A 57,671-nucleotide genomic window follows, 5' to 3' on the forward strand; every position below is an offset into this window, starting at 1 on the left:
AGTTACTTCCATGCCTTCTTTTGGTTGTTCTAACCAATTTAACTCTTTGACCAATATCTTTTTTTGCATTAGAGCATTGATCGGGCCTACTACAACTTCATTATTTTCTGTATTAATTTTTATCACGTAAAGAGGCTCATTGTGTGCGATGCAGAGGCCTCTTCTCTGTCCCACTGTAAAATTTACTATGCCGCTGTGCTCACCTAGCACTTTTCCATGAATATCTACTATTTTACCTTTCTGTACAGATTGTGGAGCTAATTTAGCTATTGTTTTACTATAGCTTTCGGAAACAAAGCATATATCTTGACTATCCGGCTTTTCAGAGATTTGTAAGCTAAAATATTTTGCTAATTTTCTTATATCACTTTTATAGAACTCACCTAGTGGAAATCGCAAAAGCTTTAACTGCTCCTCAGTTGTAGCAAACAAAAAATAACTTTGATCTTTACTTTTATCAATACTTCTGCACAACTTTACCTCACCATTTTCTTCTAATCTTCTTACGTAATGTCCTGTTACGAGCACATCCGCACCAAGATTTTTTGTGACTTGCAATAGATCACGGAATTTTACTGTTTGGTTACATCTTACACATGGTATGGGGGTTTCCCCACGCATATAGGTATTTGCAAAATCCTCTATTACTTCCTTTTTGAATATTTCCTCGTAGTTTAAAATATAGTGGGGAAAGCCAACACTTTCAGCCACGTATTTGGCATCATAAATATCCTGTCCAGCGCAGCATGCACCCTTTCTCGCATTACCATCACTGCCATAGAGCTGAAGAGTCACACCTATCACTTCGTACCCAAGGTTATACAGCAGTGCTGCAGCAACGGAGCTATCAACTCCCCCGGACATTGCAACAATAGCCTTAGTTTGATGCGGAGCTTTATCTTTTAATAAAGGTTCAATTTCAAATTCTTTTAGCATATAATTTATAAACACAAACCTGGTGTCAAGCACTGGAATCCAGTTTCTATTACACAATTTCATCGAAAAAGCGTACTTATTTGTAGTCAAGTTCCAGTGTCAAGCGCTGGGATGACACCCCTTCCTGCTGGAAGTTGCCTTTAAATTACTTGGTGCGTGGCACTGGGATCTCATTTATATTACATAATTCCATCAAAACAATTCGATAAACTGCCTTCAAAAACAATTTAATCTTGCTTGAATAAAACATGGCCAAAATAGTCCATGTTTTCAAGTACTTTTCCGCTACCCAGGGCAACACAACAAAGTGGATCATCTGCAACACGAACTGGTAATTTTGTTGTTTCACTAATAACTTTACTCAAGTTGCGCAATAACCCACCTCCACCAGATAAAATTATTCCTCTATCAACTATATCAGAAGAAAGTTCAGGTGGAGTACTCTCCAGTGCAGTTCTAATAGCAGAAATTATCTGATGTACAGGCTCTATTAGGCTCTCTGCAACTTGATATTCTGATAAAAGCATTTCTTTTGGCATACCACTCACTAAATCCCTGCCTTTAATTATCATTCCCTCTTTGTTGTTTTCAACTGGCAGACTGGCTGAACCGACGTTTTTCTTGATTTTTTCAGCAGTTGTTTCGCCAATCAATAACTTATGATTTTCACGAATGTATGACTTTATTGCCTCATCCATAATATCGCCACCTACTCTGGCAGAACGTGAATAAACAATTCCACCTAAAGAAATAATTGCAACTTCAGTTGTACCACCTCCTATGTCAACAATCATAGAACCTTCAGGTTCGGTAACTGGAAGTCCAGCCCCAATTGCTGCAGCCATTGGTTCTTCAATTAAGAATACTTCATTTGCACCAGCACTTTCTGCTGCATCTTGTATAGCACGCCTTTCAACTGGGGTAGATCCAGATGGAACACATATGATAATACTAGGCTTATTAACAGTGAATCTTGTGTTTGCGCTGCGTATGAAATATTTTAACATTTCTTCCGCGCTTTTAAAATCAGCAATAACTCCGTCTTTCAAGGGCCTTATCGCTTCTATTTCTCCAGGTGTTTTTCCGAGCATCATCTTAGCTTTTTTGCCAAAAGCATAAGGAACGTAACTTCCTTTTTCTTTTACTCTTGCTACAACTGAGGGTTCATCAAGCACTATCCCCTGATTTTTCTGATAAACTAAAGTATTTGCAGTACCAAGATCTATAGCAATATCGCTAGCAAATAAACCTTTGAAAGTAAAAAAATTTCTGATTAAATTCTGAACAAAACTCATACACAACTCAAGAAAACCATTTATTGAGACAAATTATACTTTTCAGATAAGTAACTAGTGTAGCACTCAATATCTAAATCCCTACCTGTTACCTTTTTTAGCTGTTCCAAAAAGCCATAATTTGCACTATATACATTTTTAGAGAACCAATCGATAAGTAAACTGAAATCTCCTTTTACTATAGAATCTAAAAATTCGTAATGATTTTTCTTAATGAAAGAAAAAAACTGCACAGCAGCGATTAACGCTATGACTTTAATAGGAAAGTAGCCTATAACACCACTTATCCAATACTCATCTTGAAAATAAGTGTCTAGCTCATTTTTAGCTTTTACTGAAATCTTGTAATGCTTCATACCTTCCAACCATTTATCGTGTAGATCTTTAACTTCTAACGTACCATTTATTAGATCTTGTTCTAATTTAGTTCTTAGCATAATGTGAGCCAATAAACTAAATTCATCCGCATTCTTCAAAAAAGATGAAAGATTTACTTTATTGAAAATCAAATACAAATTTTCAACACTACTATTAATTTTGCCTTTTGTAGAAAGTTTCTCCTTTATGTGTGGTTGAATGAACTCAATAAATTCTCTGGATGTTCCAATGATCCTTTCCATGAATAACCCTTGAGTTTCATACATAATATGTTTTGTAATTGAGCTCTTTATAGAATTTTGCGCTAAACATTTTTGATGAATTGCATAACCAGTATGCCGTAAAAGTAAAAATAAACCATAACAAAGGTCAGATTCATCATAATCGATAGAATCGTAATAAGAAATGGAAATCTCATTTGGTGTAACACTCATTTGCTGTAAGAATAAGGAACCAAGTTCAATCTGTCTCTGAACCGTAACTTTTTGTATATTAGTAACCTTATCCTTCTTCTGCTTTTGAGTTACTTTCTCTACATTTTCACTAAAAAATTTACCTAGCTTAGGAAATATTTCCTTTATGTTCTTTTCTGTGATATTAGAGTCATAGTCAGCAAGCAATGACTCATAGTTTGAGCGCTTTAATTGCTGCGATTTTATAGAAGCTGCTTCACGAGTAAGCTTAATTAGGTTAGTAAAGCATTCTTTCAGCTTTTCTAAGTTGCTAATTTCAGAATTAGTTAGCCTCCATAAGTTTTGGCATTCAATCTTAGCTTTGGACAAAGATTTTACTAAATCAACAGGAATAGCACTGCTGCTTTTGTGTATCCCCTCTATTAACTTTAGCTGCTGAATATTAGCACTCTTTTTATTCCTAAGAGCATTCGCTAATGATTCCTTTATTGCATCATGAGAGATAATTTCATGTCTGATTTCCTCTAGAAGACACATTTGTTCAACTTTGTCCTCTACATTCAATTGGCTTTTGCTTAGTAGTTTTAGTGTGTTTTCGATATTCCTTACCTTATGTAATACTTCCTCTAAAAACTTATAAGATCTCATTTTTATTCATTGCTTTGAAACATCCGCTTAATATCGTAATAGATTAATAATAAAGTTAAAAGTATATTTGCTTAAAGTACAATAAAAAATTGTATTTTTATTCTTTTATTGTACTTCATTGCTAAGAATTGAGCATCTTATCAGAAAATTAATTATAAGATTGTAAAGAAAACATTTAGTATTTTATTTCCCTTGACTCTATTCTAGTATAGAGGGATTATTAGTACTAAAATTAAAATTACGCACTATATTTTAAATTTATGGAGGTTTAGTGATGTGGAGTAGACTGATTATAATGTGTTGTTTTTGTTTACTGCTTACTGGTGTAAGTTCTTGCCCTAAAAAAGGAGTAAATACGACAAATAAAATGAATGCTGTTGTTAAGCAGATAGGTGATAAAAGAGTTTTCTTTGGTTATGATGAATCTAGTATCAGTGAAGTGAGTGCAGATGCATTACTTGACGTGATGGAAGTGTTACAAAATAATCCTGACGCAAAGGTCACTTTAACTGGTCATACTGACAATCGTGGTTCTCACGAGTATAATCTTGCACTAGGAGCTAGAAGAGCAGATGCAGCTAAAAAATTTATGGTCAGCTGTACACCTTATCTAGAAAATAGAATAAAAACTGCTTCTAAAGGTGAAACTGAGCCTTTGGTTAATGTAAAAGATGATTCTAGAAATTCTAAATATGAAAAAGAGCATGCTAAAAATCGTAGAGTGGAATTTTCATTTTCTGGAATAAAGAAGTAGTTTCTTGCATTAAAACCTGGATCCCAGTGTCAAGCACTGGGATGACAAAAGAGAGCAATTCCGCTGCTTGTTAGCGGGATCTATATATACCACAAATAAGTCGCTGTATGACGTAGAGACTATCTGGCCATCAAGAAACATAATGAAATTAGAGTTATTATTTCAAAATATAGCTAATAGTTTTGCTTTCCATAACCAAATCGCAGTTGCAGTATCAGGTGGTGTAGATAGTATAGTCTTACTGCATTTAATGACTAACTGGGCAAAAAAAAACAAGCTTTCACTTCCTATAGCATTAACAGTAAATCATGGGTTACGTTCAGAGTCTCAAAAAGAAGCTGATTTTATTATAAGTTATGCAAAAGAACTTGGAGCAAAGGAATCGTTCATATTAAATTGGGAGAAGCAAAATATTAAAGGTAATATTCAGTTACAGGCACGAAAAGCACGATATAAGTTACTAGCAGAGTGGTGTAAAAACAATAATGTTAAATGTTTGCTCGTTGCTCATCACAAAGATGATCAAGCAGAAACGTTCTTATTAAGATTGGAGCGAGGTAGTGGAGTAGATGGATTATCATCAATGGATTACAAATCTTTCTTAAATGGTATTTATATATTTAGGCCGTTGTTAAATTTTAGTCGTAGTGAAATAGAAAAGTACGCTAATCTTCACCGGTTAAAATGGATCGAAGATAGAAGCAATTATGACTTAAAATACAGACGAACTTTATACCGTAACTTACTTAAAGCAAGTGACAATCAAGAGATTTTAACAGAGCGAATATGCCTCACAGCCCTTCATATGAAAAGAGCTGCAAAAGCGTTGATGCACTACACACGCCTTGCACTTAATGACTGCGTTAATATTCATGATCTTGGTTATATTGAAATTAAACTAGATGAACTTTATAAACTGCCAGAGGAAATAGCTTTAAGACTTCTTCTTTATTCTATAATGGCAATTGTCAACAAGCACTATAAACCAAGGTACCGTAGCCTTATCGCAATATTTAATAGAATATTGCAACAAAATAGTGATGTTAATTGCACACTCTATGGATGCAAAATAAGAAAATATGGAGAAAGTATTCTGATAATGAGAGAATCGTCAAAGATACAGGAAATTACTGTACACTTACCATTAAATGGTTCTATTGAATGGGATAACAGGTTTAGCTGCACAATATTTGGAGATCAGGAGTGTTCAGTAACTATTGCTCCACTAAAGAAAACACAAAAAATCCCTGAATTTCTAAAAAATTATGATTATTGCTCTGAAGTTTACTATTCTTTGCCTACAGTACAAAAAGATGGAAAGATGCTTGCTTATCCTGATGTAAATTATAACGGAAAAAATACCGATGATGATAAGGTTCGATTCATTATTAATAGCACGATAAAACAAAATTTGGTAAGCTTGATTAGTATTTAATTAGAAATGTAAATGAAAAAATTTTTAGAAGGCTTATTGATCTGGTTAGTGATTATTGTTCTTATTTCAGTTGCTTATATTCAATTTAGCGGAAGTATAGGTAAGAGTAAAACAACTATACCTTTTTCAGAATTTTTAACTAGACTAGAAGAGAATGATATAGAAAATATTACAATAAGAAACCAAAGCATCGAAGGGAAGTTTAGGGATGGGTCAGCCTTTAACTCAAGTGGTGTTATATATAGTGACTTAATAAAAAGTTTGCATGATAGGAAAGTGAAGTTCTCCTTTTTAATTGGAGACTCTGCAATAGGTATCATTGGTGGATTACTTATTCAATGGGTTCCGACGCTTATCTTTATCGGTTTATTACTTTTCCTTTTTAAACAAACGCAAGCAGGAGGTAATAGAACTATAAGCTTTGGCAAATCAAAAGCTAGACTTATGACTACTGGAAAAAAAGTGACATTTGATGATGTTGCTGGGATTGATGAAGCAAAAGAAGAGTTGGTTGAAATTGTTGATTTTCTTAAACAAAGGCAAAAATTTCAAGTGTTAGGTGGGAAGATACCAAAAGGATGTCTTTTAATTGGTTCCCCTGGAACTGGTAAAACTCTACTTGCTCGTGCAATTGCAGGTGAAGCTAATGTACCGTTTTTTAGTATTTCTGGATCTGATTTCGTTGAAATGTTTGTCGGTGTTGGTGCAAGCCGTGTTCGTGATATGTTTGATCAAGGTAAGAAAAATGCTCCTTGTATAATTTTCATAGACGAAATAGATGCAGTGGGTAGGCATCGCGGCATTGGTCTTGGTGGCGGTAATGATGAAAGGGAACAAACATTAAATCAATTACTGGTTGAAATGGATGGTTTCGAGTCTAATGAAGGTGTGATAATAGTTGCTGCAACTAACCGTCCAGACGTCCTAGATCCAGCACTACTTAGACCTGGTCGTTTTGACCGACAGATTACTATTTCTTTACCTGATATAAATGGGCGTGAGAGAATATTAAATACGCATATAAAGAAAATATCGATAGCACCAGATGTAAACGTAAAAACAGTTGCGAGGGGAACGCCAGGTTTTTCAGGGGCTGATCTAGCAAATTTAGTGAATGAGTCTGCGCTTATTGCTGCAAGAAGAAATAAGAAAATTGTTACCATGGATGATTTTGAGTATGCACGTGATAAAGTGATGATGGGCATGGAAAGAAGGTCCTTAGTCATTACAGAAGAAGAAAAAAAGCTTACTGCTTACCATGAAGCTGGTCATGCAGTAGTTTCAGTTAATATGCCTGCTTCTGATCCTATACACAAAGCAACAATTATTCCACGTGGTAGAGCACTCGGTTTAGTTATGAGACTACCAGAAACAGATAGAGTGTCCCTCACAAGAGAAAAGATGCTAGCAGATATAACTGTTGCAATGGGTGGACGTGTGGCAGAAGAGCTAATTTTTGGCTATGATAAAGTCACAAGCGGTGCATCTTCAGATATAAAACTAGCATCAGATTTATCACGTTCTATGGTGACAAAATGGGGAATGAGCGACAAAATAGGTCCGATCTATCATAATCGCGAACAAATCACACATGATTCTGAGACAATTTCTGAAGATACGTTAAGACTTATAGATGAGGAAGTAAAGAAAGTCGTATTTTCTTGCTATGAAAAAGCAAAAGACATTTTAACCAAGCGTAGGAAAGACTTGGAGCTCATTGCTGAAAATCTACTGGAGTTTGAAACTTTAACAGGAGATGAAATAAGAGACATATTAAGTGGAAAAAAAATTGTTAGAAATGAAAATGAAGGTAAGGAAGAGGTAAGGAGATCCTCTCTCTAATCAGATCTGGCTTTATTTAACCGCTAAAACAAAAATTTTTAATTAATTAGCTTAAGTTATAAGATCATAGTTAAGCCGATGTATTTTATAAATGGACTTTTTTGAACATTCTTCCAATTTTTTTCTAAATAACTCTTTGCCTATTTAAATAAGTATGTTCAGTATTAGAGCTTTCCAGACCGCTACTAGGAGAAAGATTAGGTTCTTGCATCTCTATTAGCTTTAATACAGGAGCAGTTCCTGCTACAATAGCTCCTATAACAGCAGTAGCACCCATGATGAGAAGAATCGGTTCTGCAGTGGTGATTACACAAAGCTCAATACATAAACCAGCAATGACCATACCAACCATTATACCAATGAAAGCACCTACAATTATGGATGAAACTACACCAATTAATTCTCCTATTTTTGAACTAAGTGGTACTTCTCTTTCACGTCTAATACGCCTAATATAGCGTGACCTCATTTGTCCTCTCATTATTACATTTTCATCCCTGTTTCAAAAGAGATTCAATGACGCTTCTCTTTCTCTAATAAAATTTGGCCGCATTTGTTGTTCTCTTGACCTTCTTCGCTCTCTCATTATTATGTTTTCCTCAAAGAGGTTTAGTGGTACTTCTCTCTCACCTCTAATTCTAACATGATTTAGCTGTGCTTGTTCTACTAATAACCTTATTGTACTTTTTATTTCATTTAGCGGTGCTCTTCCTCCAATATCCTTAATTGCCTTCTCAAATTTTAATAGCGACTTGTTATTTAGTCTGACATTATTCTGAGAATCACAAACAATAACCCAATCTAAAATTGGCTTTTTTTGACCACCATACTCTATATAATCATTAATGTGTTCCTTTAGTTTTTTAATTATCTCTACTGCTCTTGTTTCCATAGCTTCTATGGCGCTATCTTCACTTTCTATGAGTATATTGAAAACAATTCCTAATAACTCCTGTTGTAAATCCTTTCCTTCTTTAATATTCATAATTAGCCTCAACTTTTATATGCTATTTTGCCAAAATAATTTTACCAAATAAGTAATATATATACAATAATTCTCGTTTAAAATTTTTTTTACATTGGCTTATCTCAGTTATGTTTTAGGATGTAAAAGCTTCTTACTTTAATAATTTATTAAAGTAAACCATATATGGATTGCTATTTAGGAGCAGCTGTTGTACTTTAATCAGAAGGTACAGTAATGTAAGAAGGAGGTACTTTATGTCTTTAAAAAATGAAATTTCTGAATTGATAGAGCAACAGCTTGGCATTAAATATCATGACAATTGCTTAGCTTACACTATCCATAATTCGGCTGCAGGTGAAATATCCGATTCTATTGCTCTTTGCATAGTTGGCTGTGGCGATTGTGAGATTAAGTATCAAGGTATTGCTAATTCATTTAACATAACGAAAGAAGAAATTAACCAAAGTAATATAGAAAGCATAAAAAATAAGATAGAAAGTGAAGCTAGAAAAGAAGGTAGTGAATTTTCCGAGTTGATTTCTAGAATGGATCAATCGCTGAAAGAACAAAGTGAAAAGTCTATTATACAGATTTTAAATTCATCTGCTGAAGAGATGTTAAGGAGTTTTTGTGGTAGTTCTATACAGAGAACAGAGGATAAAGAAGTTAGTCTGTCCTCTGCTTCACATGAAGAGCCTGCTACAGAAGATTCGGAAACTACTATTAATTCTGATCTTTTATCAATTTAACCAGCTCCTCATATAAATTTTTTCTGTACCCAAGCTATATGTTTGTGAGAGGATAGTAAGCACTACATTTTTCTATTTCCATTATAACAGATTCGTCTATTTTCATGATGATCTTACTATTTGTACTCTGTCTAGGACTAAGCAATAGAAATAGTAGGATAACAGTAGTCAACCAAGATTCCAGCATCACGTACTAGGATGATATAAGTATCATAATTTACGATTAGATTGACATAGGGTAAAGAGTAAATTAAAAATTAAATAGATCTTTTAATACAGAATAAATGCCTATAGAAATATTGATGCCTGCTCTTTCCCCAACAATGAGTAAAACTGGAGGAAAAATTGTAAAGTGGTGTAAAAAAGAACAAGATAAAGTTGAAATAGGTGATGTAATCGCTGAAATTGAGACTGATAAAGCCATAATGGAGTTTGAATCTGTCGATGAAGGAGTTTTGGCAAAAATTTTAGTGTCGGAAGGAACAAGTGGCGTGCCTGTAAATCAACTGATAGCTCTAATGTTAGAGGAAGGGGAAGATAAAAGCGCACTTGATTTAGCTTCTGCCATCAATACCAAGGTTGAGAAGGAGGTTGAAGCCGATTTTTCAGTATCATCCAACCCTTCGATTTCATCTAGCTCTTTAATGTCATCCCAGTGCGTGACACTGGGATCTAAAAAAGAGGATAGAGCAACAGAAAATAGAATAAAAGTAAGCCCCTTAGCTAAAAAAATAGCTCAAAATGAAGGTGTTGATATAAAGCGATTAAAAGGTACAGGTCCATATGGTCGTATCATCAAAGCTGATGTATTAGAATTTTTAGATCAAACTAAAAGCTATGAGAGATTTGAGGAAAATACAACAGTTGAAGTAAGTAATATGCGCCAAGTGATAGCGCAGCGCCTAGTTGAATCTAAGCAAAATATTCCACACTTTTATTTAACTGTAGACTGCCACGTTGATAAGCTAATATCGCTCAAAAATGAGGTTAATTCAGCAAATGAGAAGAATAAAGTAACAATTAATGACTTAATTATAAAAGCTGTGGCTTTCAGCATGAAAAAATTTCCTGATATAAACTCATCGTGGATAGATACTAAAATAGTAAGATACTCAAATATAGATATCTCAATTGCTGTAGCGCTTGAGGATGGACTGATTACTCCTATAGTAAAAAATGCTGATGAAAAAAGTGTTTTATCTATATCAAAAGAAGTGAAAGATTTAGTAAATAGAGCAAGATCTGGAAAATTAAGGCCTGAAGAATTTCAAGGAGGAGGGTTTACCATTTCTAATTTAGGCATGTTTGGTATAAAAACTTTCAGTGCTATAATCAATCCACCACAGTCTTGCATTATGGCTGTCGGCGCATCTAAAAAACAACCAGTTGTCATAAGTGAAAAAATAGAGATAGCAGAGGTAATGACAGTTACTCTCTCTGTTGACCACAGAGCAGTTGATGGAGCACTCGGAGCAAAATTTTTAAATGCCTTTAAGTACTATATAGAAAACCCTACGGTGATGCTTCTTGAGCCTTTATTATTATAATAAAATTAATACCTCTTAGTTTATACTTTTATTAGTTAATAGGTTTAGAGGTAAAATATGACTTATAAAAAGATAGAAAAACGTAGTATATCTTTTGATGCTACAAAATCAAAATTTTCAAACGATAGGTTTCAAATAGATTCCTCATCTAATGAGTCAATAGATACCATTGGTAAAAAATTTAAGTATGAAGTGAAACTTCCAGGTGTTATTCACACTACAACAAGAAAAAATAATGTTGGAAGCGGATTAAATGAGTTGGATCTAAGAAAGAAAAATGAAAACTCTTTCAAGACACCAATAAAGAATATTGAAGAATCAGATAGTAAGAGAAACCAAAGTCATTTGCTGTTTTAGGAGGACTCATTTCCAGAACTACCAGCATGTGCATATAAGCCAGCACTGCTGCCAAAACCATCAAAAGAAAAAATAAAGGAAGCTGTAGATAAAATGCGCAATAATAGAAAAGCTCATAATTCTGCAAGTGTTGAAAATGGTGTTAGTTCAGACAGGTTCAAAGTGCGCCCGTTCTTATGTAGTGATATAGATGGATATGTAGCTCCTGACAAACGTGACCGTAATCTAGAAAGGTGTAGGGTTACACATGATAGCAGTAAGCTTGAAGCACAAATGGAAAGAAAGCATGGGTTTCAATCAGATCCAAGTGTTAAGCATGTAAAGGCTAATACTGTAGTATGTTCTATTACTAAAGGTCATGACAAAAAAGGCGTTAAATCTGATGTCTCATATACACAAGAGCCTACATCAGAAATGTCTAAGGTTAATGTGAGAGAATTAGCAAATAGGTTCCGCGGCTAATCATTATTGGATTTTTCGAATAACAATTGCTTAAGATTTTATAAACTGTGCATATAGTACTCTATAAGAGAAAGAGAAGTGTGACAACTTCTCTCTTTCTTAACCACTTGCTGAAGAACGTTTATCTTCTGTGGCATCTGGTGATGGAGCAACTAATCTGCTCAAAATCTCATCTTTTGGTCCCATAGCATAAATAACACCATCTGACATGATAATCACTTTATCAACTACGGATAGTAATGGTAGCTTATGAGTGATGATAACAGTGGTAGTATTTTGCTCTCTTGCAACATTGATTGCATTAATCAAGCGCGCCTCTCCATTACTGTCTAAGTTAGCATTCGGTTCATCAAGCACTAAAAGCTTAGTATTACCATAAAAAGCCCTTGCAAGTCCAAGAAGCTGTTTTTGGCCACCAGAGAGTATTACTCCTCCAGGTCCTCCTATTGTTGTATCATACCCATTTGGTAAGCTCAGTATTAATTCATGTATTCCTGCAATTTTTGCTGCTTTGATTATTTCTTCAGGATTTGGGTCTGGTCTCATGCGAGCAATATTAGCTTTAACACTAGTGTTGAACAACTCAATATCTTGAGGTAAGTAGCCAACATAATTACCAAAATTTTCTCGATTCCAAGTGTATACATCAGCACCATCTAGTCTGACTACACCAGATATGGGTTTCCATACACCAACAATTAGCTTGGCAATGGTGGACTTACCAGAAGCGCTTGCGCCAATAACACCAACTACATCCCCTGGTTCTATTAAAAATGATATTCCTTTTACTGTTGGCTTATTACTCCCATAAGGAGTAAAGAATACTCTATCAAATTCCAACTTCCCTTCAGGCTCTGGTAGAGCCATAGTTTGCTCTCTTTTTGGTGATGTTAGGATAAGTCTTTGCAGCCTGCCATATGACATTTTGGCTTGATTTAAAAATTTCCAAGTATGAACTGCTGCATCAAATGGAGCCAATACTCTACCCATCAAAATTGAGGCAGCAATGATACTACCAGCAGTTTTGTGAGCTGTGATTGCGAGTAATGCACCTGTTCCAATTACTGAAATTTGGAGAGTCGAGCGTAAAAACTTAGTAATCCCAGTAATCACATTAGAACGATTCTGCGCTGTAACTTGCATTGCACGATTTTGATCATTCCGTTTACACCAATCAGAAACTATAAATTCTGACATACCCATAGCTTCAACCACCTCTGCATTTCGTGTTGCAACATCTATAGCATTAATATTACGTATAGTTTCTTCATTGGTTTCTCTCAATATACGCTTAGTAGCAAGTTCATTCCATACTGCCATTGAAACTAATATAATAATTCCGGCAATAGCTATAAACCCTGTAGAGGTATGTATCATAAAGATGAAAACAAGGTAAATTAACGACCATGGAGTATCAAATAGTGAAAATATACCATTTCCTGTAATGAAATTTTTTATTACCCCAAGATCTCGTATTGCTTCACCGCTGGAAGTTGAGCTCTGCACTGATGTTAGCCTAATTGACCTTACTATTAGGTCTGGTGTTGCAGTTTTATCAATCCAGTCGCCAATTTTTGCCATGGCTAAATATCGACAAGTTTCAAGCATTGCAGAACATGCAAACGCAGATAAAGTAATAATCGTCAGCATAACTAATGTTGATACACTCTCGCTCGATATCACTCGATCAAGTACCTGAGAAGTATAGAGTGGCAAAAATAACATCAACGCATTAATCCCTGAACTAAACCAGAAAATGAACCAAAACGCACTCTTGCATTTCTCTAGACAAGTGTATAGTATACTTTGCTTTAATTCTTTTTTTATTGATGGAGTAATTTCCACAATCTTCCTTTTAACTTAACTATATGCACCATATATAACTTTTATTTCAAAAGTATTAACAGCTATTGCCTTACCCTATCGTTAATATAATAAAATGTTAACATATGCGAATATAAACTTTTTTATAGCAAGACTATCTAATTCCTTCTCTACTATAATCTTATACGATAGCCTTGCCAATTGTTCTATGTTTTCCTTATCTACTACTCAATGACAGTTTACTAGAATGCTTACTATCACTCCTCTGAAAGTTGATGCTATCAGAGTCAGTGATTACAATCTGCATCTATTTTCCTCTTTCTATATGATCAGGAAGTATTACATATTCCAATGATCTAGCTGTAATTGCTCTTTTTCTCACACAAGATGGACTTGAATATACCCTTGGTCTATATCTTTCGAATTTAAAACAGTCAACAGTAATCCCCTCCTCAAAGTTAGAAAGTATTAGAGATGGAGATTTACTAACTTCCTTATCACTTACAGGATTATTTGCACTACCATAACTCACATGACGCGCTGCACTATGATTGTTACCACACTCTTCTCTTGAGGTTGAATCGCTTGGATTAAAAGGAGTCGAAAATGTTGAATACCCATTGGTATCACCAAATAGTTTTATCAACCCACAGTTTTCTTCATTCATTTTTGTAATATTCTCTTGATTAGCACCTTCTGATAAGCTTGATGAAGCAATAAGATCTTCTTTTTTCTTACTAAAGATATTGCCTATTTTTAGCTTGGTTGCAACATTCTTGAATTTGTTTTTCGGAGCTTTTGGTTTAATTTCTGGATGCTCATTTATAGTAATTACACATGATGGATTATCTGACTTGTCCATTGTATTTTGTACTCTACTGTTGCGTCTTGAATACAGACTAAGTTTTGCTGTTAAATCATTCAAAACAGGTGAACTTTTTCTACCTTCTAAAGACTTATTCGAACATGGTACTGCACTACCACCCCTACTCATTTTCTGAGGAGAAATATTGAGTTTGTCTTTACTCTCTAATCTAGTTTCATGCGTAAACTTGTAAAGTTCATTTTCCAATCGTGAAATATCTTCTGCATTCTTTATTAATAGTTCCAATATTGAGTTGTATTCCTCCAAATCATGATCCCCTACTTTTGTCTTAGCTAACTTTCCTGTAGCCTCTTCAATTCTGTTCATTTTTTCAGTATAGTTTTCTATCTTACGTTTAACAGGTTCTTTTTGAAGGCCAATCACTAAGTTGTATAAGATAAGTAAAAATGATATCGAAGAAAATGCAATGGAAATCCAGGTAAGAATTTCTTCCTTTTTAGGTTTTGCATTATTATACTTAACGCAAACAGAAATAATCACACTTGATATTGACATGGCCAGATTATAGTAATCTAGAAGCTTTTTGCTTCTTTCTTGATCTTCCATATTAAGTCTATCATATTTCTTTTTTTTGTTTTCCCTTATTTCATAAAAGAAATCTAAAAATAACCTCAAGATATTTGTGTCGCCATGTTTAAAAGCATAATCTAAAGCTGTTTTTTTGCATTATCCTTTATATCAAAATTTATCTTCTTATTTACAGTTTTCTCTCCGGTGCTGATTGTTAGGTAGAATAAGGCTTTAATAGCTTTTTCCCTTAAGCGCTCATTTTGTTTACGCTTTTCTAAAACCAATTTTTTCAAAAATTGACCTTGCTTAAAATCCTCATTTATAGTTTTTTCAAAATCATTATCACTCATTACAAGATAGTGTAATGCTGTTCTTCCAGATTTAGATACAACATTTAACATTTTCTTATTATAGGGGTAATGATTATCTGTCATAAAATATTCTATTAACTCAGCATTAAGGCTCATGGCAGCTAAATGTAGAGGTATAAGCCCTTGACTGTTTGTGTTAAAAAGTGGTACTGTGTTCCTAATAATTGACTTAGCAATACTTTCAATAACATACTGAGAGAGTCCTATGTCGTCGGCAAGAGCAGCCATGTGTAACGGTGTATTGTCATTTTCATCATATAACACTTTGATGCTAGCAGCCACCTTTTTACCTACAAGTTCTTTTGACACAAATTCAAGACATTCCTTATTGCCGCTCAAAATAGCTGCAAATAACAACTTTTTTTTTGTGTATTTTGTTCTAAAAAAATATCCTTTGGCTTTTTTTTACCAAATACTTAACGCATTCTACTCTTCCACTGAGGATAGATAAGTGTAGTAAAGTTTGTCCATCCTTATTTTTCTTACTTAATATTTCTCCCACTCTCTCTTTTTTAAAAAGGTGCTCAAGGCATGATTTATTACCAACACTTGCTGCCATATGAAAGACGGTGTCACCGTTGCTATTCTCACGCAAAACCTCTTGATAAACGTCAAATTTCTTCTCTTCCAACTTTTTTTCTATCATGCTTAAAAACGATAAATCAAGTTGGGCAGCAAAATGTAAAGGGGTGTTTCCTTCATTATTACTCTTATTTACTTGCATGCTTCTGTCTATTAATAGACTCACACATTTTTTTCTTAGTTCTGTTTCTGTATTACTCGATAGAGCTAAGTGTAGGGCCACATTTCCTTTGCGTGTTTCTGTGCTTAAATCGTAATCAGGAAATTTATTGAGTAAAAATGTTAGACAATCATACTTCCCGTACATTGCAGCTAAATGTACAAGATCTCTTCCATACTCACCTTTGGATTGAAGTATGCTATTTCCTATATTTTTATAAAATAGCTCTATACAATATGTATTACCATGTATAATAGCAATATGTAAGGGGGTATTACCTTGTTTATTCTGAACAATTTTTGCACCTGATTTAATAAACAATTCTATTAGCTGTTTATTTCCATGTTTTGCAGCTATATGCAATGGGGTGTACCATCTACATTTTCTTGATTAATTTTACTTTTTAGTCTACCTAAAAATTTTAGATGCTCTATAAGAAAATTTATGGCATTTTCTTGAGTTTCTGAGTTACCTGCAATCTTATGAAAAGGATTCTCATTATATTTATTTTTTAAAAATTGTACTTGATTATCAATGAAGAATTTTATGCACTCAGCATTTCCAGATTGCACAGCATAGTGTAATGCGTTATTTCCATATTTATCTGTTTTAATTTTCTCCCTATCAAAAATTCCTTTTGCTGTCAATATTTCTTTTAAATATTCTAGGAGGTTAGGACTTCCGCTTCTGGCAGCATAGTGTAACTCAGTTTTATTATTGGTAGTGCAACTAAAATCTGCTTCATTTTCTATGAGAATTTTCAAGCATTCTTTATTGCCAGATTTAGCCGCATAGTGTAGTAGTGTTTTGCCATCTCTATCTTTATTCCTTAATGCTTCTTCAATGTCAAAATTAGAATTTTCTATCACAAAACGTAAAATATCTTCTTTACCCAACTCAGCTAAATAATGTAGAAGTGTTTTATCATTACTATCTGCAAAATTCTCCAGTTTTGTAATCAATTCTTTCTTCATACCAAGAATTAGAGATACAGCCATTTTAATATCACAATCCCTATTTTTCTTTTGTTGTCTTTCCCTAATTCTTTCAATAGCCACTGTTAATAGCGAAGAACCATCATTACTTATTATATTCCATCCATCTTGACAAAATTTTTCAGCTAATGAATCACTTATATTTTCTTCTAAAATCCTGCTTTTTATATAATCAAGATTATTAGTACATATATTATAGTTTTCTTCTTGAGTTACTTTATTAATATAATCATATATGATTATTAGGTCTTGCTTATTGACTTTATCTTCTGAATTGCCTTGTAATAAAGAGAGGTCTATCTCACTAATTGCTCTGGCCATACCAATGGTTCCCGCAACAAATAAACCCGACCTGAGTGTCTTTGCGCTTGTACTAGATTTAGCTTTGAAAACATTAGTAACTGTGTCAAATTTATTTTTGAACATACTGTACCTCATAAATAATAATGCCGGTAGTGAATAAGGCTTTAGTAGATACCACTGTAATTTTTAAGCCTACAAAAATTCACCAGCGGCCGCATTATATAGTAGATAATTTTTTGTGCTAGTAATATTTTTCTAATTCCCACTTTGGCCTTGGTGCAAAGTCAAGAGAGTCTATATAATTTTTCTGTAACCTTTCAATTCCTGTCCATCCAACCATTACCGCATTGTCTGTACATAGGTTGCTTGGAGGAGAAAGCACGTTCAAATCTATGTATTTTTTCAATCTCTCCTTCAGAAAATTATTTGCTGCAACTCCACCGGTAATTACAAAATCATTGATTTTAATATTTAAAGATGCAGTGATATCAATAGCATTTCTGACTCTATCGAGTAATATGTCGCTAATACACTCTTGAAACGAAGCACACATATCGCAAACATCTTGCTTGCTCATTGCAAGCGCTTTAACTAAGTTTTTTACTGCTGTTTTAATTCCAGAAAATGAGAAGTCACATCCAGAACGTTTTATCATTGCTCTTGGCAGCTTAAATCTCATACCATCACCTTTTTTAGCTAACTCTTCAATCAATGGACCTCCAGGATAGCTTAGATCCAGCATCTTAGCAATTTTATCAAACGCTTCACCCAGCGAGTCATCAAGTGTTTTTCCAAGTTTAATATACTTACCTACATCCTGTGCAATTAAAAATTGACAATGGCCACCCGATATAAGTAGGACTAGAAATGGAAATTTAACCTCATATAGCAGCCTAATAACTAATGTGTGTGCCTCTAAGTGATTAACTGCAATAAACGGTTTTTGTGCTACATGCGCAATTGCTTTAGCCATCATTGTACCAACTGTTAGTCCACCTATGAGTCCTGGTCCTGATGTTGCTGCAATTGCATCTAGATCACAAAAGTTAAGGTTAGATTTTTCTATAGCGCTTTTTACTAGACCACTTAAATGCTTCATATGAGCACGTGACGCTATTTCAGGTATTACCCCACCGCGTTTTTTGTGCTCTTCCTGAGAAAGAATTTCGTGAGCAAGGACTTGCTTATTACTATTTACAATTGCTGCTGCAGTTTCATCACAGCTTGTTTCAACAGCTAATATAGTTTTCATATATATTTGAACTCTTTAATTGTGAGAACTATAACTTGAAATGTTGAAGAAGTGAACTTTGTTCTGTTAAGCTAATTATCATCTCCAAATATAGAACCAATTTTTTTACTCCCAGAGGAAAATTTATTAGTCCAACTGCTTTGTACTTTGTTTATATCTTTAAAGGCAGTTTTATTGCTATACTCCTTTACTTCTTTATCTATTATCTTCATTATTTGTGGATCCAGGCATCTCTTTTTCCATTGGTTAGTAGCAAGAAATACTTTATTTAAATCTTGAGTGCGAATTAGATATTCTTTATCTTTAGGATAAACTTCCTGAGCCCAAGCAAACAGCTCAAAATAGCGTGCGAATAACTCAGACGCACGTGATTTTGGAGTTTGGTAAACTTGTATCTCCTTAAATATAATTTGACCAATAATTTTTTGTACCAGAATATTTGACTGCTTTAAGTTCTGCTCAATATCCTGATAAACTTTATAGAGAAATTCTTGCTCTAAGCTTAAGTTCAGTTCATTTTCAACCATATGTGAAAGTTCATGTACTATGATGTAAGGATTTGACCTTCTTAGCACAATAACATACTTATTTAAACCAGAAGAACGAATTGTCTTACACACTCCCTCTTCCATATCCACTAATCCTTCTTGATATATTTCAAACGAGAGTCTAGTTTGCTTTATTAGTGACAAAGTGAGGTTTAATGTATTTCTAAACTTCTCAAATTGATAGAGATATTTGACATATTGTATTACGTTTTCACTATTTCCTACTTGAGTTGCTTGTTTTATTAAGTTCCTGATTAGCATGCTTCATTCTTAAAGGAATTTTCTTTATGCTCAAGAATTATAAAGTGTTTTCAGGAAGTATAGCTAAAAAAGTTTAATTTACTTACATTCCGCTACTTATTATTAGCCAAGAGGTATCACGTCAGTATGACTTAGGAATGTACTAGATATAAAAGTGCAATATCAAATATATTTTACTAAAAATCAATCAACTTTTCACATGTTTGCTCTTCATAAAAGAAGCTCAATGTTATCGTAGTACCAAGTTTTGCTTCACTTTGAATGTTGAAAGTCCCACCCATTAACTCTACTAATTTCTTGCTTAGAGGTAATCCGATACCTGTGCCTTCGTTTCTATATCCCGAATCTGCTTGGCCAAAAACGGACATAACTTTATATATGTCCTGCTGCATTATCCCTATTCCATTATCATGAAACTCAATAGTTAATAATTTTTTTTCTATATTCTCTTTAATAATCATTCTTATTAAACCACCTTGAGGAGTGAACTTGATTGCATTTGATAACAAATTTATTATAACTTGCTTCATTCTTTTGGGATCGGCGATAACTAATAATTGTTTATCAGATATCTCTTTCTTTAAACTAATACCTGTTTCTTTTAGTTTAGGTGATAACATTTTTAAGCACGAATCTATTATCTTATTCAGATTAAACTTCACTTTCTCTACTGTTAAACTACTTGATTCAGCTTTAGAAAAATCGAGCACATCATTAATCAAAGCAAGTAAATGTGTACCAGCATTATATATATCGTCTACGTATTCCTTGTATTTAGAGTGATCTACCGAACCTAAAGTTTCATTTTTGATCAACTTTGCAAATCCAATAATAGCATTAAGAGGTGTACGCAACTCATGTGTAACACTTGCAAAAAATTTTATCTTATTTGCATTTTCTTGCTCTAATGCCTCTTTAACCCTTTGTAATTCAATATTAGTTTTATGCTGCTTGGCTAGCATTTGGGTATTGGAAAAGTGCAAATAAAGCATTATTAGTATTAAGATAACCAGTAATAAGCCCATTAATATTGAAAATAGACTATATACCATAATATAAGAGTCATTATAGCTTTGAATGATCTTCAAAAAAAATGAAGGCTTAATGTCATCTTCATGAAATATAGGGAAAGTAGAAGTTAATGTATTTCCTGTAGCGTAAAATATTTCTTGATTGCTTAGCAATTTATCAATTTCATCATTTGTAAGCAACTGCTCATAGTCATGACCTTGAGTATTAAAATTACTGAAAATTACTCTGGCATTTTGATCATACAGTATTAAGCTAAAATTTCTTACTTTGCTTACTGATTGTAACAATTCAGCACGCAATTTTACCAACTGGTTTATGTAATCAAAACTGTTATATTTAATATGATGTTTTTCTATTAGTAAATAATGATATTTTTTTATTATACTATTTTCCAATAGATCTTTTAAGTTTGCATTTGAATTACGGTAAAAAGAAAGAAAATTATTCTTTAATGAATAACTGCGGTATATTGTGCCCAATAAAACCACAAAAATTAATAAGAATAGCGAGATAATTTTTGTATATCTATTTGTTTTTAGTGTAGTAAAAATTAATTTACTTAATTTATACATATTCTTCTCATTGTGAAATAACGTCTTTTATGGTATTAATAAAAAATTAGCATATCATACTTTTATGACAATTTCTCCTATCTTGCCAGTTTATTCTCCTATTAACATAAATTTTTCTTATGGCAAAGGTATTTACTTGTATGATATCGATAATAAGCGCTATATAGATTTTCACTCTGGAATAGCTGTTAGCAGTTTAGGTCATGCCAACCCACGATTAACTGATGTCCTAAAATTACAAGGAGAAAAACTATGGCATATATCAAATACCTATAATATATCTACTGCCAACAAATTTGCAGAAAATTTAATAAACAACAGCTTTGCTAATACTGTATTTTTTGCAAATTCTGGATCAGAAGCAGTGGAATGTGGACTTAAAATCGCTAGGGCCTATCAAAATGGAAAAGGTAATAAAAATCGCTATAGAATTCTAACATTTTATGGTGCATTTCATGGAAGGACATTTTTAACTTGTGCAACAAACGATAGACAGAAATTTTCTGAATTACTGAATCCTTATATTGACTGGTGTGATAACATAGAGCCCAATATTGAGAGTGTAAAGAAAGCAATTTCTAATGGCATAGGTGTTATATTAATAGAACCAATACAGGGACAAGGTGGTATTAAAGTAATGAGTAAAGTCTTCATGAAAGAGCTAAGAGAACTATGTAACGAAAACGACATACTGCTATTTTTTGATTGCGTTCAGTGCGGTGCTGGCAGGACAGGAAAGTTATTTGCATATGAACACATAGGAATTAAGCCTGACATATGTGCTCTTGCAAAAGGAATAGGAGGAGGTTTCCCTCTGGGGGCTTGTCTTGCAACTGAAAAGGTTGCTAAGTACATGGCGGTCGGTATGCATGGTTCTACTTTTGGTGGTAATCCACTTGCAACTTCAGTAGGTAATGCTGTATTGGATGAATTGCTCGGCCCTGGCTTCTTAGAAAATGTTGAAGTTAGAGGTAAGTCTTTAAAAAACAAACTAGAGGACTTAGCAAGCAAGTTTCCAATGATAGAAGAAGTGAGAGGAAAAGGGTTGATGCTAGGAATAAAAGTAAAAATGAATAACCAAAAATTTGCAGAAGAGCTAAGTCACCGTGGTTTACTTACTGTTGGAGTAACATCAGATAACGTTCTAAGAATCTTGCCTCCACTCATTATCACTGAAAAAGAGATTGATGAAGGCATTGAAATCCTCACTCAGTATTTATCTGAAAAGTTCTAGTTAAAAACTAAACCTTCCTGCTCGTTAGTTGTTGATTGTATAAAAATTGCAGACAAATCAGTAGCTACAACTTTATCAGCTACTTCATTTGTACACTTTGCCTTTTCCTGTTCTCTTATCAGTGTAAGCTCATTTATATCACTTAGTGAGTCAAATTTTGTTATATCCTCAAATATAAACGATTGCACGATTTCTTTCGGAATATTGAAAAAAGCCGAGTTACCAAGCGATAATGTCATATCTAACAAACTTTTCATTGAGCCGTTTCTCAAAACACATTTAGACAGTTCTCCTAAAAGAATTGGCACTCCAAAAATAAAAAATGCTCCTCTCACTAAATAGGTCGTTATTTCATATAACAATGCACCACACAAGAGTGCCAGTGGTCCAAATACTATAAAACCGCAAAGTAAAGGCAATGGCATGGTCTGACCTGATGATATTCTACCTATAAGCTCCATTGAAATTATAAACCCAATAAGTAACATAGCTCTACCTAGATATGTCCTTTCTTTAGAGCGTTTGTTAAAGTTTTTCTCACGTAACTTAGAAAAATCATTGTTAACTCTGACTTCAAAAATATTATGATTGGTTTTCAATTTGAGCTCCCAGTCCTCTATTCCATGATGCCACTTATGACACCTTACAATTTCATCAATTATCGTACTAACTTGATTATTGATTTTGTATAATTTGCTTTCTTGATATAAGTTACCTTGATAATATTTTTCTCTCAAGTCTACACAATTTAAATTCTTTAAATCACATAAAAAATCTTTGATTTCTTGTGCCATTTTATTAGCATCATCTTCGTAGCCCACAGCTTTCAAAATTGTTACCAAGTGTTTATTTTCAATTTGAGCAATTGTTCTATCTAATGCACGTATATATTGCTTGGATTGAAAATATGAGATGATTTTTTCTTTACATCTATCCTCATTGCCTTCGTACAAACTATTTCTTTTGAAACTGCTGTCATGTTCTTTGGCAATTTCTAATGCATGAACCAATACATTTTGCGCCTTCACACTACTTTCACAGTGACAGTTTCTGATTATGTGTACATACGCTCTTGCACTGGTATCTCCAGATTTATCTATATTGTACGCTTTAGCCAAAAAGACTAAATAGTCAAACCCTGCCCAAAGATAATACATTTCCTTTGTTATAGCACTCCCCACAGAAAATAAAGCTGAGCGTGTGCAAGATAATTTACCGTTGTTTTTAATTCTGTTCTCATATGAACGAAGGTATGCCTCTGTACTTTTTAAAATCCTATGTAAATCTTGTTCTGTCTTTTTGACATCAAAATCATTTATATCATGAACTTTTTCATACGTTTCTTTTATCAAATCACTAGAAAACTTCTTCAGAGCTGAATCATCAATATTTCCTAATGCATCAATATTTTTACTAATATAGATTTCTATTTTTCTTCCAAGTTCTTCTCCCATTCTATTTTTTAGCAACTTATTGTATTTATTAGTAGCTGGAAACAAAACTTTCTCACAAAATTTCTGTGGTTCGTTTTGAAAATTTGCTAAGATCTTATTCACAAATAGCTCAACTTTTTCACCTGCAGCAGCGAAAAACCATGATTGTCTGCTCTCATTACGCTCTCTATTTCTTCCAAGATTCTGTAGGGCTTCAGATGGATTATTGAACTGACTAACCGAATCTGCAAATATTGATGCAACATGATTATATTCACTATCAAATCCACGACCTTTCGATCCATCTATAACCGTTGTCAACGCATATTTAGCCAATGAATCAAAATCTCTTTTTTCATAATCACAATAAAGAGTTCGATATCCACCTATCTGATTACGTATTATCGTTGAAAAGAGTCTGTTTTCTCCAATACCAAGATCATTTTTCCCAATTCCTGCAAAGATACATTTATTTTGTTTGCAGAAATCAATGAGACTATGTAGTATACCTTCCTCTCTTTCCATGAGGTCATGGAGCTCTTTGCTTAAGCGCCAATTATCAACTATTAAGCTGCATTGCTCATTATCACTTTTACTCAGTGCTTCAATTACTGTCTTTATTTGCAGTAAGAGCTCATCTCTAGCAAATTGCTCACTAAAGCCTTTTTCCTCTAGGTAGCTTATAATATTATTATCATTAGTGGTGCTAACATTCTTTTTAACATCTTCTATCAATCCAATCAAACCTTCTCTTCTTTTTTTATCTAAGGTAATATTATCACACTTCATTAAATATAAGAGAGTAAGATCGATCATTGAATGCATTACTCTATATTTTAGATATTCAGCAGTACTACTGAAATCCACCTTTTCTTTTAATTCAGATATCTGCTCTTCTGTCAAACTAGGATGTTGCTTTTTAACGCAGTTTATAAAGTTTAATTGACGTAATTGGAGCCTGTAGTCTTGATATGACATTCCTTCAGGCTGAAATTTATTATACACTTTATAACGTGTACTACCTTCATATACTAAATTATCTCTACCCTGCAACGCAAAGTTAAGATTAACTATACTATTTACATCATCAGCTAAAAGCAGAGCACTTTCTCCAATTGGGCTTTGCACATTCCATCTTATAGAAGTTAATAAATCATTATTATCGACAAGTTTACTGTAATTAAAAACTTCTTCGCTTTCTTCAACATACTCATGAGCTGGACTGGATTTTTCTCTAGTAAATAAGCTACGCACGTTAGCAAGAAATCTAGAGAGCAGTTCTCTTGATTCCACTCCAGTTGCTTTAGTTAGCACCCACCAAACTGGCAACATTACCATACCAAATATAAACATAGAAATTGTATAGTATAGCTGCCCAATCAAAGCAGAATACAGCTAATAATCTGAAGTGAGACCAATTACGGCAGCAACATTACTATTTATAATAGGAAACAATATAGCTAAAGATATTATGGAGGTAGTAACATTAACTGCAAACGCTTGATTGAAATTTGCTCTTCTATTGGTTTTTGCAATAACACTTGCTGTTTCGATAGCGTTTGCAATACAACGTCTACTCAATCTTGTCGGGCTGATAACTTTTCCGCATCTATTTAAAATCCTTCTCTTTGGTGTTCAGTGAGGTAAGTCGTAGGATATTTCTCATCAAGCTTGCACATGTTCTCAAAATCCTGCTGCTTGTTAATACTGTCTGCTTCATCAACACTAATCCACAACTTGGTATTTTGGTCTTTAAATTTACGATCATTTTCTTGCTGTAATAACAGGTCATGTGTCACTATAATTGTTGTAGGTTTAGTTGCCTTCAGTGCATTTTTAATTTCCTCAGCAGTTTTAGGTGTCCTAATGTTTACAGTAAATGCACTACTCATCATTTTTTTAGCTTGGTTTACTAGATCACTGCTTGGTACTGCAACCAGATGATGAAACTCTGCTTGGGCTAGTACATGACTCCACATTCCAATATCGTAAGTCTTGCCAAACCCAGTTTCTGCATCGATCATAACATTACAGTTAGTAGTGGAAGAGTTGCTTAAATGTTCTAATACCCCTTCAACAACAGGTTTACGACGTGCTACTATTATAGATTCCTTTGTATCATCAAGTTTTATAGATTCACCTTTTAGCTTGCAGTTGATTTTTTCTAAGCTACTTATAATACTTTGCTTTTCTTGATTGCTGATAGAACTCACACATTACCCACTATAATTATCACAATATTAATTGTATGTTAATTCAGTAAATTGTCAATTCTATGGACAAAAAGCTGATTTCAACTATCATATTAATATGAATATATGCCTCGGAATAATTACTTCTCCCCATGGAATCAAAGGAGCTGTCAAAATAAAAACCTTTACTGAAAAGCCCGAAAATATTTTCCTATATGGTGAACTAATAATCGGAAGTGAAAATTATAAAATAAGCTTGGTGTCTGTTGTCAGTAATAATTTAGTAATAGCAACAATTAGCGGTGTGAATTCCCGTAATGAAGCAGAGCTTTTAAGAAATAAAAAGTTATATATAGAAAGAGATAAGCTACCACAGTTAAATGATGAGGATGAATTTTACCAAGATGATCTTGTGAATATGGAAGTAAGACTAGAGAGTAATGAATTATATGGCTATGTGAAGTCTGTGAATAATTTCGGCTCGGGGGATATATTAGAAATTTTGGTTATCAGCACAAAAAAAAACATTATGCTATCTTTCACTAAAGAAACATTTCCACATATAAATATAAAGGAAAGGTATATAGTAATCAACATGCCAGAATTCATTGGCCAATAAAAATTTTGATATTTGTATAAAGTTATTTATAATAATCAGACCAAATTAAAAGTGTAATTATGGCAGAAAGGGCTAATGATATCAGGCCAGGTCAGGTACTAGAACATAACGGTGGTTTATTTTCGGTTATAAGTATTATGCATACTCAACCTGGTAAGGGTGGTGCATATATACAAGCTGAAATGAAAAATATCCAAACAGGAGCAAAGTACTATGAGAGGTTTCGCTCTGATGCAACAATCAGAAGGGCAATTTTAGATGAAGAGGAATATGTTTATCTCTTTACTGAAGGGAATATCGTAAATCTTATGCATCCAAGTAGTTACGAGCAGATTGTTATAAATTTAGACTTATTAGGGGAAAAGAAGGCTTATTTGCAAGATAATATGAAAATTAAAGTAGTAACTTATCAAGATAAAATAATTTCTGCACATGTGCCTGATCACGTTACACTAACTGTAAAAGGAACAGAGTCTGTTATCAAAGGGCAGACTGTTACTGCTTCTTATAAGCCTGCAATTTTGGAAAACGGAATACGTGTTAACGTGCCTCAATTTATAAAAGAAGGGGATAAAATTGTAGTACATACTCCTGATAACAGCTATTACGAAAGAGTAAAAGAGTAAATGGCCATTTCATCACCACGAATCAATGTGATGCTTGATTCTGTACGCAGTGCCTCCAAGCAGCTTATACGTGATTTTAATGAATTGCAAATTTCAAGCGTTAAGTCAGCAGACTTTATCAATAAAACTTATTCAAAATCCAAGCAACTTATATACGATTGCTTGAAGAACTACAACCAGAACTATGACTTTATTTTTGAAGACGATGTGGGCCAAGATCTAAAAGACGGCGGTTATACTTGGTTTATTATGCCTATAGAAGGCAAGGAAAACCTTTTTAGTTGTATGGTTTATTTTGCAGTATCAGTTTGTCTCATTCATAAAAACAGAGTTGTAGCAGCTGTGATCGATGCTCCAGCGCTTAGAGAAACTTTCTGGGCAGAGGAAAAGAAAGGAGCTTTTCTTGAAGATTTCAAATCTCGCCATGTAAAAATGCGGATGAAAGCTCGTGAAGGGGGAATAATAGACATAAGTGGTAATTTGTTAAATAAATTACCACTTGACAATAATAATCTACGCTCCCTTGGCTCAACGGTACTAGGTTTTGCATATCTTGCTGCCGGAAGATACAATGGAATAATTTACTCTGGAATTAATAAATATAAAACTTCACTCGGTAGGCTTTTTCTGCAAGAAAGCGGTGGGAGATTAAGGGAAGATAACGCGCTTGTCATTGCTGGAGATATAAACTAAAGTTCATTCAAAAGAGCAAAAGTCACGTAGTGAAAATAATAAATGGTCTTACCTACCCCTCATTGCAGCAGGGTGGCAAAATAAGATAGACGAGAAAAGACAACTATAGGAACAAATAGGTGTCATTCCAGCACGTGACACTAGAATCCAGATTGTTTAGACTGGATCCTATGGTCAAGCCATAGGATGACAAAAGAGTAAACTTTACCTGTGTGAGCTATAGATCCCAGTGTTAGCTACTTTCATGACAAGAAATAAAGCACTGATTTTGTACATTAACCATGCTTTTAAATAGATACCTTATTCTTGGCAACTTTAAACTCAACAACAGACACAAACAGACAATTTCTCAAAAACTTTTACAAGAGATTTTGTTAAATGCTCTATCATTTCATTTGTATGGTAAGGCGTAGGAGTAATACGGAAGCGCTCAGTCCCCTTTGAAACTGTTGGGTAATTTATATGTTGTACATATATTCCATACTCATCAAATAACAATTTTGATGCTTTTTTGGACAACTCAGGATCGCCAATTATGATTGGAATTATATGAGTTTCTGTTTGCATAAAATTCACTCCTGCGTTTCTCAGTGAGTCTTTTACCTTTTCAACAGACTGCTTTTGCTTCTCTCTTTCAACATTGCTCGATTTTAAATGCTCAACGCTTGCCTTTGCTGCTGCTGCTAAAACGGGTGACATAGCAGTAGTAAAAATAAATCCTGGGGCTGAACTTCTTATTACATCCACCAAGCTCTTTGAAGACGCTATATATCCACCCATCACTCCAAAAGCCTTTGATAATGTACCCTGAATAACAGTTATTCTATCCATCAAACCTTCTCTTTCTGCAATTCCGCCACCGCGCGGTCCATACATGCCAACTGCGTGTACCTCATCCAAATAGGTAATTGCATTATACTGATCTGCTAGATCACATATCGCTTCAAGCGGTGCTACATCACCATCCATTGAGTATACAGATTCAAGTGCTATTATTTTCGGCGTTTTTATATCTATAGACTTTAGCAACTGCTCTAAGTGATCAACATCATTATGCCTAAATATGTGCTTCGGTCTTTTTCCTGATTTTATACCTTCTATCATTGAAGAGTGATTTTTCTCATCTGAAAAAATTACCACGCCCGGAATAACAGACGATAAAGTACTAAGTGTAGTTTGGTTGGCAAGATAGCCACAAGCAAAAGTTAAAGCAGCTTCTTTTTGATGCAAGTCAGCCAAAGACTTCTCGAGCTCAACAACTTCCTTTGTTGTACCTGATATATTTCTTGTTCCTCCAGCACCAACAGATGAATTTTGAATAGCAGCAATGACACTATCGTTTTGTGACATTCCCAGATAATTATTACTGCACCAGACAATAACCTCTCTATTTCTTTCATAATCCATAATATAGGGAAGTTTGCCAGGTAATGACACAAAATGCGTAAATTCACGATAGCGCCCTTCTTCTTTTATATCTTTGATTTTATTTAAGAATATTTTTTCGTAGTCTACCAAGTTTTTATCTATTAACAATCAATATAATTATAATAAATTATTAAATGATAGACTACTATATTTATTACTTAGACTGACATTCTTCTGTCTGCATAACCTTTTTGACCTGATTATCCTCAACTAAGCTTTTAGGTCTATAGCAGTACGTAATTGTAGCTGCAATAAGACAACAAACTGCAACTGCTATTCCTATTGCTAACATTTCCAAGTAAACTGCAACAGCTGCTCCTAAGGCAATACCAGTTATTGCAAGCGCAGAAGCAGCTACGACATACTTTTTTGTGTTTTGTGGATCATTCTTTGAATTGCTTGGTACGGTTGCTGAATAGCCTAAAGATGACATAAATTCCAAAAATCCCTTATTTCCTCGTTTTTTTGCCATATCTAAAGAGCTTCCTTTCAAAAGAGTATCTGATGGTTTATTAATAATTGGATCGTTTTCTAAATACGGGCTTGTACCATTGTCTATTAGCAATTTTGCAGATTTTTTATGCCCTTCATTTATTTCTCGATTATAAGCTATAACATGTAGCGCAGTACCAATATCCCTACTTTGTGTATTAACATACTTTTTTTTATCTTTTGCTGCACCTATCAAAATGGCAACTACATCAGAATGACCATTATCAGCAGCTAAGTGCAATGCAGTTTCACCATTATGATGTTGTAAATAAAGATCTGCCTTTTTTTTAAAAGCAATTCCACCATTGCTGAATTACCTTGTGTAGAAGCATACATCAAAGGAGTAAGATTATATCGTTCTTTAGCATCAACTGTTGCGCCACGATCTATTAGCAATTCCGCAACATCTAAATGTCCATAATACACTGCTTCATGTAAAGGAGTTACTCTGCTGCCTGTACTGCTTACTGAATTAACATTTGCACCGCTATCAAGTAAAAGCTTCACAAAATCTTTATGACCATTTCTAGCAGCTAAATGAAGTGCGGTGTCACCACCTACTTTTGTTTTTGATTTAATCTCAATATTTGCACCACATTCTAGTAAACGCCTGCCAAGCTCAACATCACCTTTTTGTGCTGCAACGTGTAAACGAATAAATCCATCATTATCATAATCTGTGAAACGTTCATTAATATCGTCTAGTAAACTTTCCCTACCAGCTTTTAATTCCTCAGGAATGATAAGTGTTACTTTACCATTTTCATACTCTACTTCACCGTTATGAAATTTAAGTGTGAATCTAAGTAAACTGTCTAATTCACATATCTTCTTTTCTGGGTTATCAGAATTGCGTACCACCATTGATGACTTATAGTTAATGCGTACATAATTCTCATCAGAACAATCGATGTACATGATCTTCTTGTAAGAATCGCTAGAAAGTACCTGATATTTTATTAATATACTATGCATTCGGATAGCAAGGAAAGCCATATACCCCGCTTGATTACAACTTGTAGTTAATTCCTCTATGAGGGAATCATTCGGAACCTCTACTTTGGCATGTTTAAAAATTTCCGTAAAAACATACTTTGCAAACAGACGTTTATCATCTCCCTCATTATATTTATCATATAATCCTTTAATGAAACTATTATCTATAGTGCGATCATTGATTACAAAAAAATCCGTTCTATATAGGTCTTGATAAGCTGTGTTACCAGACTTTACATCTTCATTATTCTCATCTGCCTTTACTTGACCCAGCAGAGATTGTGTTAGCTGAAATTCTAACGTAGTTACTGCACTAGATTTAGTATCAGAATTATTAACGCCAGATTCCTCTTGACTTTCATTACCTGAATCCTCAGAACGACGGCGCTCTTTTTCCTCTCGTTCTAAAATTTCAAACCCTTCTTCAGTTCCCGAATCCCTAGAATCTGATTTCTTTAAAATTTTGTTTGATTCCTGTGATACAAAATCTGAACCTAACATGTTTTTCCTCACTAATTAGTAGCTAAGCTAAGTGTAGCATTAAGTGGCAATTTTGTCAACTTAGCAAGCATCTCTTCGTAGTCTACCAAGTTTTTATCTATTAATAATCAATATAATTATAATAAATTATTAAATAATAGACTACTATATTTAGTATACAGACCTTTCCTTGAACACAATCTCTGCAGGCTCACCATTCTCAATTAAGCTTTTAGGTCTACAGCAGTATGTAACTGTAGCTGCAATAAGACAACAAGCTGCAACTGCTATTCCTACCGCTAACATTTCCAAGTAAACTGCAACAGCCACCCCTGAAACAATACCGGCTATCGCAAGCGCAGAAGCAGCTACAACATACTTCTTTGTATTTTGTGGATTTTTTTTGAGGCCACTTTTGCTGCTTTGCTCATTAATTCTTGGCAATTCTGTTTTTGGCTGTCCATTTCCGTTAGCAACTTGTTCTACATGCTCAGTAGGTTGATTAACGTTAATATCATTATTAACATCTTCAATTTCAATCGAAAGGAATTCATCTTCATCATCACTTGTTAATTCTTCTCTTAAAGTACAAGGAACAGAATTACTAGAAACAGTACCATTAGCTGTTGCTTCAGCTTCCACTGTGTCAATTACAGATATTCTTGTTTCATGACCTTCTTCACTAATTTTTTAAAATGGAGAATTACTATTAGAGTCTGAGGAAGTTCCGGCAGAGCAATCACTTTTATTACCTTCAAGGTTAGAAAAATCATCCTCCTCAGAACTCAGTGATGGTGAGCTTTCTTTAGACTTTACCAAAGGAGCTTCTTGGCTACTTGCAGTAGCTTCTACATCATTGCCTGCTGATAATTGCTCGAACTCGTTTTTAAGAAATGCTATTATTTGTGCAAGATCCTCTTTCTGATTACCCTCTCCCAAACTTGTCATCTTGTCATTTGCTTGACCTAAGAGCTTCTGTAAAGTGGATTTATATACACTATCATCTACTTTTCTTAATAAATCCATCACATCAGCAAGATCAATGCTACTGACAGCACTAGATAATTTTTCTTCTATATTTTTAGGCATTTTACCCTCCTCACAATTATTACCTATAGCTTCTTCTATTGAAGCCTCTTCATTATTCATAATATTCTCTACTTTATCAACAATGTTTCTTTGCGGCTGTTGATTATCAATATTTTTGGATTCTGGATCTTTTTTAATATTTAAATGCAAAGGTGTTTTATCATCTAAACCTTCAAGAAATTTTGTGATTTTTGATTCACTAGAAGATTTTTCCCTGTTTTCTTCCCTTACCAAATATAAACTTTTCGTTCCTACCAGATCTAAAGCTGTTTTGCCATCTCTATCTTAAATGTTCCAATCAGCTCCCTTGTTTACAAGTAATTTTACTATTTCAAATTTATCATGGTAAGCAGCCCAATGTAAAGCTGTTCTGCCATGCCTCTCATCTTGAACATCAACATTAGCACCATTTTCAATAAGTAAGCTTATTAGTTTAAAATTATCATGTGCTACAGCATAATGCAAAGGTGCAATTCCAGAATTATCTATACTATTAATATCAAAAACTTTACGATTAACAATTACCTCTGCCGCTTTACTTTTAGGAGCTAAGTGTATAGCATAGTGCAAAAGTTTAGATGAAAAAATAATTCTACCTTCAGCCTCAGTATTCTTAAACCTATTTAGTATCACTTCTACGCATTTTTGATTACCAACAAAAGATGCCCTTTCAAGTTTTTTACATATACCATCCAAAAACATAGTATGATTCGGCTTATCCAAATGCTCTAATAAAAACTTAATATAGCATTGTCCACCAACACCAATAAGTAGCCTATCGAGCCCTTCATCTTGCGTAAATAATATACTTTTATGCGTTTCTGCATATCTTTCCACAAGCGTATCATTAGCTGCAATGGCTAGTAGTGAAAGCTCTTTTACTGAATGATTATAATAACCATTTGTTTCATCATAACTATTATTCAACAGCACATTGTGCGTATGATCAGTCAAATTAAGCTGTTGAGAGCAAAAATCCTTCAAATTACCACAATTCAAATCAGTAATAAATCTATCGCTTTCCTCTATATTATTTATAGTTTTATCTAAATCTGCATAATCACCATAATTTTTTGCTTTATTTATAACGTCTATTAATCCATCAAAGGTTAAATTTTTAGGGGTAATGGTAAATTCTTCTTCATTATGCCTTGGTTCTATATTAACCTGATCTTGAGGCCAAAATAACTCTGTTGCTACAACTGCTGTAACTTCTGCAACACCTACCAATACATTCGCAACATTACCTAAAATGCCTGGATCAGTAACTACTTTGTTTGCTACTTCACTACTATCAGATGAACTCTCAGTAATAGACAAGTCTTAAGCAGCAAACGACTTAGTTCCTTCATTCATATTTTTCTCAAGAGTCTCTGTAATTCTATTATCCTCATCTTCGAAATGCCTATTTATTTCATCTAACAAACTTTTGCCATCAACTTTGTAATTCTCTAATTGTTCAGGAATAGCAAGTGTTACTTTGCCGTTTTCATACTCTACCTTACTATCTCGAAACTTAAGGGTGAACTCTAAAATAGCATCAACCCTGCATATTTCCTTATTCGTATCAAGTTCTCTAACAGGCATACTTGGACAATACTGAATATTGAGAGAACCTTGGCTATTATATACAATACTTATCTTTCTATCGTTGGCATGAGGCAAGCTTAGTTTATGCTTAGAGAATATAGGAGAGAGCTGCATTAACAAAGAGCCATCATACCCAGCCTGATTGCAATTAGTAATTAACTCTTCTAATATATTGTCATTTGGAGTTTCTGCCTTAGCATATTTAAACATTTCTGTGAAAACTTGCTTAGCAAATAGGCGGTAATTTGCATTTTTACTCGAAATTAAGTGATTGTGCTGGCAATATGACTCGTGAACATACGCTTTGCTTATTGTTTGCCCATTAATTACAAAATCCATTCTTTCCAAATCAAGTTGTGCTTGCTTGCCAGAATTTGCATTCCTATTATTCTCACCTGCCTTTACTTGACTTAGCAAAGATTGTGTTAGCTGAAATTCCAATTCAATTGCTCTGTTAGTATTTTGTCCTTCCTCAACCTCTGAACAATTGCCTGAATCTCCAGAATGACGATGCTCCTTAATTTCTTCTTGTTCTAAAACTTCAAATTCTTCTTCAGCACCTGAATCTCTGGAATGGCGACGCTCCCTTTCTTCTGCAGTATCTACTGCTGGCGGCATGAGCCCACCAAGTAAATTCCACCCCATGTTTTACCCCCCTGACCATTAGCTAAGTTAACTATAGCATTAAACAGAAATTTTGCCAAGCAAATTATTGAGTCTTTTAGCAAACAGACTTACGTCTTCCATCTCTTCACCTTCCACTATACAAGCTTGATAGAACAATAAGTAAATCATATCTCCAAGTGTTGGATTTTCACCATTTTCAGCGTGAGATTCCATTATGTTTCTTATCAAAGGATGCTTAATGTTAATTTCAAGTACTTTTGGCGTGCGGTAATTTAGCTGCTTCTGTTCACGTAAAAAACGCTCCATACGGAGATCCATAGTTCCTTCATCAACTGCTAGACACACAGGACTATCGGTTAATTTCTTAGAGATCTTTACACTTTTTACTAAGCTTCCAAGAACCTTGGTGAAGTATTCGAGTATAGAATCCGCGTTTTCTTCGCTTTTGTTTTTATCTGATTTATTTTCTTCATCTTTCTTACCTTCTTCTGAAGAGAATTTTTCTAAATCAACATCAGCACGAGTTACAGATTTAAATTTTTGATCTTTATATTCATGAATTACGCTAGTCCAGAAATCATCAACTGGATCAACAAATAGAAGCACCTCCAATCCTTTGCTGACGAATCCTTCAAGTTGTGGACTGTTTTTTACTGAATCGAGACTATTTCCTGTGAGATAGTAGATATGTTCCTGTTCAGGCTTCATTCTGCTTATATAATCATCAATACTAACTAGCTTATCATCACTGGTGCTATGAAATCTGCAAATGGAAAGCAATGCTTCTCTTTCATCAGTTGGCATAGCTTCGCAAAGACCTTCTTTTAACACCGCACCAAAATTGCCCCAGAATTTTGTGTATTCCTCTAAATTATCTTTTGCTTTTTTGCCGAGCTCTGATACCGCGCGTTTAGTTAGGGATTTCCTAATCTGCTCAACAACGCGATTATTCTGCAGTGTTTCTCTGCTGATGTTAAGAGGCAAATCTGGTGAATCAACCACACCTTTCAAGAAACGCAGGTATTGTGGTATAATTTGTACATTATCTTCAGTAATAAATACTTTATTGACATATAACTTTACAGAGCAGCGTCTATCTGGATGAAACAAATCATAAGGCTTGATAGAAGGAATATAAAGCAAATTCGTATATTCTATTGCACCTTCATTTTTATTATGCAGTATCATCCAAGGCTCACCACCTACATGCGCAACACCGCGGAAGAAGTCGTTGTGCTCTTCTTGAGTAACGTCATTTTTTGGCTTAGTCCAAATTGAAGCTTTGCTGTTTAATTTTTCACTTTTTCCCTCTTCATTTACAAACTCAACGGGAAAATTTATGTGGTCAGAGTAAGTAGTAACAATGTTTTCAATACGGAATTTGTCTAAAAATTCGCTTTCTTCAGGACGCATGATGAGCGTAATTTTTGTGCCACGAGAGATTTGACCATCTAATTTGCTGATTGAATACTCTCCATCTCCTTTGGATTTCCACACCCAAGACTCTTCTTCTCCGGCTTTCCTTGATTCTACTATAACTTCTGAAGCAACCATGAAGCTTGAATAAAAACCAACACCAAACTTTCCAATCAGCTCTACAGCTTGGCTCGAATCTTTATTATTCTTAATTGCATCCAAGAATTTTTGCGTACCAGAACTTGCAATCGTGCCAAGATTATCTATTAAATCTTGCCTGTTCATGCCAATTCCATTGTCGGTTATATACAGCTCATTCTTATCTTTATTGGAGCTAATAGTAATCTTCAACTCATCACTTGAATCTAATAAATCAGCATTTAATTGTGATTCATAGCGCAATTTATCACATGCATCTGATGCATTTGATATTAACTCACGCAAGAAAATATCCTTATTAGTATAAAGTGAATGAATTACTATATTTAGTACTTTGCCTACTTCAGCGTCAAATTTTAAACTTTCAGTTTCTTGTATGTTGTGCATTTTGAGCTCCATTATTAGCCTGCTATTCTAATAATTTAAGTATTGCACAGCGATCTTTCAAGGTCATATATGCTAAAATTTATGTGAGCCAATTTGTCATGCAAGCTAAAATGATAAGAAGAGGGTTCTGTTCCACAATTCTCTTTATTCTTAGAATAAGATATCTCTTATTTGCTTCAAAGATTTGTGAGTCTTTGATTCTTTTTCTTTAAAAGTAGTCTCAAGAGAAGTTTTAAGCTTTTCCCATTCTTCCTGACCGTTTAGAATCAAAGCGCTCTCAATCTTCTCCAGTGCTTTTTGAGGTGATGAATATAATTCCTCATACAAATTAGTGTTTACTGACTGTAGTATTACTAAAAATGTAAATAAATTCGGATCAATTTTCGTATAACATAGCTTTATTTTCTTTACGCAGTATTCTATTGCCTGCAATGATAATGAGAAGCTTTCTGCATAAAATATAAAGCTATCTATAATTAAGCTCTTTGATTTTTTCGGCAATTCAATATTTTGAAACAGCTTTCTTGTAAATTTCTCTATTGGCTGTTTTGGCAAATGCAAAGAGAGATCAGTAAAAGATTTTAGGCTGAAATTTGGTCCAAGTATTGTGCTGATTGCTCTTTGCACGTTACTTTTATCTTGACTAACAGAGATAATGAAAACCAGTCCCTCAACATCAAGCATGTACTTTATGGATTCTAAAAAATCGACAATGAATTTAGGACGGCATATATCAAGATTATCGACCATTATATAAATGTTTTTACCTTTTTTGATTTTGTTAACCACATCTGCTAGTTGTATTTTAAAATCTCTAATGTTCTCTTTTCTCCTTTGGAGAAGATTTAATTCACCCAAGACAAAACCTATGTCTTTCTTATCAGCCTCTTTTGCAGCATCGAGAAATACTGAAAGCATAGCGAGTGGAGATTTACTGATTAGTTTTCCTAATGTATTGAGAGAAAATAGTTCTTGGTTTATGTTTTTAAATTGCTGTATAACACTTCTTTTTACTTCGTATGATGCAAATAGATCCTCAAACAGGAAATGTAAAAAAGAAGGCAATGGTTGATCTAGAGCACTAATATCCCATGCGCTGTAATAAGCTGCAATTTCATTTTGCTGCTCTAGATCCTTTACCCATTCTTTCAAAAAAAATGTCTTACCCCACTTATCATATCCTTCTAAGGATACGATCGAAAAAGACTGATCAATTGTCTTAATTATATTACTAAATCTACTTGCAACTTGCTTATAGCCTAAGCAATCACCTTCCCAAGTTGTTACCTTGGGTAGATGTTCCGTTTCTTTTTTTCTGAAGGTTATTAGGGATGTAAGTTTTTTTAAGCACATACCTTACTTTATATTTAACTCATACTCTTGTCTTGACGTCAGCGCTATCTTCAGCGTCCCTTCATCTAGGTAGTCAATTTCTCCACCTATCGGTATACCACAAGCAAGGCGCGATATTTTTACATTCAAATTCTTTAGCAATTCAATTATATATTGTACAGTAACTTGGCCTTCTAATGTCGGATTGATTGCAACAATGACCTCTTCAATTTTAAATTCTGTAACTCTTTTAGGAATGCTATCAAGATTGAGTTCTTTTGGACCTATGCCATTTATTGCTGATAGTCTGCCACCCAAAACATGATACATACCTGAATATATATTTCCTTTTTTAAGTGCCCATAGATCACCCAATTCTTCTACTACACACATTAACTTGGTGTCACGCTTTGGGTTAGTACAAATAGAACACGGCGATTTAGTATCTAGGTTTCCACAAATCTTACACTCTATTATAAGATCTGCTAGCTCTCTAATCAAAGATGCAAGTGGTAGCATGACTCTCTCTTTGTTCTGGAGCAAATGTATAACTAACCTTCGTGATGATGATGGACCTAAACTTGGCAATTTAGAAAAAGCATGAACTAAATTCTTTATATTAATGTTCATTTAACAAATTCAGGATATAGTTTATAAAATGATAACATCAAACCTTTCGTAAAGAAAGCTTAGTTTGATTGGCTATGAAAAAGATTTCCCACTTTTTTTTAGAACTGTCTTGAAAAAATTAATGTAATCACAATCTACTGTAACCTAACTCTGATTCAGGTATAACTGAAATTATCTCACACATTTGCGTAGTTACTACGGTACTTCCTTTTTGAAAATGACGTAATTTATTTTTCAACATATTTCTTTCTTCCACATAACTGTCCGATTCTTTATTCAAACTAGAATTTTTTTCTTCATACTTGGAAAGTATTGTATCGATCAAATAATTAAAAAATAATATTAGACCTGTAGTGTTGGAGAGCAATTCAAGAGAATAATATAACATATCTTCACTCACTTCTTCATTTATTATGTCATGAGAATTTTTATACATTCTAAAACAAGAGCCGAAGGCTGCTAAGCATACGCAAGTAAGTTTTGTTTTGTTTAGGACGCACTTAATTCGCGCTAGTTTTTTATTATTATCTTCTAATTTTATACGCAACTCACTAATTTTACTACTATAGTGCTTAATAAACAATTCTATTGCCTCTTTGTTATTAGCATAATTATATGCTTTGTAAGATTCCTTATCCATAAATTCAGTATCTATATCTCTTGATTTTAGAAGCTCTTTGATTACTTCATTCTTGCCAAGAAGCACAGCTTCGTGTAGAGGTGTGTACTCACTTTCAACATCTTTCCTTCTATTAATATGTTCACGAGTTAAGTGGTCGAAAAGAACTGAAACGCATTTTGAATTATTACCTTCAATAGCCAGAGTAATTACATCTCTTTCGTCTTTGTTCTTAGTATTAATAACTTTAGAAAGCGGCTTTTTATTCTCTTGCTTACGTTCAAAATATTTGTGCTTGTAAAACTCATTCGAACAGTATGGTTCCTTAAGAATAGACAAAAGCTTTTTTACAAAATCAGCACGATTTTTTTTATGGCCAAATGTAAAGGTGTGTCCTGATTTTTCTTATCTTGCAACAATAAGGCATCATACAAACAGCCCTCTTTATATAGAGAATCAATCTCTTGGTCAAAATAGATATCTTCTTCTTCTCCTTCACAGATATTTAATAGCCGTGACCCTATACTTTCTGTAGTACTGTAATCAATTGCAGAGCTACGTTTCACTTTAGATTGATAAAGGTTTATGTTCATACTACCCCCCTGCCTTTAAACAACCCAGCTATACCTCTAAACAGTTCAGCTATACCTGATTCACTCCGAGTGGCACAAGGTGTTTCATCTGGAATGTTAATCTCAACATTTTCACTAGAAAAAAGTTCTAAAACATGCGAGCTGCTTCTTCTACTGGAAAAAGGCACATCGTTCTTTTTATCTTTAATCTCAGCACTCTTTGCATTCAAAGAATTTAGAGAGTGAGCTAAACAATCAAGATCTGTAGCATTTTTAGACTCAAGGTCTTCTGCTTGAAAATTTGCTGCAGTGTTTATTTCACCTTTCATATTTCTTTATTTTACAGGGGTTGCATTTCAGGTAGGGTATCTCATCTTTAAAATTTTTCAACTCTATTTAAAATTTTTTAAAATAGTTTTTGATAAAAATATTTATGACACTAACTTTTTGGTTCTCTTGTTAAACTTTTACAAGACAGAATTATTTTATAGCTAAAAAAATTACTTCCGCGTATTTTGAATCCAATTATAATTACAATTAGAGATATTTATTGAGCTCAAAAATCTATCTTTGTCTGCAGACCTTTTTATTAAACTCAGAAAAAATGTATTCTTCAGTGTATACTTAATTTCTGTCATGTGTGCGCTGCATTTTTTTTTAATCTTTTTTACAGGGGGATTTTATGTCCAGAATTCCAGATATTTGACCTTTACTTTAGCTAATAAAAACCAACTGGTAGCTGCGGTTTTTATAGCTACGTTTCTCAAACAAGTTTCAAATGAATAGATTTCTTGCATAACTGGAATTCAAAAGTTGATGTCATTCTAGCGCGTGACGCTAGAATCCAGTCCTTTTGTGCGAAAAACGTTGTAAAGTAACTTGGTTGGATCCCAGTGGGCTTTTTAACTGTTGAAGAAAAAATATGCCACAGAAAATGAAAGTCAGTAACCAAAACGAATATAACAAATTCCTAAAAAAAGGGGGAATATTTTTCGTTACATCGATGAAGCTATCGAAAATTGGTATGAAAATAGTCCAAAAATGCAGGGCGGCAACTATATTTATAGTGATAAAGTTGTGATTTTGGTGCATATAATCGTTAATCTTTTTAGAATTGGCTTAAGACAAACAGTCGGGTTTATAAAAGGGTATTTGCAACAAATAGGAAAAAATTTGCAGCTATTCACAAGCATCAAAAAAAACTTAATATTAAGATAAATGATTGCAGGATTGATAAAAGCAACATGGAAAATATTGAAATTATCATAGATAGCACAAATTTACAGTAACACTCCTGGCCACAGTAAGGAAAACAGTGCAGATAGAAAGTACCGAAGCTACGAGCAAGTAAGAAAGTTACATGTTATGTTAAGTGTGAATAGTAAAAAAGCTATAGCTGCAAGATACAGTAATGGCGTCTACTCTGACCACTTGCGATTTGCTTGAAGAAGTTAATTTTCAGCACAAAATAAAAGCATTATATGCAGATAGGGCATACGATAGGCAAAAACTTTATAAATTGTGTAAGAAATACGATATAAAGACAAAAGTTCTACCAAAAAAGGATGCAGCAGAACATTCAAAAATAGATTATATGTCTGACAGAAATGCTGCTATCAGGTTAATAAAATTATATGGACAAGATGGTGTAAAAGAGTGGAAAAAGGAAGCGATTTATGGAAAAAGATCTTACATAGAAGGATTTTTCTCAAGGTTGAAGCAAGTGTTTGTTTAGGAATAAATCTGAGATAAATCGAGAAAAAGAACTAAATGCTATTTGCTCAACAAATTCACTGGTATTGGTATGGCTAAATTTGAAATCATTACATAAATTTGTCGTAAACCATCACTGCTTAAGGTGCTATCCAACAAAGCCATCCTAGACTGGGATGACAGAAGAAGAGTATTTTAGGTAACAGCTGTTTACTCCAAAGTAATGTTGCAAAAGGTCTAACATATAAATTATAAGACTAATATAGAATATACCTTGCTAAAAAAAAAAAAAAGTATAACCTTTGATAAGGTATGCAGGCAAAAATTCTGTAACTTGGTCAGGTCAGAAATGAAGCAACCATATCAGAATCTTTTTGGGTTGCATACCTATTTATACTATTTGTTTTATTCTAGGCTATGAACATAGCATTAAAATATCGTCCTAGTAGCTTTAAAGATTTAGTAGGTCAAGATATATTGGTGCGTATACTAGAAAATGCTTTTACTCTCAACAAAATTCCACAATCTATACTGCTTTCTGGTAGCAGTGGAATTGGTAAAACCACCACTGCAAGAATAATAGCTTTATGTTTGAACTGCTCATTGGGGCCAACTTTTGAACCTTGTGGATCATGTACAAGTTGTCTGGCAATAAAAAATTCAAGCCATCCAGATGTAGTTGAAATCGATGCGGCAAGTCACACTAGTGTTGAGGATGTTAGAGCGATCTTGGGAGATATTTGCTATTTACCAATAAGTTCTAAATTTAAAGTTTACATTATAGATGAAGTACACATGTTATCCAGTAATGCATTTAATGCATTACTTAAAACTCTAGAAGAACCACCATCTAGCGTAAAGTTTATTCTAGCAACTACAGAAATAAAAAAGATACCAATAACTGTTATTGCACGTTGTCAAAGGTTTGACTTACATAACATTCCTTCAGCTAAGATAATGGAGCGTTTAAATGATATTGCACAAAAAGAAAATTATTTTATTGAAAAAGAAGCATCGGAATTAATTGCGCACCACTGTAGCAATTCAATGCGTAACGCTTTATTTTTGATGAATCAAGCAGTGCTATATAGCAAAGATGGTACAATATCCACTCAAAGTGTTACAGACATACTTGGTCTAGTAGATAGAAACGTTATATTTGATCTACTGGAAGCAGTATTAGACAGTGATTTACAGAAGGCTTTGTTAGTATTCGACAATGTGGTAAAAACAGCAAATCCGCTCAATATTTTTGAAGATCTACTGCAAACAATCCAGTTAATATGCCGTTTTTTAATTACAAAAGAGATTGATACAGAATATGAGAAGAGCAGAGTAAAAGATTTGAGTGCAAAAAAGTCTTTAATATTTTTTTCGAGATTGTGGAAGGTGCTGCTTAAGGGTATTCAAGATATAAAGGTTTCAACATGCAATGAAATTGCCGCTGAAATGATATTAATTAGCCTTTGTTATCTTTCTGATTTGCCTTCTCCGGAACAGGTGATCAAAAAAATTCTTTCACAGAATGTAGAGCAAGGAAATAGACAGGGCAGACCTGTTGCACCTTCCCCCTCTGTCGTCCAAGTAGCTGACTACTCGGATCCAAAAAAATATGTGGAAAAACCCCACTCTGTCATCCCAGTGCGCGACACTGGGATCCATGTGAAAAATAAACAACAAAATTACGATTTTGATAAGATTTTGCAACTATTAAGGCGGAGTAACCAAATTTATCTTTACAAACAACTGTGTAGTAATCTACAATTAATAGATTGTAAATTTGGGTATTTAAAATTAAAAGCTGTATCTAACTTGAACAATAATTTTTGTAATGACTTAAAAAGTTACTTAAATCAAGCTACTAATCAGGAGTGGGTTATTATAGTTGATACGAGTTATATGAATAGGGAAGTGAGCAATTTAAATTATGCACCTGTAGTTAAGGATATATTAAATACGTTTAAAGGTGCAAAGGTAGTTAATATAGAAAATAAGGAGTAGGTTGTGGATTTCAGTCAAATAATGAAGCAAGCGCAAGAAATGCAAAAAAAGCTTGCGGAAGCCCAAGAAAAATATATTGGAAAAGAGTTTCAAGGTATTTCTGGTGGTGGCAAAGTTTCTATATTAGTGGAAGTTATAAAAATAGGTGGCTATAAAGCTAAAAAGGTAAATATAGACTTAGAACTTATGAGAAATGAAGAAAAAGATATAGTAGAAGATTTAGTGACAGCAGCGTTTAATGATGCCATTAAAAAAGCAGAAGAAGATATGGCAAATGCAACCTCTGATCTTGCAGGTATGATGGGGTTACCACCTGGATTTAAACTTCCTTTTTAAATTTACTACTGAAGTTTGCCTTAATGCAGTAACTAAGTGTTTTCCTTTTATACTAGTACTTCCATGAAGTACATTCATATTACTGCATGAATATGCAGCAATTCACAATGATGAATGCAGATCAGAAGATAAAAAGACATTAGTGAAATAGGTGTCAGAAGATCAAGAGTAAAAAAAGTAGAGTAACTCTATTTATTAATTAATAAAATCTTTGTATTTTCCTAAAAGTTAGTTAAGATACAGAAGGTTTTGTGTTATTAAGTTAGCACTTGACTTAACTTTAGTGATTATTTAGACTGCTAAAGTGGAATTTTAATTTTTTTAACGAGGGCAATTATGCATTATAAAAAGTTTTTTTCGGCAGCTGCTTTAGTGACGTTGCTAAGCCTATCAAACTCTGCTTTTTCATCAGACCCTATTGGTCCAATAAGTGATGAAGAAACTAGCTACTACGTTCGTTTGCAATACAACGGTGAAATTTTACCTTTTTATACAAAAGTTGATGGTATTAAAAATGCAGCAGGTAAAGAAAAGGATAGTCCCTTAACAAGATCTTTTATAGCTGGTGGTGGTGCATTTGGTTATAAAATGGATGACATTAGAGTTGATGTTGAAGGGCTTTACTCACAATTGGCTAAAGATACAGCTGTAGTAAATGCTTCTGAAACAAATGTTGCAGACAGTTTAACAGCATTTTCAGGATTGGTTAACGTTTATTACGATATAGCGATTGAAGATATGCCTATCACTCCATACGTTGGTGTTGGTGTTGGTGCAGCATATATCAGCAATCCTTCAAAAGCTGATACAGTTAAAGATCAAAAAGGATTTGGTTTTGCTTATCAAGCAAAAGCTGGTGTTAGTTATGATGTAACCCCAGAAATCAAGCTTTATGCTGGAGCTCGTTATTTTGGTTCTTATGGTGCTAGTTTTAATAAAGAAACAGTATCAGCTACTAAAGAGATCAACGTCCTTTACAGCGCTGTTGGTGCAGAAGCTGGAGTAGCGTTTAATTTCTAGTCTATCTTTGTCTTATTATCCCAGTGGGTTTTTCTTGTCATTCAAGTAGCATGACACTGGGATCTAGAAAAAAGAAATGTGAATTCCAGTGTTTGAGCACTGGAATAACACATTATTTATTTAATGTAGTTTTTATCGTTACACGCTAGCAATGTTAATCAGGTAGCTGATACTGAAGTGTATTGCTACTAAGATCTCAATTAGATGTAAAATTGTGCTTTTTTAATTAAAGCTTGAATTTTTCACTGAAAATCAATATATTATATGTATAGAGTTTTAATTTAAGTTATTATGTTGACCCCAGTAGCAAATTTATGTGTTAATAGTAGCACTAATCTCATGCAATATATTGCTGAAGTGCGAAAATTTCCTATGCTTTCCCAAGAAGAGGAAGTGCGATTAGCAAAAAATTGGCAAGAATACCAGGATATTTCTTCTGCTCACAGGTTGATTACTAGCCATTTGAATTTGGTAGTAAAAATTGCAATGAAATTTAAGAATTACGGTCTATTGTTGATGGACCTGGTCATGGAAGGAAATATGGGTTTAATGCATGCAGTGAAAAAGTTCAATCCTGACTTGGGATTTCGTTTTTCAACTTATGCAGTATGGTGGATTGAAGCTTCAATGAAAGACTTTATATTAAAATCTTGGTCACTTGTAAAGATAGGTACAACGCAAGCACAAAGGAGATTGTTTTTTAGTTTACGTAAAATAAAAAAAAGAATTTTACAATACACAAACAGAGAAACTTTGAGTAAAGAAGAAATAAAAGCAATATCAAATGAGCTTTCTGTATCTGAAGAAGATGTTGTACAGATGAGCTATCGTCTGGCTTGTAAGGATCAGTCGTTAAATAATTGTATAAAAATAGGTGATGACTCTAAAAAGGAGTTACAAGATATGATTCCGTGTAATTTAGTTAGTCAAGAAGTAGCTTACCAGAATCATGAAGAAAAGGCATTAAAAGAAACAATCTTAAGCAATGCATTAGCAAGTCTTAATGAAAGATCAAGAGACATTTTCATTAGCAGATACTTGTCTGAGAATACTCAGACTTTGGATGAGCTTAGCAAAAAATATTGTGTTTCAAGAGAAAGAATAAGACAGCTGGCTGAGCAAGCGATGAGTAAGGTAAAACAACATATAAAATCAGAGAGTTTGAAATTCGGTTTACATGCGTAGTCTTTTCGTATTTCTAATATTTCTTTCAATAGACACTCTTGCATCGGTTAGTAATGTACAACTGAGCGAAAAATATAAAGACTGGTTTGTTTATACTGCATTGGAAGATGGTGAAAAAGTGTGTTATATTGTATCTCATCCTAAGAAAAAAAGTGAACATTATACAGCCGATCGCAAGCCGTATGTAATGGTCAGTTACGTTGATAAAAAAGCAGATGAGGTGAGCGTCACTTCTGGCTTTCAGTATAATAATGAGCCTGTAGTTCTCAATATCGATAAAAAAATTAAATATCAATTGCCAATAATACAGGGAAGTCTTGCGTGGACAGATGATACAAAAATGGACCAAGATTTGATTCTAAAAATGAAGCAGGGATTATCAATGGTAGTTAATGGAAAAGTAAAAACAGCAAATGTTGATGATACTTATTCCTTGCTTGGGTTTCAAAAAGCTTACAAAAAAATGCACGACTTATGCCATACAAAGTAAATTATTGATCACTAAAGTATAAGATAGGCTGTTTTGTCTCTCAGACAAAAATATGGATATCACTTTACATAGAATATGAATATCATTTAAAATATATTTTTGAGAATTAATATGTCAAAAATTGTAGATATAGGAATCAAAGAACAAAGTTCTGTGTGTGAACAAATGCGTTTTAGTGTAAGTCGTGCAAGTCTTTTAAATACGCTATCCAGAGTGAGCGGGGTGGTTGAAAGGCGCAACGCGATAGACGTTTTAGCGTGTATAAATATCAAAGCACAACATGGCAGCATAAAACTAAAGGCTACTGATCTTGACATTTCAATATTTGCCTCACTTACTGCAAATGTATCAGCAGAAGGAGAAGTGAAAATCTCAGCACATACTTTACATGACATAGTGAAAAAATTGCCAACTAATTTGGATGTCAATTTCGAAATGAATAATCAAGGAAAATTATTGATATCCTGTGGAAATGCAAATTTTTCTTTACCGAACGTAGTTTCAAATAACTTCCCTGTTCTTGAAGAAGGTGATCATCAATACGATTTCACTCTACTAAGTGCAGATTTGGTAGACTTGTTGACTAAAACGAAGTTTGCTGTGTCGCTGGATGATACAAGGTATAATTTAAACGGGATATATCTGCATACAGATGAGCAATTTCTGTACTGCGTTGCAACTGATGGCCACCGTTTATCATGTATAAAAAGGCCTAAACCTGAAGATATCAACGGCGAATTTGGGGTGATCATTCCACGTAAAACTATCATGGAATTATTGAAAGTATTGTGTGATTGTAATGAGATTAATATAAAACTTTCAGATAGAAAAATCAAATTTACATGTGGTGAGTATATTCTAATATCAAAATTGATAGATGGGACTTTTCCAGATTACAAAGCTGTCATTCCAACGTCTCAAGATAAACAAATGATTGTTGAGAGTAGTAAGCTTGCTAGCGTTATAGATCGGGTTTCTGTTGTTGTGTCCGATAAAATAAAATCCATTAAATTTTCATTGCAAAAGAATTTATTAACTCTGCATTCAAACTCTCAAGAGTGTAGTGATGCAACTGAGTCTATAGAGGTGGATTACGATGGAGCTCTTATGGAAGTAGGATTTAATTCTCGTTATTTGCTTGATGCTTTATCTTGTATAAAAAACAAATGTAAGGTCAGCCTATCAGATGGTAATAGCGCTACAATTATCACTGATGAAGATGATCCAAGTGCACTATATATAGTAATGCCAATGAGGACTTAAGCTAGTAATCTATCTTTACTAAGTATAAGCCGTGAGGCGGCGCAGTGACCCCAGCGGCGTTTCTTTTGCATTGACTTAATATATTTAACATTTCTTGTGGATTAGTTCTATTTTTTCCAAATTCAACTAAAGTGCCAACAATAATCCTCACTTGGTTATGCAAAAAGGAAATCGCAGATATTTTGATGTATATGTGACTTCCATTTTGTACTATATCAATATCATCGATTGTTCTGACCGGATTTGTAGCTTGACAATCTTTTGAGCGGAAGCTTGAAAGATTATGTTTTCCAAGCAGGTGTCTAGCAGCTTCACGCATGATGTTTACGTCAAGTGGGTTAAATACTTGCCACACATAACCGATTTCCAGAGCTGCAGGAGCGTAGCGATTAATTATTCTATATTCATAATATCTTTTTTTTGCTGAAAATCGCGCATGAAATGCATCATCTACGGCTTCTGCACTAAGCACAACTATAGGAATAGCTTTTAAGTGATAGTTTATTCCATTTCTTATTCTGTAAAGCTCAAATTGCCTTTCCATATTGAAATGAGCAACTTGCCCTAAAGCATGAACCCCTGTGTCAGTTCTGCCACCACAATGCAAAGAGACTCTCTCGCCACTAAAATTAAATATAGCGTTTTCTATGGTTTCCTGAATTGAGTTAGCAGAGTGTTGTTGCTTTTGCCAGCCAGAGAAACCACTACCATTGTATTCTATCGTTATTTTGTATCGCACTACAAAGTCTATCTATCTAATTTTAGGTAACTAACGTTCTTCGTTATTAAAAAACCCTTGGCAGATTGGTTGCGTTCAATTACCATGGAGACTATACAAGTTAATAAATGATCCATGGCACATAATCCAGAAGAAAGAAATAATGATAAGCAAAAAGCACTAGATAATGCAATAAGTCAAATTGAAAAAGCATTCGGTAAAGGTGCAATAATGAAGCTAAAGCAAAACCCTGTAGAAAAAATAGACACGATATCTACAGGGTCGATTGCACTTGATTCAGCTCTGGGTGTTGGGGGATTGCCAAAAGGACGTATAATTGAGATATTTGGCCCTGAGAGTTCTGGTAAAACCACCCTTGCTTTGCATGTAATTGCTGAAGCACAGAAAAAAGGAGGTTTATGTGCATTTATCGATGCGGAACACGCACTGGATGTTATATATGCTCGTAAACTTGGAGTGAAAACTGATGATTTGGTAATTTCACAACCAGACACTGGAGAGCAGGCGTTGCATATTGTTGAGTATTTAGTGTGTTCTAGTGCAGTTGATGTAATAGTTATTGATTCTGTTGCAGCACTAACTCCAAGAGCTGAAATTGAAGGGGATATGGGCGATCAGCACATGGGATTGCAAGCAAGGCTTCTAAGCCATGGACTCAGGAAACTAACTTCTGTAGTTTCAAAAGCAAACTGTATATTGATATTTATCAACCAAATTCGTATGAAAATAGAAGTAGTATATGGAAATCCTGAAACTACCACTGGTGGAAATGCGTTAAAATTCTATACTTCTATAAGACTTGATATAAGAAAAGTTGGTGCGATAAAGGATAAAGAGAATATTACGGGTAATGAAACGAGAGTTAAAGTTGTAAAAAATAAAGTCGCTCCTCCATTTAGAGAGGCAAAATTTGATATAATGTATAATGAAGGCATATCAAAACTTGGGGAAATAATAGATATAGGAGCAAAACTTGGTGTCCTTGAAAAGGCAGGCGCTTATTATTCATATAACAATACGCGTCTTGGGCAAGGAAGAGAAAATGTAAAAAGCTACCTCAAGGCGAATAAAGAAATTGCAAATGAAATAGAAACAAAAATCAGAGATTTATTTAAAAATCACGATAACTCTATTGCAATAGAAGAGGAGCGTGAACAACTTCTAGAAGAATCAGTATTCTAATCTAGATGCTTGTATTGGGCAGTATTCAATTGCTACACTAAAGTTTCACTCTCAACCGAGTTGATGAAAGCTGCGTTATCTCCTTGCAGCATTAGATGTATATTCTTTGCTATTTTTTCCACTAAGAGGATAGCGTTATCAAAATTTTCAAATTTTGATAATACATAATCTGCTAAGCTTTTCTGACCTTCGGGCCTGCCTACTCCAAATCTTAAACGCCAATAATCGTTACCAATAAAGCTATCTATAGACTTAAGTCCATTGTGTCCAGCAGAACTACCACCTTTTTTTACTTTTATTCTTCCAAATTTTAAGTCAGCATCATCATGTATGACAACAATATTGTCTAGCGATAATTTGTAAAAATTTTTTATTTTTGCAACAGGAATACCTGAATTATTCATAAACGAATAAGGCTTTATTAGCATAACTTTATTATTGTTAATTATGCCAGAGGTTATCAAGTAATCGGCTTTCTTAGAAAATGACTGAAAATTCCAATATTTGTAGATTGCGTCAATAACGATAAAACCAATATTATGATGAGTTAACTCATATTGACTACCAGGATTACCAAGCCCAGCTATTAAATGCACTACTCCTCTGTTTTTGTTTGAGTCTCTTCAACATCACTATCGGCAGCAGAGATTGTTACAATGGTGAAATTTTCTTCCTCATGAGCTACAAATTTAACACCTTCTGGCAATTTTACATCATTGATATGTATAGACTGACCAATCATTTTGCCAGACAAATCAATTTCTATGACTTGAGGTATTTTCTCAGGAGAGCATTTGACAGTAATAGAACGACACAGAACATTAAGCACTCCACCTAATTTGATTCCTGGTGATTTACTTTCATTGATGAATGATAAAGGTATATCTATTTTAATTTCACTACCTTTATCAACAAACTGAAAATCAACATGTTGCACAGTATCCTTTACTACATGCCATTGAATATCACGAACAAGAGCATATTCTTTTTTCCCTGAAATATCTAGTTCTATTAAATGTGCAGAAAGAGCACCTGATTTATATTGTTTAGTAAATTCCTTTGCAGACAATGTCAAATTTACGTTATCATGCCCTTTACCATATATAACTGCAGGTATACTTCCCTTCTCCCTCAGAGCCTGAATCGCTTTCTTTTTTTTTACATCACGTAACTCTGCATTAATTGTTACCATTTCTTGCTGTGCCATCGATTACTCCTATTCAGCTAATCCTTTTTATATAATTTAATAATATAACATAAAAATATTTATTTCAAACTTCATTCTTTCACACTAATTCTTTGTGGAAAAATTTATTTAGATATATACTTAAGATTACGTAGTAAGAGCTATGGGTATTAACGATCAAGTGGTTTTTAAGATTTATAAGCCAACAAAAACTGCAACACAATCTGGCTTAGGTAATACAAAATTCTGGTACCTAAAAATTGAGCCTTGTTCTTACTATATTGAACCTTTGATGGGATGGGTTGGCTCAAAAGATCCCCAAAAACAGATTGTATTAAAGTTTGATTCTCTTGAAAAAGCAATATCTTACGCAAAGAAACACAACACAAAGTACACAATTGAAATGCCAAAAGATGTTAAAAGACTGCCAAAATCTTATGCAAATAATTTCGTATCAAAGTAAGTTTTATCGTAGTGTGTTTATCTAAAAACCTAAACCTAATCGTTACTATGATTTTGCTAACACACTAAGGTCATTTAGATAGTCGAACCTGGCTAGCTAGTATCAAAGAGTTATTTTTTAGGTATTTCTCCGTAAGACTGCAAGTTTTTTTGGATTACTCAAATAACTTCATTCTGCTTGAAGAACTTTTATGTTGCTTTGCACTAAATTAATTTCACGTTTTATTTGTGTTAGCTATTTATTTAGTGAGTGGACATGTAATTTTACCTTAAATAACCCTATAATAAAAACATAGTTATTGAGATAATACAGAAGGTTCTCATGACAACCTCTGTATAGCTCTTAATTTTGCTGAACGCGCACGCGGATTTGCATTTATTTCTTCCGCACTTGCTTTAATCACTTTTTTGTTTAAAAGGGAGAATGTCTTGGTAGGTCCTGGTTCACACAAATCTTTAAAAAGGGTTTTAACTATACGATCTTCTAGAGAATGAAAGGTAACTACAATTAATTTGCCGTTTTCACTTAAAATCTCAGATGCAGCTTTAATACCCTTTTTAAGCTCTCCTAGCTCATCATTTACCCATATTCTGATTGCCTGAAATGTTCTAGTTGCAGGGTCAATCTTGCTTTTTCCACGAAACACTACAGAACGTACAATATCCGCAAGTTCAAATGTGGTTTTGATAATTTTCTTCTTCCGCGCATTTACTATCGCTCTTGCGATTTTACGAGAATGACGCTCACCCCCATAATTATATATAGTGTTCGCAATCTCTTCTTCACGTAAAGCGTTAACAAACGTCGAAGCATTCATATGAGAATAGTTATCCATGCTCATGTTAAGTGGGCCATCACGTAGAAATGAGAATCCTCTATCTCCATTATCAAGCTGCATAGATGAAACTCCAACGTCGAAAACTATTCCATTGATACCTTTAATATTATTACTATCTAATAAATTTTTAATATTACTAAATTTCTCAATAAATAGATTTATTCTATCAGGGTATTTAACGTTCAGATCATCATAAAATTTGGTAACTGTTTCATCCCTATCAATTGCATACACTTTGCAATCAGCGGATTCCAATATTGCTTTGCTATATCCTCCAGCTCCAAACGTGGCATCCACATATATACCACCACTGTGTGGTGACAATTGCAGTAGCATCTCTTTTAACAAAACTGGAATATGTGTCATATCAAGAGACTTTGTGCACTTAAATTAAAATAACTTTCTCGCCAAAAAATATATGGAAATATATAGGTGTAGTATAAGAATATTTAAATATAATCAACGATATAAAAATTTAATAAGATAATATTATTAATATAACATTTACATAATTCACGTTTGAAAAAGTAAGTAATATTACTATAATATCAAACAAATTACGGAAGATTTCGTGCAACAAATAACAAAAGTAATACTATCAAGTTTAATTTGTAACACTTTGTTGTGGTATGATCACATGCTTTTCAGCCATCTAATAAGCATAATCGGAGATGTGTTTTTTCCATCAGACGACAAATTAGTCAGCATACTTAAAGCTTTTGGAGTGTTTGCAGTGGGTTTCTTAATAAGACCAATTGGTGCTGCTATATTTGGCCACATTGGAGATAAATATGGAAGAAGGATTGCTCTATTTCTCTCTATCATATTGATGACTCTATCAACCGTACTTATTGCATTTGTTCCAGGGTATCAGAACATTGGGGTACTCGCATCAGTACTGGTGGTATGTTTAAGATTATTGCAGGGTATATCTCTTGGAGGAGAGGCAGGAAATGCCCCATTTTTAATAGAGCATGCTCCTAAAAATAAAAGAGGATTCTTTGGCAGTATTGAAGTATTGAGCGCAATTCTTGGCTCAATATTAAGTCTTATAGTGGTGCTTATATGCAAAAAAGTATCCGATTTTGAATCTTGGGGATGGAGATTGCCTTTTATTTTCAGTTTTGTAATAGGATTAATCAGTATATATATGAGATATATACTCGATGAAAGCCCAGAATATAAAAAGCAGGAAAAGCCACATGAATTACCGTTAAAAGAACTGTTAAATGGCTATAAAAAACCTTTTCTAATATCAATTGGAGTTGACATAGTTGAGAATGCATCTCTTTACATATATTTAGTGTTTTTTAATCTACTTGCATCAACAATAAACACTCACTTTAATCACGCAGTAGAAATATTGAATCAGGTTGCACTTGGAGGATTGACTATACTATTTGCAATACTTTCTGATAAGGTAGGGAGAGAAAGAGTCATGAAATTTGCATTTGTGACTTTTATAGTAGTAAGTTATCCAGTTTTTTCAATGATACTAAGTGGTAATAATTTGCTCACCATAATGGCGCACGTTCTTTTTATAATCCCAATAGCTGCTTCTCTTGGTCCTGTTAGCGCGTTTATGTGCGAATTATTCCCAATAAAGGTACGATACAGTGGATTTGGTTTATCAAGAAATATAGCTTCGGGATTTTTTGGTGGTCTTGCACCATTTATATGCACAACTATTATCAAAGTTACAGGACAAGGAACTTTAGCAAGTTTTTACATGATTTTCTGTGCACTAATTGGGTTAGTTGCTATATCACAAGTTAAGAGTTAGATTTTTTCAAAAACTAAGTGTTTAAAAAATCTAATCATAAGGTGGAAAATGCCAATTTTTAGGTGATAGTGTAAATATTTCAACTCCATCTTTTGTGACTCCAAGCGTATGCTCAAACTGTGCAGAAAGTGAAAGATCACGTGTTGTCACTGTCCAGCCATCTAGCTTGCTGAGCAGAGTTTTATGTTTTCCAGCATTGATCATTGGTTCTACCGTAAAAAACATGCCTTCTTTTAAGATAAGATCCTCACCTTCATCATAAAAATGTACAACATTTGGTGGAGCATGAAAAACCTTTCCTATGCCATGTCCACAATAATTGCGTGCGATAGAATATCCAAAATCTTCAATATATTTTTCTATAGCAAATCCTATTTCATTTAACTTATTTCCGGGCTTAACTTGTTTTATCGCTTCCATTAGCGCATTGTAGGCAGCATTACACAAACGCTTTGCTTTTATTGAGGGTTTACCAGTCCAAAACATGCGACTTGTATCACCATACCAGCCATTTAAAATCACTGTAACGTCAATATTTAAAATATCTCCATCTTTAAGAGGTTTATCATCAGGAATACCATGACATACAACAGCATTTTTCGAAGTACAAATTGATTTCGGATATCCCTTATAATTCAGTGGTGCTGGAATTGCACCTGCATTGATTATAAAATCATGACATAGATCATTTAATTCATTAGTTGTTACGCCTACTTTGACGTATGGTGCAATAAAATCAAGGGTTTTAGCTGCAAGCCTGCCAGCTTTACGCATAAAGTCAAAGTCTTCTTGTGAATGTATAGTTATGTTCATATTTTCCATTTCTTATTATAATTCACATCTTGCATAGTAGATAATGTCATTCCACTGCTTGACACATAATTGTACGAATATTGAATGCAAAAGTACAAAAAATAGTGTCATCAGAATGCCTTTTTTTCCTGTCATCCCAGTGTCACGCACTGGGATGACAAGAGGAGAACTACTGGGATGACAAGGGGAGAGCTACTAAATGACATCTTCAATTTCTGTGTGTCAAGCACTGAAGAGGTCTCTCCTATTTTCTCTTGATGAATAAATCTAAGTAGAGTATAGTAAAAATGCATTTATGTAGCGGTTAATGAGCAATTTAGTTTTAGTCTATATAACTTTTTCAAACTTGAAAGAGGCTAAGGCTATTTCTGAAGAATTGTTAAACGAGAAGTTAATTGTGTGTGTAAATATATTTCCTGAAGTAAATTCTCTGTATTTATGGGAAGGTAAAATTAATAGTAATTGTGAAGTAGTGGCAATTATGAAAAGTAGGAATGATCAGGCTGATAAGATTGTAGAAAAAATCGAGGCAATGCATTCTTATGATCAACCAGCCGTTGTGATAATACCCATAGGAAAAGCGAATAAATCTTTTACTAATTGGGTTAATAATGTTATTGATATAAAAAATATTGGGGTGTAGCCAAGTGGTAAGGCAGCGGTTTTTGATACCGCCACGCGAAGGTTCGAATCCTTCCACCCCAGCTTTATTGAAGTGTGCGTGAAATGATATCACTTTTTTATAAATTAAGGTTATTTAATTACATACTGGGCAGTTTGAAAGATATAGTTGTCAAGCTATTTCTTTTCACTCTGTATCTTTATACATCGAGCATTATGCTCATGTTTCTCACCAATGGCTTTTGGTATACTGTAGAGTTTAGCTCTTTCAAAAATGCATTTTACCATTTGTATCAATATTTAAAATGGTATTATGAAAATAGAGATGATTTGGGTTATGGAGTTTCTATTAGAATATTAGTAGCGTTTCTTACTCCGCATTTTCTCTACAAATTATTTTCTGGCACAGGCTGGAAGTCTTTTTTCAAGGAGAAGATAGTTCAGATACTCAGCAGAAGAAGAAAAATGAGTAATAAACCAAATGGCAGTAGTTATGGTTATAGTAATAAGAACAGTTACGGTAACAATAATCTTCAAGAGGCAGAACGGAAAGTGAATATGATAAAGCAGCTATTAATCCAAGATATAGATGAAGCTATAGAAAAAAGATTAAATGATATTTTTCTTGGTGAGAGGGGTAAACCTCATTAAAAGGGCTTTATCTTTTTTAGAATTGGCTGTATTTTATTTTTTATGTATAACAGATCACAGTCAGCCAGTATACATGTTTCAACAAAATCTTGACTGAAGTCTGATAGCCAGGAAATTGCTTTACGTTTCTCTATCAAGCTTTCTGTTTTTTTACAGTTACTTGCTGCATCAATCATTGCCTGTGATATCACTGATTGCCACAGTATGCAGTACCTTTGTATATCATCTAAAGTGCTATTTGCTTCGTGATGGTAAAAAAATTCTTTGAAATTGAAGTTATTTGACATTATGTACCTCTTTAAGTTGAAAATTAGAATTTGAAGTAGTGCGAAAGTTGTCTTGCTGAAGCGAGTAGCCTTTATGACAGTCAGACCGGGTTTTGTATGAGCTATAAATGTTTAAGAAATTCTCTAGAAGCATCTGGATCGGTAGAGCCGGGTAGCAAAATAAGGTAGACGAGAAAAGACAACTATAGAAAAAAATGATCAATGCGCAACACTGGAAAATTGATTACAAATAAGACAACATTTTCGATCAAAAACCAGTGTCTGAGCACTGGCATTATAAAGAAACCTATGTCAGCTACTTGCATGACACCGATTTCTCTCTTATACTTTTTTTGTCTATCTTATTTTGTCACTCTGCTGAACAGATAATTTTCGCCAATAAGCTTTCTACTGAATTTTTGTTATTGAGCTCGCACAGATCAAAGACAAGTTTTGAGTCAAAAATACCTTAATATTATAATAAGGGGCTGGTAAAATGTGTCTAGTAAGTTTTCTTCTCTATGCAACTGCACCTCAAGCTAATAATGGACCATCAGGCGTATTACCAATTACATTGATCTGGTTTAATATTTTATTAGTGGGGTAAAAATAATTTTTTATAAACTCCTTATATATAGCTGTTAATTTATGTATATCGTCTATTGATACGCATTCATTTACCTGATGTGCGGTTTTGTTGATCATACCAAATTCAATTACTGGACAAATATCCTTAATAAACGCAGCATCAGATGTACCACCACTTGTGCTCAGTACAGCATCAATACCGGTCATTTTATTTATCGCATCAAGCATAATATCAGTATTTCTATCAGGAGTAGAGAGAAAAACGTTTCTGCTGCTTTGCATAGAAAGTTTATAATCGTTAGTCACATTGGTGCATATTGCATCAATCATCTTATATAAAACGTCTGGTGTTTGTGTATTGTTATATCGAACATTAAAACCTGCTGCTATTGAACTAGGTATTAGATTATTAGTATTATTTCCAACGTCGATAGTAGTAATTTCGCAATGTGAAGGCTGAAAATATTTATTACCAGTATCAAAAGTGATATCTTTTATCTTACTTAGTATCGATACCATTTTATATATTGGATTCTCTGCTAGATCTGGGTAGGCAACGTGCCCTTGTTTACCATGGCAAATCAATTTAAATGTTGCAGAACCTCTTCTACCTATTTTTACTGTATCACCTAATTTCTCACTACTAGTTGGTTCGCCAACTACACAAAAATCTATCTTTTTTTGCTTACTTTTCATCCATTCCAAAACTTCCTTTGTTCCATGTTCTTCCGCGCTTTCTTCAGCACTGGTAATCAATGCACTGATTGAACCACTGAATCGAAACTTACCTGCAACTGAATCTACGATAGCAGCAATAAATGCGGCTATTCCACTTTTCAT

58 protein-coding genes, 1 tRNA gene, 1 other RNA gene and 1 pseudogene (2 of these 61 cut by a window edge) are annotated in these 57,671 nt (G+C 33.8%); 25 read left to right on the top strand and 36 right to left on the bottom strand.

Annotated features, from left to right (window positions below; genetic code table 11):
* The 3 genes from mnmA to OPR44_RS00660 form a co-directional block, all read right to left on the bottom strand.
* Nucleotides 1-936, bottom strand: partial view of a tRNA 2-thiouridine(34) synthase MnmA gene (gene mnmA / locus OPR44_RS00650; protein ID WP_264377465.1) — the 5' portion only. The gene continues 171 nt to the left of window position 1, outside the view; 936 of the gene's 1,107 nt are visible here — the first part of the coding sequence; its start codon is at nt 934-936; its stop codon lies off the left edge, out of view.
* Nucleotides 937-1,163: 227 nt separating this feature from the next.
* Nucleotides 1,164-2,231 (bottom strand): rod shape-determining protein, encoded by a 1,068-nt coding sequence (locus OPR44_RS00655; RefSeq protein ID WP_019236777.1) that lies wholly within the window; start codon nt 2,229-2,231, stop codon nt 1,164-1,166.
* A 20-nt stretch (nt 2,232-2,251) separates the two neighbouring features.
* Complete coding sequence (locus OPR44_RS00660; RefSeq protein WP_264375088.1) at nt 2,252-3,670, bottom strand: gluzincin family metallopeptidase; 1,419 nt, start codon at nt 3,668-3,670, stop codon at nt 2,252-2,254.
* Nucleotides 3,671-3,944: 274 nt separating this feature from the next.
* Here OPR44_RS00660 and OPR44_RS00665 point away from each other — a divergent pair, with 274 nt between their 5' ends.
* The 3 genes from OPR44_RS00665 (at nt 3,945) to ftsH (ending at nt 7,701) form a co-directional block, all read left to right on the top strand.
* Nucleotides 3,945-4,424, top strand: coding sequence for an OmpA family protein (locus OPR44_RS00665; protein ID WP_007302208.1), 480 nt, complete (start codon nt 3,945-3,947; stop codon nt 4,422-4,424).
* Between the two features lie 142 nt (nt 4,425-4,566).
* Complete coding sequence (tilS, locus tag OPR44_RS00670; protein WP_264377464.1) at nt 4,567-5,859, top strand: tRNA lysidine(34) synthetase TilS; 1,293 nt, start codon at nt 4,567-4,569, stop codon at nt 5,857-5,859.
* 12 nt (nt 5,860-5,871) lie between these two features.
* The gene (ftsH, locus tag OPR44_RS00675) at nt 5,872-7,701 is read left to right on the top strand and encodes an ATP-dependent zinc metalloprotease FtsH (protein ID WP_265015023.1); all 1,830 of its coding nucleotides are present in this window, start codon (nt 5,872-5,874) and stop codon (nt 7,699-7,701) included.
* A gap of 124 nt (nt 7,702-7,825) precedes the next feature.
* Here the strand turns inward: ftsH and OPR44_RS00680 are convergent, their stop codons facing one another.
* Complete coding sequence (locus OPR44_RS00680; RefSeq protein ID WP_265015024.1) at nt 7,826-8,170, bottom strand: hypothetical protein; 345 nt, start codon at nt 8,168-8,170, stop codon at nt 7,826-7,828.
* A gap of 33 nt (nt 8,171-8,203) precedes the next feature.
* The gene (locus OPR44_RS00685; RefSeq protein WP_265015025.1) at nt 8,204-8,686 is read right to left on the bottom strand and encodes a hypothetical protein; all 483 of its coding nucleotides are present in this window, start codon (nt 8,684-8,686) and stop codon (nt 8,204-8,206) included.
* Between the two features lie 236 nt (nt 8,687-8,922).
* Here OPR44_RS00685 and OPR44_RS00690 point away from each other — a divergent pair, with 236 nt between their 5' ends.
* The 4 genes from OPR44_RS00690 (at nt 8,923) to OPR44_RS00705 (ending at nt 11,783) form a co-directional block, all read left to right on the top strand.
* A complete protein-coding gene (locus OPR44_RS00690; protein WP_149168710.1) occupies nt 8,923-9,417 on the top strand; it encodes a WBM0748 family T4SS-associated protein in 495 nt (164 codons plus the stop codon).
* A 284-nt stretch (nt 9,418-9,701) separates the two neighbouring features.
* Nucleotides 9,702-10,964, top strand: coding sequence for a pyruvate dehydrogenase complex dihydrolipoamide acetyltransferase (locus OPR44_RS00695; RefSeq protein WP_265015026.1), 1,263 nt, complete (start codon nt 9,702-9,704; stop codon nt 10,962-10,964).
* A 57-nt stretch (nt 10,965-11,021) separates the two neighbouring features.
* Nucleotides 11,022-11,321: a hypothetical protein gene (locus OPR44_RS00700; RefSeq protein WP_265015027.1), complete on the top strand. Its 300-nt coding sequence runs from the start codon at nt 11,022-11,024 to the stop codon at nt 11,319-11,321.
* 93 nt (nt 11,322-11,414) lie between these two features.
* Nucleotides 11,415-11,783 carry a hypothetical protein gene (locus OPR44_RS00705; RefSeq protein WP_265015028.1) on the top strand — a complete coding sequence of 123 codons (369 nt, stop codon included), beginning with the start codon at nt 11,415-11,417 and terminating at the stop codon, nt 11,781-11,783.
* Nucleotides 11,784-11,882: 99 nt separating this feature from the next.
* Here OPR44_RS00705 and OPR44_RS00710 read toward each other — a convergent pair whose 3' ends face one another.
* The 8 genes from OPR44_RS00710 to OPR44_RS00745 form a co-directional block, all read right to left on the bottom strand.
* Complete coding sequence (locus OPR44_RS00710) at nt 11,883-13,628, bottom strand: type I secretion system permease/ATPase (RefSeq protein ID WP_264375083.1); 1,746 nt, start codon at nt 13,626-13,628, stop codon at nt 11,883-11,885.
* A 286-nt stretch (nt 13,629-13,914) separates the two neighbouring features.
* Complete coding sequence (locus OPR44_RS00715) at nt 13,915-15,108, bottom strand: hypothetical protein (protein ID WP_265015029.1); 1,194 nt, start codon at nt 15,106-15,108, stop codon at nt 13,915-13,917.
* 32 nt (nt 15,109-15,140) lie between these two features.
* Nucleotides 15,141-15,731, bottom strand: coding sequence for an ankyrin repeat domain-containing protein (locus OPR44_RS00720; RefSeq protein WP_265015030.1), 591 nt, complete (start codon nt 15,729-15,731; stop codon nt 15,141-15,143).
* 22 nt (nt 15,732-15,753) lie between these two features.
* Nucleotides 15,754-16,479, bottom strand: coding sequence for an ankyrin repeat domain-containing protein (locus OPR44_RS00725; protein WP_265015031.1), 726 nt, complete (start codon nt 16,477-16,479; stop codon nt 15,754-15,756).
* Nucleotides 16,470-17,537 (bottom strand): ankyrin repeat domain-containing protein, encoded by a 1,068-nt coding sequence (locus OPR44_RS00730; RefSeq protein WP_265015032.1) that lies wholly within the window; start codon nt 17,535-17,537, stop codon nt 16,470-16,472. The genes OPR44_RS00725 and OPR44_RS00730 overlap by 10 nt, the downstream gene beginning before the upstream one ends.
* Nucleotides 17,538-17,655: 118 nt before the next feature.
* Nucleotides 17,656-18,666, bottom strand: coding sequence for a tRNA (adenosine(37)-N6)-threonylcarbamoyltransferase complex transferase subunit TsaD (gene tsaD / locus OPR44_RS00735; RefSeq protein WP_265015033.1), 1,011 nt, complete (start codon nt 18,664-18,666; stop codon nt 17,656-17,658).
* Between the two features lie 71 nt (nt 18,667-18,737).
* Nucleotides 18,738-19,475: a WD_0702 family putative metalloprotease gene (locus OPR44_RS00740; protein ID WP_010403278.1), complete on the bottom strand. Its 738-nt coding sequence runs from the start codon at nt 19,473-19,475 to the stop codon at nt 18,738-18,740.
* Nucleotides 19,476-19,651: 176 nt separating this feature from the next.
* A complete protein-coding gene (locus tag OPR44_RS00745; RefSeq protein WP_265015034.1) occupies nt 19,652-21,079 on the bottom strand; it encodes a sensor histidine kinase in 1,428 nt (475 codons plus the stop codon).
* 64 nt (nt 21,080-21,143) lie between these two features.
* Here OPR44_RS00745 and OPR44_RS00750 point away from each other — a divergent pair, with 64 nt between their 5' ends.
* The gene (locus OPR44_RS00750; RefSeq protein WP_265015035.1) at nt 21,144-22,313 is read left to right on the top strand and encodes an aspartate aminotransferase family protein; all 1,170 of its coding nucleotides are present in this window, start codon (nt 21,144-21,146) and stop codon (nt 22,311-22,313) included.
* Here OPR44_RS00750 and OPR44_RS00755 read toward each other — a convergent pair.
* The 3 genes from OPR44_RS00755 to OPR44_RS00765 all read right to left on the bottom strand — a co-directional run bounded on the left by OPR44_RS00755 (nt 22,310) and on the right by OPR44_RS00765 (nt 25,959).
* Nucleotides 22,310-25,078 carry a hypothetical protein gene (locus OPR44_RS00755; RefSeq protein ID WP_265015036.1) on the bottom strand — a complete coding sequence of 923 codons (2,769 nt, stop codon included), beginning with the start codon at nt 25,076-25,078 and terminating at the stop codon, nt 22,310-22,312. The genes OPR44_RS00750 and OPR44_RS00755 overlap by 4 nt on opposite strands.
* 63 nt (nt 25,079-25,141) lie before the next feature.
* Nucleotides 25,142-25,327, bottom strand: a complete 186-nt coding sequence (locus OPR44_RS00760) for a hypothetical protein (protein ID WP_265015037.1) — start codon at nt 25,325-25,327, stop codon at nt 25,142-25,144.
* A 32-nt stretch (nt 25,328-25,359) separates the two neighbouring features.
* Nucleotides 25,360-25,959, bottom strand: a complete 600-nt coding sequence (locus OPR44_RS00765) for a DEAD/DEAH box helicase (protein ID WP_265015038.1) — start codon at nt 25,957-25,959, stop codon at nt 25,360-25,362.
* A gap of 97 nt (nt 25,960-26,056) precedes the next feature.
* On the opposite strand from OPR44_RS00765, the gene rimM reads away from it, so the two are divergent.
* From rimM to OPR44_RS00780, 3 genes are read left to right on the top strand one after another with little or no spacing between them, the layout of a single operon-like run.
* Nucleotides 26,057-26,557, top strand: a complete 501-nt coding sequence (rimM, locus tag OPR44_RS00770) for a ribosome maturation factor RimM (protein WP_264375077.1) — start codon at nt 26,057-26,059, stop codon at nt 26,555-26,557.
* A gap of 59 nt (nt 26,558-26,616) precedes the next feature.
* Nucleotides 26,617-27,183 (top strand): elongation factor P, encoded by a 567-nt coding sequence (gene efp, locus OPR44_RS00775; RefSeq protein WP_010403241.1) that lies wholly within the window; start codon nt 26,617-26,619, stop codon nt 27,181-27,183.
* Nucleotides 27,184-27,876 (top strand): inositol monophosphatase family protein, encoded by a 693-nt coding sequence (locus OPR44_RS00780; protein ID WP_007302192.1) that lies wholly within the window; start codon nt 27,184-27,186, stop codon nt 27,874-27,876. It begins immediately after the preceding gene.
* A gap of 321 nt (nt 27,877-28,197) precedes the next feature.
* Here the strand turns inward: OPR44_RS00780 and hemA are convergent, their stop codons facing one another.
* The 13 genes from hemA to OPR44_RS00845 all read right to left on the bottom strand — a co-directional run bounded on the left by hemA (nt 28,198) and on the right by OPR44_RS00845 (nt 40,022).
* Nucleotides 28,198-29,394, bottom strand: coding sequence for a 5-aminolevulinate synthase (hemA, locus tag OPR44_RS00785; RefSeq protein ID WP_265015039.1), 1,197 nt, complete (start codon nt 29,392-29,394; stop codon nt 28,198-28,200).
* Nucleotides 29,395-29,458: 64 nt separating this feature from the next.
* Nucleotides 29,459-30,037: an ankyrin repeat domain-containing protein gene (locus tag OPR44_RS00790; protein WP_265015040.1), complete on the bottom strand. Its 579-nt coding sequence runs from the start codon at nt 30,035-30,037 to the stop codon at nt 29,459-29,461.
* Complete coding sequence (locus tag OPR44_RS00795; RefSeq protein ID WP_265015041.1) at nt 30,028-31,293, bottom strand: ankyrin repeat domain-containing protein; 1,266 nt, start codon at nt 31,291-31,293, stop codon at nt 30,028-30,030. Before OPR44_RS00795 ends, OPR44_RS00790 begins: the two co-directional genes overlap by 10 nt.
* 150 nt (nt 31,294-31,443) lie before the next feature.
* Complete coding sequence (locus OPR44_RS00800; protein WP_265015042.1) at nt 31,444-31,914, bottom strand: TomO hydrophobic C-terminal domain-containing protein; 471 nt, start codon at nt 31,912-31,914, stop codon at nt 31,444-31,446.
* A gap of 48 nt (nt 31,915-31,962) precedes the next feature.
* The gene (locus OPR44_RS00805) at nt 31,963-32,595 is read right to left on the bottom strand and encodes a hypothetical protein (RefSeq protein ID WP_265015043.1); all 633 of its coding nucleotides are present in this window, start codon (nt 32,593-32,595) and stop codon (nt 31,963-31,965) included.
* A 51-nt stretch (nt 32,596-32,646) separates the two neighbouring features.
* The gene (locus OPR44_RS00810) at nt 32,647-33,681 is read right to left on the bottom strand and encodes an ankyrin repeat domain-containing protein (protein ID WP_265015044.1); all 1,035 of its coding nucleotides are present in this window, start codon (nt 33,679-33,681) and stop codon (nt 32,647-32,649) included.
* Between the two features lie 3 nt (nt 33,682-33,684).
* Nucleotides 33,685-34,596, bottom strand: coding sequence for a hypothetical protein (locus tag OPR44_RS00815; protein ID WP_265015045.1), 912 nt, complete (start codon nt 34,594-34,596; stop codon nt 33,685-33,687).
* Between the two features lie 39 nt (nt 34,597-34,635).
* Entirely contained in the window at nt 34,636-36,540 is a 1,905-nt protein-coding gene (gene htpG, locus OPR44_RS00820; RefSeq protein WP_265015046.1) for a molecular chaperone HtpG, read from the bottom strand.
* Between the two features lie 150 nt (nt 36,541-36,690).
* A complete protein-coding gene (locus OPR44_RS00825) occupies nt 36,691-37,893 on the bottom strand; it encodes a KAP family P-loop NTPase fold protein (protein WP_265015047.1) in 1,203 nt (400 codons plus the stop codon).
* A gap of 3 nt (nt 37,894-37,896) precedes the next feature.
* Nucleotides 37,897-38,502 (bottom strand): recombination mediator RecR, encoded by a 606-nt coding sequence (gene recR, locus OPR44_RS00830; RefSeq protein WP_265015048.1) that lies wholly within the window; start codon nt 38,500-38,502, stop codon nt 37,897-37,899.
* Nucleotides 38,503-38,629: 127 nt separating this feature from the next.
* A complete protein-coding gene (locus tag OPR44_RS00835; RefSeq protein ID WP_265015049.1) occupies nt 38,630-39,460 on the bottom strand; it encodes an ankyrin repeat domain-containing protein in 831 nt (276 codons plus the stop codon).
* 8 nt (nt 39,461-39,468) lie between these two features.
* A complete protein-coding gene (locus OPR44_RS00840; RefSeq protein WP_265015050.1) occupies nt 39,469-39,714 on the bottom strand; it encodes a hypothetical protein in 246 nt (81 codons plus the stop codon).
* The gene (locus tag OPR44_RS00845) at nt 39,711-40,022 is read right to left on the bottom strand and encodes a hypothetical protein (RefSeq protein ID WP_265015051.1); all 312 of its coding nucleotides are present in this window, start codon (nt 40,020-40,022) and stop codon (nt 39,711-39,713) included. Before OPR44_RS00845 ends, OPR44_RS00840 begins: the two co-directional genes overlap by 4 nt.
* A gap of 593 nt (nt 40,023-40,615) precedes the next feature.
* Here OPR44_RS00845 and OPR44_RS08825 point away from each other — a divergent pair.
* From OPR44_RS08825 to dnaN, 8 genes and pseudogenes are all read left to right on the top strand, one after another.
* Nucleotides 40,616-41,524: pseudogene (locus OPR44_RS08825) on the top strand (transposase).
* 187 nt (nt 41,525-41,711) lie between these two features.
* Nucleotides 41,712-41,801, top strand: an RNA gene (gene ffs, locus OPR44_RS00865) — signal recognition particle sRNA small type.
* 22 nt (nt 41,802-41,823) lie between these two features.
* On the top strand, nt 41,824-43,407 hold the full coding sequence (gene dnaX / locus OPR44_RS00870) for a DNA polymerase III subunit gamma/tau (protein ID WP_265015053.1): 1,584 nt from the start codon (nt 41,824-41,826) through the stop codon (nt 43,405-43,407).
* A gap of 21 nt (nt 43,408-43,428) precedes the next feature.
* Nucleotides 43,429-43,743 carry a YbaB/EbfC family nucleoid-associated protein gene (locus tag OPR44_RS00875; protein ID WP_007302329.1) on the top strand — a complete coding sequence of 105 codons (315 nt, stop codon included), beginning with the start codon at nt 43,429-43,431 and terminating at the stop codon, nt 43,741-43,743.
* A 336-nt stretch (nt 43,744-44,079) separates the two neighbouring features.
* A complete protein-coding gene (locus tag OPR44_RS00880) occupies nt 44,080-44,763 on the top strand; it encodes a P44/Msp2 family outer membrane protein (protein ID WP_264375068.1) in 684 nt (227 codons plus the stop codon).
* Between the two features lie 291 nt (nt 44,764-45,054).
* Nucleotides 45,055-45,948, top strand: a complete 894-nt coding sequence (locus OPR44_RS00885; RefSeq protein WP_012481951.1) for an RNA polymerase factor sigma-32 — start codon at nt 45,055-45,057, stop codon at nt 45,946-45,948.
* The gene (locus OPR44_RS00890; RefSeq protein WP_265015054.1) at nt 45,941-46,438 is read left to right on the top strand and encodes an invasion associated locus B family protein; all 498 of its coding nucleotides are present in this window, start codon (nt 45,941-45,943) and stop codon (nt 46,436-46,438) included. Before OPR44_RS00885 ends, OPR44_RS00890 begins: the two co-directional genes overlap by 8 nt.
* A 111-nt stretch (nt 46,439-46,549) precedes the next feature.
* Nucleotides 46,550-47,701, top strand: coding sequence for a DNA polymerase III subunit beta (dnaN, locus tag OPR44_RS00895; RefSeq protein ID WP_264377447.1), 1,152 nt, complete (start codon nt 46,550-46,552; stop codon nt 47,699-47,701).
* Nucleotide 47,702: 1 nt separating this feature from the next.
* On the opposite strand, the gene truA is transcribed toward dnaN, so the two are convergent.
* Complete coding sequence (truA, locus tag OPR44_RS00900; RefSeq protein WP_264336495.1) at nt 47,703-48,440, bottom strand: tRNA pseudouridine(38-40) synthase TruA; 738 nt, start codon at nt 48,438-48,440, stop codon at nt 47,703-47,705.
* Nucleotides 48,441-48,554: 114 nt separating this feature from the next.
* On the opposite strand from truA, the gene recA reads away from it, so the two are divergent.
* Nucleotides 48,555-49,622: a recombinase RecA gene (gene recA / locus OPR44_RS00905; RefSeq protein WP_265015055.1), complete on the top strand. Its 1,068-nt coding sequence runs from the start codon at nt 48,555-48,557 to the stop codon at nt 49,620-49,622.
* A gap of 32 nt (nt 49,623-49,654) precedes the next feature.
* Here recA and pth read toward each other — a convergent pair whose 3' ends face one another.
* Nucleotides 49,655-50,218 carry an aminoacyl-tRNA hydrolase gene (gene pth / locus OPR44_RS00910; RefSeq protein WP_265015056.1) on the bottom strand — a complete coding sequence of 188 codons (564 nt, stop codon included), beginning with the start codon at nt 50,216-50,218 and terminating at the stop codon, nt 49,655-49,657.
* A complete protein-coding gene (locus OPR44_RS00915) occupies nt 50,218-50,829 on the bottom strand; it encodes a 50S ribosomal protein L25/general stress protein Ctc (protein ID WP_264375064.1) in 612 nt (203 codons plus the stop codon). Before OPR44_RS00915 ends, pth begins: the two co-directional genes overlap by 1 nt.
* Nucleotides 50,830-50,971: 142 nt before the next feature.
* On the opposite strand from OPR44_RS00915, the gene OPR44_RS00920 reads away from it, so the two are divergent.
* The gene (locus OPR44_RS00920) at nt 50,972-51,271 is read left to right on the top strand and encodes an ETC complex I subunit (protein ID WP_264375063.1); all 300 of its coding nucleotides are present in this window, start codon (nt 50,972-50,974) and stop codon (nt 51,269-51,271) included.
* Between the two features lie 319 nt (nt 51,272-51,590).
* On the opposite strand, the gene rsmH is transcribed toward OPR44_RS00920, so the two are convergent.
* Nucleotides 51,591-52,475: a 16S rRNA (cytosine(1402)-N(4))-methyltransferase RsmH gene (gene rsmH / locus OPR44_RS00925; protein WP_265015057.1), complete on the bottom strand. Its 885-nt coding sequence runs from the start codon at nt 52,473-52,475 to the stop codon at nt 51,591-51,593.
* Nucleotides 52,476-52,680: 205 nt separating this feature from the next.
* Between rsmH and OPR44_RS00930 the strand changes: the two genes are divergently transcribed.
* The gene (locus tag OPR44_RS00930; protein WP_012481950.1) at nt 52,681-53,892 is read left to right on the top strand and encodes an MFS transporter; all 1,212 of its coding nucleotides are present in this window, start codon (nt 52,681-52,683) and stop codon (nt 53,890-53,892) included.
* A gap of 30 nt (nt 53,893-53,922) precedes the next feature.
* Here the strand turns inward: OPR44_RS00930 and map are convergent, their stop codons facing one another.
* The gene (map, locus tag OPR44_RS00935) at nt 53,923-54,705 is read right to left on the bottom strand and encodes a type I methionyl aminopeptidase (RefSeq protein ID WP_265015058.1); all 783 of its coding nucleotides are present in this window, start codon (nt 54,703-54,705) and stop codon (nt 53,923-53,925) included.
* A gap of 307 nt (nt 54,706-55,012) precedes the next feature.
* Here map and cutA point away from each other — a divergent pair, with 307 nt between their 5' ends.
* The 3 genes from cutA to OPR44_RS00950 all read left to right on the top strand — a co-directional run bounded on the left by cutA (nt 55,013) and on the right by OPR44_RS00950 (nt 55,977).
* Nucleotides 55,013-55,348: a divalent-cation tolerance protein CutA gene (gene cutA, locus OPR44_RS00940; RefSeq protein WP_264377446.1), complete on the top strand. Its 336-nt coding sequence runs from the start codon at nt 55,013-55,015 to the stop codon at nt 55,346-55,348.
* Nucleotides 55,339-55,410: transfer RNA gene (locus tag OPR44_RS00945), tRNA-Gln, on the top strand. The genes cutA and OPR44_RS00945 overlap by 10 nt, the downstream gene beginning before the upstream one ends.
* Nucleotides 55,411-55,431: 21 nt before the next feature.
* On the top strand, nt 55,432-55,977 hold the full coding sequence (locus OPR44_RS00950) for a hypothetical protein (RefSeq protein ID WP_265015059.1): 546 nt from the start codon (nt 55,432-55,434) through the stop codon (nt 55,975-55,977).
* Here OPR44_RS00950 and OPR44_RS00955 read toward each other — a convergent pair.
* Together OPR44_RS00955 and dapE are read right to left on the bottom strand one after the other, a co-directional pair.
* Complete coding sequence (locus OPR44_RS00955; RefSeq protein ID WP_265015060.1) at nt 55,974-56,264, bottom strand: hypothetical protein; 291 nt, start codon at nt 56,262-56,264, stop codon at nt 55,974-55,976. The two genes, OPR44_RS00950 and OPR44_RS00955, sit on opposite strands and share 4 nt — an antisense overlap.
* Before the next feature lie 513 nt (nt 56,265-56,777).
* A protein-coding gene (gene dapE / locus OPR44_RS00960) for a succinyl-diaminopimelate desuccinylase (protein WP_264377444.1) crosses the window boundary here: on the bottom strand, nt 56,778-57,671 show its 3' portion. The gene runs 303 nt beyond the window's last position; the window shows 894 of its 1,197 coding nt (coding positions 304-1,197); the start codon falls outside the window, past its right edge; it ends in the stop codon at nt 56,778-56,780.

The organism is Wolbachia endosymbiont (group B) of Camptogramma bilineatum (genome assembly GCF_947251825.1).
In the GTDB taxonomy this organism is placed as follows: domain Bacteria; phylum Pseudomonadota; class Alphaproteobacteria; order Rickettsiales; family Anaplasmataceae; genus Wolbachia.

Coding starts and splice junctions, on each gene's coding strand:
- OPR44_RS00890 (WP_265015054.1), top strand. CDS start 45,941: ATGCGTAGTCTTTTCGTATTTCTAATATTTCTTTCAATAGACACTCTT.
- OPR44_RS00815 (WP_265015045.1), bottom strand. CDS start 34,596: ATGGGGTGGAATTTACTTGGTGGGCTCATGCCGCCAGCAGTAGATACT.
- dnaN (WP_264377447.1), top strand. CDS start 46,550: ATGTCAAAAATTGTAGATATAGGAATCAAAGAACAAAGTTCTGTGTGT.
- map (WP_265015058.1), bottom strand. CDS start 54,705: ATGAACATAACTATACATTCACAAGAAGACTTTGACTTTATGCGTAAA.
- recA (WP_265015055.1), top strand. CDS start 48,555: ATGGCACATAATCCAGAAGAAAGAAATAATGATAAGCAAAAAGCACTA.
- OPR44_RS00795 (WP_265015041.1), bottom strand. CDS start 31,293: ATGTTAGGTTCAGATTTTGTATCACAGGAATCAAACAAAATTTTAAAG.
- dnaX (WP_265015053.1), top strand. CDS start 41,824: ATGAACATAGCATTAAAATATCGTCCTAGTAGCTTTAAAGATTTAGTA.
- OPR44_RS00690 (WP_149168710.1), top strand. CDS start 8,923: ATGTCTTTAAAAAATGAAATTTCTGAATTGATAGAGCAACAGCTTGGC.
- OPR44_RS00950 (WP_265015059.1), top strand. CDS start 55,432: ATGATATCACTTTTTTATAAATTAAGGTTATTTAATTACATACTGGGC.
- OPR44_RS00700 (WP_265015027.1), top strand. CDS start 11,022: ATGACTTATAAAAAGATAGAAAAACGTAGTATATCTTTTGATGCTACA.
- OPR44_RS00780 (WP_007302192.1), top strand. CDS start 27,184: ATGGCCATTTCATCACCACGAATCAATGTGATGCTTGATTCTGTACGC.
- OPR44_RS00705 (WP_265015028.1), top strand. CDS start 11,415: ATGCGCAATAATAGAAAAGCTCATAATTCTGCAAGTGTTGAAAATGGT.
- OPR44_RS00680 (WP_265015024.1), bottom strand. CDS start 8,170: ATGAGGTCACGCTATATTAGGCGTATTAGACGTGAAAGAGAAGTACCA.
- OPR44_RS00655 (WP_019236777.1), bottom strand. CDS start 2,231: ATGAGTTTTGTTCAGAATTTAATCAGAAATTTTTTTACTTTCAAAGGT.
- OPR44_RS00755 (WP_265015036.1), bottom strand. CDS start 25,078: ATGTTGCCAGTTTGGTGGGTGCTAACTAAAGCAACTGGAGTGGAATCA.
- OPR44_RS00685 (WP_265015025.1), bottom strand. CDS start 8,686: ATGAATATTAAAGAAGGAAAGGATTTACAACAGGAGTTATTAGGAATT.
- OPR44_RS00880 (WP_264375068.1), top strand. CDS start 44,080: ATGCATTATAAAAAGTTTTTTTCGGCAGCTGCTTTAGTGACGTTGCTA.
- OPR44_RS00740 (WP_010403278.1), bottom strand. CDS start 19,475: ATGCTAATCAGGAACTTAATAAAACAAGCAACTCAAGTAGGAAATAGT.
- htpG (WP_265015046.1), bottom strand. CDS start 36,540: ATGCACAACATACAAGAAACTGAAAGTTTAAAATTTGACGCTGAAGTA.
- OPR44_RS00915 (WP_264375064.1), bottom strand. CDS start 50,829: ATGGCACAGCAAGAAATGGTAACAATTAATGCAGAGTTACGTGATGTA.
- OPR44_RS00665 (WP_007302208.1), top strand. CDS start 3,945: ATGTGGAGTAGACTGATTATAATGTGTTGTTTTTGTTTACTGCTTACT.
- OPR44_RS00750 (WP_265015035.1), top strand. CDS start 21,144: ATGACAATTTCTCCTATCTTGCCAGTTTATTCTCCTATTAACATAAAT.
- OPR44_RS00885 (WP_012481951.1), top strand. CDS start 45,055: ATGTTGACCCCAGTAGCAAATTTATGTGTTAATAGTAGCACTAATCTC.
- tsaD (WP_265015033.1), bottom strand. CDS start 18,666: ATGAAAACTATATTAGCTGTTGAAACAAGCTGTGATGAAACTGCAGCA.
- OPR44_RS00920 (WP_264375063.1), top strand. CDS start 50,972: ATGGGTATTAACGATCAAGTGGTTTTTAAGATTTATAAGCCAACAAAA.
- OPR44_RS00955 (WP_265015060.1), bottom strand. CDS start 56,264: ATGTCAAATAACTTCAATTTCAAAGAATTTTTTTACCATCACGAAGCA.
- efp (WP_010403241.1), top strand. CDS start 26,617: ATGGCAGAAAGGGCTAATGATATCAGGCCAGGTCAGGTACTAGAACAT.
- OPR44_RS00695 (WP_265015026.1), top strand. CDS start 9,702: ATGCCTATAGAAATATTGATGCCTGCTCTTTCCCCAACAATGAGTAAA.
- rsmH (WP_265015057.1), bottom strand. CDS start 52,475: ATGACACATATTCCAGTTTTGTTAAAAGAGATGCTACTGCAATTGTCA.
- OPR44_RS00840 (WP_265015050.1), bottom strand. CDS start 39,714: ATGAACATAAACCTTTATCAATCTAAAGTGAAACGTAGCTCTGCAATT.
- cutA (WP_264377446.1), top strand. CDS start 55,013: ATGAGCAATTTAGTTTTAGTCTATATAACTTTTTCAAACTTGAAAGAG.
- rimM (WP_264375077.1), top strand. CDS start 26,057: ATGAATATATGCCTCGGAATAATTACTTCTCCCCATGGAATCAAAGGA.
- recR (WP_265015048.1), bottom strand. CDS start 38,502: ATGAACATTAATATAAAGAATTTAGTTCATGCTTTTTCTAAATTGCCA.
- ftsH (WP_265015023.1), top strand. CDS start 5,872: ATGAAAAAATTTTTAGAAGGCTTATTGATCTGGTTAGTGATTATTGTT.
- OPR44_RS00730 (WP_265015032.1), bottom strand. CDS start 17,537: ATGTTCAAAAATAAATTTGACACAGTTACTAATGTTTTCAAAGCTAAA.
- OPR44_RS00875 (WP_007302329.1), top strand. CDS start 43,429: ATGAAGCAAGCGCAAGAAATGCAAAAAAAGCTTGCGGAAGCCCAAGAA.
- OPR44_RS00845 (WP_265015051.1), bottom strand. CDS start 40,022: ATGAAAGGTGAAATAAACACTGCAGCAAATTTTCAAGCAGAAGACCTT.
- OPR44_RS00745 (WP_265015034.1), bottom strand. CDS start 21,079: ATGTATAAATTAAGTAAATTAATTTTTACTACACTAAAAACAAATAGA.
- tilS (WP_264377464.1), top strand. CDS start 4,567: ATGAAATTAGAGTTATTATTTCAAAATATAGCTAATAGTTTTGCTTTC.
- OPR44_RS00825 (WP_265015047.1), bottom strand. CDS start 37,893: ATGTGCTTAAAAAAACTTACATCCCTAATAACCTTCAGAAAAAAAGAA.
- OPR44_RS00660 (WP_264375088.1), bottom strand. CDS start 3,670: ATGAGATCTTATAAGTTTTTAGAGGAAGTATTACATAAGGTAAGGAAT.